This is a genomic window from Sulfurimonas sp. (assembly GCF_047622445.1).
In the GTDB taxonomy this organism is placed as follows: Bacteria; Campylobacterota; Campylobacteria; order Campylobacterales; family Sulfurimonadaceae; genus Sulfurimonas.
The window spans coordinates 1-57,671 of the sequence record NZ_JBLHOE010000006.1; the positions used below are offsets into that span (position 1 = coordinate 1).

The 57,671-nt window shown below is 33.1% G+C and carries 47 protein-coding genes (1 of these 47 running past the window's edge); 7 read left to right on the forward strand and 40 right to left on the reverse strand.

The window, feature by feature from the left end; translation table 11 throughout:
- On the forward strand, positions 1–302 hold a 302-nt coding region (locus ACI9TV_RS02430), incomplete at its 5' end, for a GatB/YqeY domain-containing protein (RefSeq protein WP_415249163.1).
- 48 nt (positions 303–350) lie between these two features.
- Here ACI9TV_RS02430 and trpC read toward each other — a convergent pair.
- From trpC to ACI9TV_RS02450, 4 genes are read right to left on the reverse strand one after another with little or no spacing between them, the layout of a single operon-like run.
- Positions 351–1,136, reverse strand: coding sequence for an indole-3-glycerol phosphate synthase TrpC (gene trpC / locus ACI9TV_RS02435; protein WP_415249164.1), 786 nt, complete (start codon positions 1,134–1,136; stop codon positions 351–353).
- 6 nt (positions 1,137–1,142) lie between these two features.
- Positions 1,143–2,429 (reverse strand): hypothetical protein, encoded by a 1,287-nt coding sequence (locus ACI9TV_RS02440; protein WP_415249165.1) that lies wholly within the window; start codon positions 2,427–2,429, stop codon positions 1,143–1,145.
- Complete coding sequence (locus tag ACI9TV_RS02445) at positions 2,422–2,817, reverse strand: YkgJ family cysteine cluster protein (RefSeq protein ID WP_415249166.1); 396 nt, start codon at positions 2,815–2,817, stop codon at positions 2,422–2,424. Before ACI9TV_RS02445 ends, ACI9TV_RS02440 begins: the two co-directional genes overlap by 8 nt.
- Complete coding sequence (locus ACI9TV_RS02450; protein WP_415249167.1) at positions 2,805–3,500, reverse strand: tRNA1(Val) (adenine(37)-N6)-methyltransferase; 696 nt, start codon at positions 3,498–3,500, stop codon at positions 2,805–2,807. Before ACI9TV_RS02450 ends, ACI9TV_RS02445 begins: the two co-directional genes overlap by 13 nt.
- 60 nt (positions 3,501–3,560) lie before the next feature.
- On the opposite strand from ACI9TV_RS02450, the gene kdsB reads away from it, so the two are divergent.
- Entirely contained in the window at positions 3,561–4,277 is a 717-nt protein-coding gene (gene kdsB / locus ACI9TV_RS02455) for a 3-deoxy-manno-octulosonate cytidylyltransferase (RefSeq protein WP_415249168.1), read from the forward strand.
- 143 nt (positions 4,278–4,420) lie between these two features.
- Here kdsB and ACI9TV_RS02460 read toward each other — a convergent pair whose 3' ends face one another.
- The 19 genes from ACI9TV_RS02460 to rpsO form a co-directional block, all read right to left on the reverse strand.
- Positions 4,421–6,193 (reverse strand): DUF1566 domain-containing protein, encoded by a 1,773-nt coding sequence (locus ACI9TV_RS02460; RefSeq protein WP_415249169.1) that lies wholly within the window; start codon positions 6,191–6,193, stop codon positions 4,421–4,423.
- Positions 6,194–6,266: 73 nt separating this feature from the next.
- Positions 6,267–9,689, reverse strand: a complete 3,423-nt coding sequence (locus ACI9TV_RS02465; RefSeq protein WP_415249170.1) for a cadherin domain-containing protein — start codon at positions 9,687–9,689, stop codon at positions 6,267–6,269.
- Between the two features lie 1,218 nt (positions 9,690–10,907).
- On the reverse strand, positions 10,908–12,479 hold the full coding sequence (locus ACI9TV_RS02470; protein WP_415249172.1) for an alpha/beta fold hydrolase: 1,572 nt from the start codon (positions 12,477–12,479) through the stop codon (positions 10,908–10,910).
- A 379-nt stretch (positions 12,480–12,858) separates the two neighbouring features.
- Positions 12,859–13,065, reverse strand: a complete 207-nt coding sequence (locus ACI9TV_RS02475) for a hypothetical protein (protein ID WP_415249173.1) — start codon at positions 13,063–13,065, stop codon at positions 12,859–12,861.
- A gap of 11 nt (positions 13,066–13,076) precedes the next feature.
- Positions 13,077–14,408: a response regulator gene (locus ACI9TV_RS02480; RefSeq protein WP_415249174.1), complete on the reverse strand. Its 1,332-nt coding sequence runs from the start codon at positions 14,406–14,408 to the stop codon at positions 13,077–13,079.
- A 33-nt stretch (positions 14,409–14,441) separates the two neighbouring features.
- Positions 14,442–15,182: a ParA family protein gene (locus tag ACI9TV_RS02485; protein ID WP_415249175.1), complete on the reverse strand. Its 741-nt coding sequence runs from the start codon at positions 15,180–15,182 to the stop codon at positions 14,442–14,444.
- Positions 15,163–15,432: a hypothetical protein gene (locus ACI9TV_RS02490; protein WP_415249176.1), complete on the reverse strand. Its 270-nt coding sequence runs from the start codon at positions 15,430–15,432 to the stop codon at positions 15,163–15,165. Before ACI9TV_RS02490 ends, ACI9TV_RS02485 begins: the two co-directional genes overlap by 20 nt.
- Before the next feature lie 15 nt (positions 15,433–15,447).
- Positions 15,448–16,212 carry a chemotaxis protein CheW gene (locus ACI9TV_RS02495; protein ID WP_415249177.1) on the reverse strand — a complete coding sequence of 255 codons (765 nt, stop codon included), beginning with the start codon at positions 16,210–16,212 and terminating at the stop codon, positions 15,448–15,450.
- Positions 16,213–16,221: 9 nt separating this feature from the next.
- Positions 16,222–19,005 carry a chemotaxis protein CheW gene (locus tag ACI9TV_RS02500; protein ID WP_415249178.1) on the reverse strand — a complete coding sequence of 928 codons (2,784 nt, stop codon included), beginning with the start codon at positions 19,003–19,005 and terminating at the stop codon, positions 16,222–16,224.
- Between the two features lie 10 nt (positions 19,006–19,015).
- Positions 19,016–19,381, reverse strand: coding sequence for a response regulator (locus tag ACI9TV_RS02505; protein WP_415249179.1), 366 nt, complete (start codon positions 19,379–19,381; stop codon positions 19,016–19,018).
- A gap of 9 nt (positions 19,382–19,390) precedes the next feature.
- Positions 19,391–19,783: a hypothetical protein gene (locus ACI9TV_RS02510; protein ID WP_415249180.1), complete on the reverse strand. Its 393-nt coding sequence runs from the start codon at positions 19,781–19,783 to the stop codon at positions 19,391–19,393.
- Between the two features lie 8 nt (positions 19,784–19,791).
- Positions 19,792–20,166 (reverse strand): response regulator, encoded by a 375-nt coding sequence (locus tag ACI9TV_RS02515; protein ID WP_415249181.1) that lies wholly within the window; start codon positions 20,164–20,166, stop codon positions 19,792–19,794.
- 24 nt (positions 20,167–20,190) lie between these two features.
- On the reverse strand, positions 20,191–21,021 hold the full coding sequence (locus tag ACI9TV_RS02520; RefSeq protein ID WP_415249182.1) for a CheR family methyltransferase: 831 nt from the start codon (positions 21,019–21,021) through the stop codon (positions 20,191–20,193).
- Positions 21,022–21,028: 7 nt separating this feature from the next.
- Positions 21,029–21,652: a HEAT repeat domain-containing protein gene (locus ACI9TV_RS02525; RefSeq protein ID WP_415249183.1), complete on the reverse strand. Its 624-nt coding sequence runs from the start codon at positions 21,650–21,652 to the stop codon at positions 21,029–21,031.
- 12 nt (positions 21,653–21,664) lie between these two features.
- A complete protein-coding gene (gene cheB, locus ACI9TV_RS02530) occupies positions 21,665–22,723 on the reverse strand; it encodes a chemotaxis-specific protein-glutamate methyltransferase CheB (RefSeq protein WP_415249184.1) in 1,059 nt (352 codons plus the stop codon).
- A gap of 49 nt (positions 22,724–22,772) precedes the next feature.
- Positions 22,773–24,137 (reverse strand): chemotaxis protein CheW, encoded by a 1,365-nt coding sequence (locus ACI9TV_RS02535; RefSeq protein ID WP_415249185.1) that lies wholly within the window; start codon positions 24,135–24,137, stop codon positions 22,773–22,775.
- A gap of 5 nt (positions 24,138–24,142) precedes the next feature.
- Positions 24,143–26,035 (reverse strand): methyl-accepting chemotaxis protein, encoded by a 1,893-nt coding sequence (locus ACI9TV_RS02540; protein WP_415249186.1) that lies wholly within the window; start codon positions 26,033–26,035, stop codon positions 24,143–24,145.
- A 14-nt stretch (positions 26,036–26,049) separates the two neighbouring features.
- Positions 26,050–26,478, reverse strand: a complete 429-nt coding sequence (locus ACI9TV_RS02545; protein ID WP_415249187.1) for a PAS domain-containing protein — start codon at positions 26,476–26,478, stop codon at positions 26,050–26,052.
- A 226-nt stretch (positions 26,479–26,704) separates the two neighbouring features.
- Positions 26,705–26,980 (reverse strand): 30S ribosomal protein S15, encoded by a 276-nt coding sequence (gene rpsO / locus ACI9TV_RS02550; protein ID WP_415249188.1) that lies wholly within the window; start codon positions 26,978–26,980, stop codon positions 26,705–26,707.
- A gap of 209 nt (positions 26,981–27,189) precedes the next feature.
- Here rpsO and ACI9TV_RS02555 point away from each other — a divergent pair, with 209 nt between their 5' ends.
- The 3 genes from ACI9TV_RS02555 (at position 27,190) to ACI9TV_RS02565 (ending at position 30,880) form a co-directional block, all read left to right on the forward strand.
- The gene (locus tag ACI9TV_RS02555; RefSeq protein ID WP_415249189.1) at positions 27,190–27,591 is read left to right on the forward strand and encodes an RrF2 family transcriptional regulator; all 402 of its coding nucleotides are present in this window, start codon (positions 27,190–27,192) and stop codon (positions 27,589–27,591) included.
- Between the two features lie 91 nt (positions 27,592–27,682).
- Positions 27,683–29,779, forward strand: coding sequence for a flagellar biosynthesis protein FlhA (flhA, locus tag ACI9TV_RS02560; protein WP_415249217.1), 2,097 nt, complete (start codon positions 27,683–27,685; stop codon positions 29,777–29,779).
- 24 nt (positions 29,780–29,803) lie between these two features.
- A complete protein-coding gene (locus tag ACI9TV_RS02565; RefSeq protein WP_415249190.1) occupies positions 29,804–30,880 on the forward strand; it encodes a DHH family phosphoesterase in 1,077 nt (358 codons plus the stop codon).
- Between the two features lie 64 nt (positions 30,881–30,944).
- On the opposite strand, the gene ACI9TV_RS02570 is transcribed toward ACI9TV_RS02565, so the two are convergent.
- The 6 genes from ACI9TV_RS02570 to pyrH all read right to left on the reverse strand — a co-directional run bounded on the left by ACI9TV_RS02570 (position 30,945) and on the right by pyrH (position 37,890).
- On the reverse strand, positions 30,945–32,360 hold the full coding sequence (locus ACI9TV_RS02570; RefSeq protein WP_415249191.1) for an N-acetylmuramoyl-L-alanine amidase: 1,416 nt from the start codon (positions 32,358–32,360) through the stop codon (positions 30,945–30,947).
- A gap of 7 nt (positions 32,361–32,367) precedes the next feature.
- Positions 32,368–33,459: a nitronate monooxygenase gene (locus ACI9TV_RS02575; RefSeq protein ID WP_415249192.1), complete on the reverse strand. Its 1,092-nt coding sequence runs from the start codon at positions 33,457–33,459 to the stop codon at positions 32,368–32,370.
- Positions 33,460–34,659: a tyrosine--tRNA ligase gene (gene tyrS / locus ACI9TV_RS02580; RefSeq protein ID WP_415249193.1), complete on the reverse strand. Its 1,200-nt coding sequence runs from the start codon at positions 34,657–34,659 to the stop codon at positions 33,460–33,462.
- 118 nt (positions 34,660–34,777) lie between these two features.
- Positions 34,778–36,931: a RelA/SpoT family protein gene (locus ACI9TV_RS02585; RefSeq protein ID WP_415249194.1), complete on the reverse strand. Its 2,154-nt coding sequence runs from the start codon at positions 36,929–36,931 to the stop codon at positions 34,778–34,780.
- 4 nt (positions 36,932–36,935) lie between these two features.
- Positions 36,936–37,157 (reverse strand): DNA-directed RNA polymerase subunit omega, encoded by a 222-nt coding sequence (locus ACI9TV_RS02590; RefSeq protein ID WP_415249195.1) that lies wholly within the window; start codon positions 37,155–37,157, stop codon positions 36,936–36,938.
- Between the two features lie 22 nt (positions 37,158–37,179).
- The gene (pyrH, locus tag ACI9TV_RS02595) at positions 37,180–37,890 is read right to left on the reverse strand and encodes a UMP kinase (RefSeq protein ID WP_415249196.1); all 711 of its coding nucleotides are present in this window, start codon (positions 37,888–37,890) and stop codon (positions 37,180–37,182) included.
- Between the two features lie 159 nt (positions 37,891–38,049).
- Here pyrH and ACI9TV_RS02600 point away from each other — a divergent pair, with 159 nt between their 5' ends.
- Positions 38,050–38,796, forward strand: coding sequence for a hypothetical protein (locus ACI9TV_RS02600; RefSeq protein ID WP_415249197.1), 747 nt, complete (start codon positions 38,050–38,052; stop codon positions 38,794–38,796).
- Here ACI9TV_RS02600 and ACI9TV_RS02605 read toward each other — a convergent pair whose 3' ends face one another.
- From ACI9TV_RS02605 to ACI9TV_RS02620, 4 genes are all read right to left on the reverse strand, one after another.
- Positions 38,797–40,704, reverse strand: a complete 1,908-nt coding sequence (locus ACI9TV_RS02605; RefSeq protein ID WP_415249198.1) for a ferredoxin--nitrite reductase — start codon at positions 40,702–40,704, stop codon at positions 38,797–38,799.
- Positions 40,705–40,793: 89 nt separating this feature from the next.
- Entirely contained in the window at positions 40,794–41,306 is a 513-nt protein-coding gene (locus ACI9TV_RS02610; RefSeq protein WP_415249199.1) for a YgjP-like metallopeptidase domain-containing protein, read from the reverse strand.
- A 12-nt stretch (positions 41,307–41,318) separates the two neighbouring features.
- Positions 41,319–42,575 (reverse strand): uroporphyrinogen-III C-methyltransferase, encoded by a 1,257-nt coding sequence (gene cobA, locus ACI9TV_RS02615; RefSeq protein ID WP_415249200.1) that lies wholly within the window; start codon positions 42,573–42,575, stop codon positions 41,319–41,321.
- Complete coding sequence (locus ACI9TV_RS02620; RefSeq protein WP_415249201.1) at positions 42,565–44,862, reverse strand: molybdopterin oxidoreductase family protein; 2,298 nt, start codon at positions 44,860–44,862, stop codon at positions 42,565–42,567. The genes cobA and ACI9TV_RS02620 overlap by 11 nt, the downstream gene beginning before the upstream one ends.
- A gap of 310 nt (positions 44,863–45,172) precedes the next feature.
- Between ACI9TV_RS02620 and ACI9TV_RS02625 the strand changes: the two genes are divergently transcribed.
- Positions 45,173–47,407 (forward strand): EAL domain-containing protein, encoded by a 2,235-nt coding sequence (locus ACI9TV_RS02625; protein ID WP_415249202.1) that lies wholly within the window; start codon positions 45,173–45,175, stop codon positions 47,405–47,407.
- On the opposite strand, the gene ACI9TV_RS02630 is transcribed toward ACI9TV_RS02625, so the two are convergent.
- The 7 genes from ACI9TV_RS02630 to ACI9TV_RS02660 all read right to left on the reverse strand — a co-directional run.
- Positions 47,382–51,335, reverse strand: a complete 3,954-nt coding sequence (locus ACI9TV_RS02630; protein WP_415249203.1) for a transporter substrate-binding domain-containing protein — start codon at positions 51,333–51,335, stop codon at positions 47,382–47,384. The genes ACI9TV_RS02625 and ACI9TV_RS02630 overlap by 26 nt on opposite strands.
- Positions 51,336–51,480: 145 nt before the next feature.
- A complete protein-coding gene (locus tag ACI9TV_RS02635; RefSeq protein WP_415249204.1) occupies positions 51,481–52,107 on the reverse strand; it encodes a LysE family translocator in 627 nt (208 codons plus the stop codon).
- Positions 52,108–52,116: 9 nt separating this feature from the next.
- Complete coding sequence (locus ACI9TV_RS02640) at positions 52,117–53,136, reverse strand: aldo/keto reductase (RefSeq protein WP_415249205.1); 1,020 nt, start codon at positions 53,134–53,136, stop codon at positions 52,117–52,119.
- Entirely contained in the window at positions 53,136–53,414 is a 279-nt protein-coding gene (locus tag ACI9TV_RS02645) for a heavy metal transporter (protein ID WP_415249206.1), read from the reverse strand. The genes ACI9TV_RS02640 and ACI9TV_RS02645 overlap by 1 nt, the downstream gene beginning before the upstream one ends.
- A gap of 14 nt (positions 53,415–53,428) precedes the next feature.
- The gene (locus ACI9TV_RS02650) at positions 53,429–53,917 is read right to left on the reverse strand and encodes a SixA phosphatase family protein (RefSeq protein WP_415249207.1); all 489 of its coding nucleotides are present in this window, start codon (positions 53,915–53,917) and stop codon (positions 53,429–53,431) included.
- A 15-nt stretch (positions 53,918–53,932) separates the two neighbouring features.
- Positions 53,933–56,626: a cation-transporting P-type ATPase gene (locus ACI9TV_RS02655; RefSeq protein WP_415249208.1), complete on the reverse strand. Its 2,694-nt coding sequence runs from the start codon at positions 56,624–56,626 to the stop codon at positions 53,933–53,935.
- A gap of 106 nt (positions 56,627–56,732) precedes the next feature.
- A protein-coding gene (locus tag ACI9TV_RS02660) for an efflux RND transporter permease subunit (protein WP_415249209.1) crosses the window boundary here: on the reverse strand, positions 56,733–57,671 show its final stretch. Its footprint extends 2,127 nt past the window's final position; 939 of the gene's 3,066 nt are visible here — the last part of the coding sequence; its start codon lies off the right edge, out of view; its stop codon occupies positions 56,733–56,735.

The following is a 57,671-nucleotide window of genomic DNA, read 5'->3' on the forward strand; positions in this document are numbered from 1 at the left end:
ATGTCATCAAAATAATCCAAAAACAAGTAAAAAGTAGAAATGATTCAATCGTACAATATAAAGTGGCAGGTCGTGATGATTTAATGCAAGTAGAACTTGATGAAATTGCTTTTTATATGCCTTATCTTCCTGCTCAAATGAGTGATGAAGAGTTATCCTCAGCTGTGAGTGCTATCATACAAGAAGTTGGTGCAAGTACTATGAAAGACATGGGTAAAGTTATGGGTAAAGCTTCAAATGAGTTAAATGGCAAAGCTGATGGAAAAAGAATTAATGAGTGTGTTAAAAAACTATTAGCGTAATCTCAGTTCTTAACGTGGAGGCTATCGCCTCCTTTGTTAGTTTAGTAATTAGCCAAACTTTAGTTTTTTCAATGCAAGTTCTTCATCATCCGTTCTCATTAAAGATTCCCCAACTAAAAATGCATCCACACCAGCCTTAGATAAATCTTCAAGCTGACCATGTTCATAAATCCCACTCTCAGCAACAATGATTTTACCATTTGGAATCAATGGAATAAGTTCATAACATAAGTTCATATTCATCTCAAAAGTTTGAAGATTTCTATGATTAATTCCAATAATATCACTCCCCGCATAAATAGCTTTTGTTAGATCAGATTTATCATGTACCTCAACTAAAGCTTCCATACCTAAGTGTCTTGTATATGCAAGTAAATCCTTCAACTCTTTTTTAGAAAGTGCTGCTGCAATTAAAAGAATAAAATCTGCTCCATGAACAGTAGCTTCTAACACTTGGTACTTGGAAACTATAAAATCTTTTCTTAAAAGTGGAATTCCAACATATCTTCTAATTCCACCAAGATAATCTAGTGAACCTTGGAAGTAATGAGGTTCTGTCAAGATAGAAATGGCACTAGCCCCTCCTCTCTCATACGCTTGTGCAATTGCAAGTGGATCAAAGTCTTCTCGGATTATACCTTTAGATGGTGAAGCCTTCTTTACCTCAGATATAATCCTATACGGATCTTCTTCTGTCGCTGTTAAGTAAGGAGTTACATCTCTTGGAGCTCTAGCATTAAATGCTAAAGAACGTCCTAACCAATCAAGAGAAAATTCTTTTTCTCTTTTTTCTAAATCTTCTTTTGTTTTTTTTATTATTTCGTCTAAAATCATTCTTTTTTATTTACCTTTACATTTTTTAATTAATTTATAATGGTTTAAAACCTCTGGGTCATTTCCACCATCCAACTGTAATACCTTTTCAATCACATCTATTGACGCTTTACACTCTTTTAATTTATAATATCCCCAAGCAAGAGAATCTAGATAGTATGCTGAACTTGGCTCAAGTTTTAATGCTCTTTTAACATAGCGCATACCTTTTTTGACATCTACGTCATGCTCTATTAAGATGTATCCATAATAGTTTAAATATGAACTATTACTATCTTTATCTATAAGATCTTCAAATTTTTGAGATATTTTTATTAAAAAATCTTTGTTATTTTTGTCTTTTTGCATTTCATATTCGTAAATAACACTTTCGCCGAGATACTTCACTTCACCAGTTTCCTTATAAAGACTCATAGCTAAAGGAAAAGCCTTCGTATAATTTTTTGTAGTTAAATAAAGCTGTAGTAATGTTTTATCATCACTTCCACTACTTTGCAAAAATAATATTAATTGATTATATTTTTTTGTATATCCATATAACTGTACAATCTTCTTGGCCACATCTGGATTTGAATCAAGCTTATAGTAACGTAAATAAGCCGACAGAAGTCCATTTATATTGTCTTCATTACTGTAAATAGCTATGAGTCTTTTACAAATTATAATCGAACATCCATGTACTCTTGTATGTGTTTCAAGGTGAGCAATGGCATCTTTTTTTCTTTGAAGATTTATATAAAGAATAATTGACATTCTATCAAGAATTTTCTCACTATAATCTTGTAAATATGCACTTTCTAAGTACTTAACAGCAATACTGAACTCTTTCTTCGCTGTATAAATATCACTCACTAAAATATAGTCATCAACAACATTACTTTTCTCAACTAAACCTATAGCAAGCGCAAGAGCTTCATCATACTTACCTAGCTGAATTAAAGCAACAATCTTGAGTCTTACTAATATAAAATCATCAAGTTTACCTTGTGTGACATAATCCACTCTCTTAATTACAATATCATTCTCTTTGAGGTACAAATAATTTTGTAAAGAGCGGTATAAATACTCACGGCGGTTCGAACGAGTATAGAGTGTATCAAATATTTCAGATGAACTTTTAAAGTCACCGAGTTCTTCAGTTCGAAGTGCAAACATGATGAGAGTATCTTCTTCTTCAAATATTTTTTTATTTTTGGCTTGTTTTAGAGTATTTTTCGGCAATTCGGGTGCAGGAGTAACACATCCTGAAAAGAGGAAGCCAATACTCAAAGTAAATAATAAAATTTTATACATTTTTAGCCTTGTCTTCTATTATTCCGGGGCATTCTAATTGCAATTCATCAACCCTTGTTTTATAATAATCCCAAAAAGGAAAGGTTTTACATTGATTTGGTCTTGCTTCATAAATACTACATCCGTTTGAATTTGCATCATAAAATACACATTCATAGGAATCTCCATTTTTTCTCTCTTTAATAGAGTACTTATACATCTTTTTAAAAAGATATTCTTGTACAAATAATTTCTCATCCATCTTTAACAGCTTTGCTATAGCTTTAATCTCTGTTTTAGTGACATAAATATAACCACTATCTCCTGTACAACATCTCGCCGCGCAATCATTGCAAGCTGATGGATTAAAAGCATACTCAAAACCATCTTGTTTCATTAAAGTTGACATTTTATACTCTGCGTCCTTGCGTTTGCATATATTTTTTTAGCTTTTGGGGAAGCAATTCCATCAATAAAACTAATAAATGGTTCCCAAATCTTCATACGTGACTTAGAACCATTTCTGGCATGAATCATCACTAATGAAGCGACTCTATCACTTTTGGGATGCACAAACTGTACATCTATTACTTTTAACTTTACCTTATCTAGAGCTATACATATTTCGCCAAATTGCGAAGCATCATAACAAAAAATAAAATGTGATTGTGGCTTTAATGCCTGTGACACTTTTTTAAAAAAATCATTTAATGGTAAGTTAATATTATAGCGTGCATTAAATAACATATCGTTATCGCTTTTGGTTACTCCCTCAGGATAAAAAGGAGGATTGGATATTATATAGTCATATTTTTCATCTATTTCAAGGTCTAAAAAATCACATTTATGTAATCTGTACTTAATCTTATTTACCCGTGCATTATGAGTAGCATATTCTACAAAGACATCTTGTTTTTCTACAGCTTCAAGTATAACCTTTTGGTTATCTCTAGCTACTAAAAGTCCAACTATTCCACATCCAGCTCCGACGTCAAGAACCCTACCCTTAGGTTTAAAAGAAGAAATAAAGTCATAAAGAAAAACAGAATCACTATTGTAACAATAACCTAATTCTGGCTGGTATAATAGCATTTATAAAACTTCCTATATTTGTTTAGTTATAATAATGCAATTATATCTCAAAGGCATTAAATGATTATTATTCCTGCACGTTTAGCATCTACAAGGTTTCCGCAAAAAGTTTTAGCCGATATAGGTGGCCTTCCAATGGTTGTTCGTACTGCTAAAGCGGTTGCACATTTAGACAGAGTTGTTGTGGCCGCTGATGATGAACTTATTATTGCAACATGCAAAGAGTATGGTATAGAGGCAATGCTTACTTCAACTACCCATAAAAGCGGAACTGACCGTATCAACGAATGTGCAAATATCTTAAATGTCTCAGATGATGAGCTGATTATAAATGTACAAGCAGATGAGCCTTTCATTGAAGCAGATGTAGTAAGTTCACTTATGGAAAAACTTCAAGAATTACAAACTAATAAAGAGCCTTATATTATGGGTAGTTGTTATAACTCTATTAATGCCGAAGCAGCAGAAGATCCAAACCTTGTAAAAGTTGTACTCGACGGTGAAGACAATGCTATTTATTTTTCTCGCTCAAAAATCCCACATAATGCTGGTGGTGGAGCAAAGTATTTTGGTCACATCGGTATTTATGGATTTTCCAAAAAAAGCTTAAATGAGTTCTGTCAGCTAAAAGATGCCCCTATTGAAGATATAGAAAAGCTAGAACAATTGCGTGCTATTTATCATCAAAAGAAAATTACAATGTTAAAAGTTTCTAGTACAGGTTTTGGAATTGATACAAAAGAGGATTTAGCAAGAGCGATCGAGATTTTTCTCTAATCTAAAGCACTATGTAGAAGTGCTTTTAGAGGATCTTGAACATAAAATTTTCTATCTGCGACAATTTCTCGACTTAAATGAATAAGTCTCAAACGAAATCATCGATACAATGTAGAACCCTCATATTTACGAGGAAATATTAATTAATCATTTGATGGTGGGGCTTTAATACAGCGAACAGAATTTCCGTAAGCACGACTGTTTTCCGTTATTCTAGCAGAGGTATAGAAATCCAAGTAATGAGAGATATATGTAGACGTACTATGGACGCTGCTGGACGACACGACACCGTAACTAGCGTTAGTGCCTATATAACCACCAGAGTAGTTACGGTAGTGCGCCGATGGAAATTTTAGAAAATTGTTAAAAGCGTCTGTTTTATTTTCAAAAGCGTCACTTGCATTATTATCTATTGTTTCATCCGCTAGTTCACCTATAGTCGGTACACGGTATCCAATAGGGCAGACTGAAGTTCCATCCGTTTTAGACCAGTTTGCACTTCTTAAAGCTCCATCGCTGTCTTCTGTTGTCCAATCAGTTGATCCTGTTATCCAATCATTTGATTTTATAATAAAATTAGTTCCTGCGCTATTTATGTCTACAGCTTGAGTTCCAGTTGTAGCACTACCTGATTTTTCATGTCCATCTGTATTACGACCCCACTGGTAGTAGTCTCCATAACAAGCTGTATCACTGAGTGCTGTACAAACTTGTAAAGCCCCCAAGTTTCTGTCTAACCAGGTTTTTCCTGTATATGGAGAAACTACAGTACCATAATGTACACCGTTATGCTCAGCTTCTTCTACATCCAAAATTGTGATAGTCACATCTTGTGTAGTTACATTAGTAGGATTGTCTGTAGCCGTAGCAGTAAATGTATAAGTATTTGGTACACTCTCATAATCAGGTGCAACTTTAAATGTGACTAGACCGCTGCTAGAATCTACATCAAAACTTGCACTGTCTCCTCCGCTTATGGAATAGGTATTAGTATTTGTAGCGTTCAGGGTCACAGCAGATGTTTGGTTTTCATTTACACTTACCGTAGCTGCTGAATCGAATGTTGGTACTCCACCACTCCTAACGCAACGAACATTAAGGCTATAAGTTTTACCGTTCCCAGTGCCTAGCCAACTCTGTCGTATACCTTCATAGAAATTCACTTGCCATGCTTTATATGTATCCCCCACATCGGTAGTTGAACTCCAGTAACCCGCAGAGACAGTATTAATAAATAGGCTGTCAATAGTAGGGACTGATACAGTGTAATCTATTAAAGATGAAAGCTCTTCTATGTTAGGTAATCTCCAGTCGTCATACCCACCAAGAGCTAAGTTTTCACAGTAATCTAAAGAAACTTTCCATGTCTTTGTAGCTGATGTTGCATCATCTTGCCATATCAGGTTTGTTGTTGTATCTAATACCACTTCTTTAGTATTGTCTCTTAGATACTGCAGACGTTCAACAACTCCCACCGTGAAGTTATAGGTCGTTGAAAGGGTAACTGGGATTACCTTAGCAGCAGAATCATTTGGATTTCCCATATTAGAACCAACTGGGATTAGAACATAATAACTCGTTCCGAATACTAAATTAGCAAAAGGATTTATAGTAATCTTATCGCCAACGATAAACGCGTTACCATTGGCTGTTCCAAAAAAATCAGTTGGACTAGTCGCGTTAAAAGCCTCTATCAAGGTTCCGTCATTTCTATACAATTCAAACCTTCCATCTATATAGAAGTTAACAATATCAGTGTCAAAATCAAGAACAATATTAGCATCAAGGGCAAGGCCTGTTGAATTATCTACAGGATTAGATGTAAAAGGTTGAAGGATAGGGTTTGAAGCAGTAGAAGCATATAAGCTTGCTGAGATAGTAAGTAAGAGAATAATTGCTTTGTGTATAAGTTTCATGAGTGTATTCCTTGTTGTTATATAGTTTATATCGATTACGTCGTTAGGTATCTAAAATCCTGCATTGGCAGACTTACTCAACTATCCTAACACAACGGTAAGAGTGAGTATCCGATTGAATAATGCTAGTACTAGACGTATTCCCGCTGATGAAATAAATAACCCAAAGAGAATGACCACCTCTGTTCACATTTGCACTATCACTTAAGTAGTACCCCAAAGCAGTATTCTCAAATTCTCCATCTATAGATGGGTTAGATTGACTAAAATCAACTAAACCTTGTAATTCTATTATTGTCGGAAGTCTCCATTCTCCGACAGTATAGCCACCTAAATCGAGACTAGCACAGTATGCTTGCCCTGCTTCCACAGTCCCTGTTCTTGCAGGTAAATCTTCCCACATCAATCCTCTTACATTGTCCGTAACTGTGTTATCGCCGTTATTTGTATAACTTCGAGTAATTCCTCTTTCATAATAGCCATCATCTTTTACACTACTGTCTGTCACAGCTGTTCCATCTTCTTCGTAGCTTAAAATTTGCCCACTTTTAAGTATTGGTTTAAAAGCTGCAACTATAATTGGATTTGTATCTATCTCAAGATACTCACCTAAACTATCTTGTATCGAAGTGGGAACTATTGATATGCTTGTATTATTTGGCACAAAAGCTGTTGAAGCTGTTCCTGTAGAATTTAGAGAAACTTTGTGTCTATGAAAATTTGTGTCATTATAATCACCCACTGAACTATTTCCTATAATTCCTATATTTTGAATATCATACACGCTAGCTATTCCTACGCTATTTGGATTAACTTCTTGGTCAAAATAAACATATAGTTTATCATCATCTGGAGTAGTAGTACGGCTATTATCATACACTACAGATTTTATGTAAAAATCTCCAATGTTATTTACATCAATAGTTACATTTACACTTGCGCTGACTCCTATACCATTTGTAGCAGTTACTATTAGAGAATAAGAAGTTGTAATTTCATAGTCAAATGTTGTTCCTGTTGTAATATGCCCAGTAGCATCTACTTCAAAGTTTGTAGTATCATTTAGCGTAAAAGCTGTAATATGGCTGCCATCATCAATAGCAGTTATATTTCCTACTACTGTTCCAATAGTTACATTTTCATCTATAAAGCCTGTAAAATCTGTCAAAATTGGTACACTATCTGTGATATTTGCAACACTAACAGTTAGATCTACACTAGCACTATTCCCAGCACTATTTGTAGCTACTGCTGTTAAGCTATAGCTTTGTGTAGTTTCATAATCTAATGAAGCTCCTGTTTTAACTGTAATAGCTCCACTAGTAGATACCTCGAAGTTGTCACTACCTGTTCCACTAAGAGTTATCGCTGTAATTGCGGTGTCACCTACAACTGAGATAGTTATATTTCCCACTGCTGTTCCAGTAGCTGAGTTTTCATCTACAGAACCAGTTGAATTATCTAAAGTAGGTTCCGTTTCTGCCACATTTAGAATACTGATAGTGATATTCTGGGTATCAGCTAAATTACCATCGCTAACAAGAACAGTAAAAGTATATGAATTTTTATTCTCATAGTCTGGAGCAGCTTTAAAAATAACTATTCCTGTAGAGCTATTAATATTAAAACTATCAGCATCCGTTCCACTTATACTGTAGACTAATGTATCTGCATCAGAATCTGTTGCATTTATATCTATAGCAGCATTTTGATTTTCATCTACACTTGCTGTTGCGCTTGAAGTTATAGTTGGGGCATTGTTTGTTCCTACTGGATCTACTGGTGTTACTGGATCTGCATATTCATCAATACTAAGGGCTGCGAATGTTTCATTCAAATGTTCTTGTGCATCTGATTCTGAAACTAATGGTGTACCTGAGCCTAATTGTTCTTGCATATCCTCATCGAATGTTAGAGAAGTAAAATCGATTGTACCAAGTGTTGCTAAAAGTGCTTCATCTATATCTATACCATTACTTGGGTCTCCATCACTATCGAGTGTTTGAAGCAATTGTGCAAAGTTTAAAGCTGCTGCTGGATTGTTACCAGCAAATAAGAGTCTTGGAGTAATAATAGCGGTAGCTGGAACTTCTCCTAGATATATGCCCGCAAGAGAAAAGCTTACTATATCTCCAACTTGACATGTAAACTCTCCATTAGCATTTGTAACACCACTATTACCTGAGCTACATGTATAGTCTAATCCTGCTACTGCACTATCAATAACTATACCTGTAATAGTTTGCGTTTTTATACAACGAATTGGAGCTGCTGTTGTTCTTGTAGCTAGGATGCTTGTATTAGATTTCAACATCTTAGTAAAGCCACTTGTTGATGCTGTATTTGATTGAAGGTAAGCATCTGTAGCTTTATTTTTCATAGGGCCAGACTTAGTACGTTGACCAGAAAAAGGAATGTTAAGTGTATTTTCACTACTTTGTGTCTCTGCTAAAAGCTCATCTATAGTTGGTACTTCATATCCAACAGGACATATATCCCAGTTTTCACTTCTCAGTGCTCCACTTGTATCTGCTTGTGTCCAATCATTGTTTGATATAACAAACTTTTCAGTATTTGCTTTGAGTGTTGAAAAGGCTTTAAGAGTAATAGCACTTCCTAGTTGTTCGTGTCCATCTTTATCTCTACCCCATTGGTAGTAATCTCCATAACACTCTGCATCTTTTTGCGTACTACACTCTGTCGATGCTCCAAGGTTTCTATCTAGCCAGGTCCTTCCTGTTGCTTTTGATATAATAGTGCTGTACTCTAAAGCATTAAATGTAAATTTCCAGTCATTGTTTATGATTGCTATGGCATTTGTAGTATCAGTTCTAAGGTCATTAAGTTTACTAATTGTTTGTGTTGCAGTAGATGCCTCAGTAGTGATATCTTTTAGAACTTCTATAGAAGCTAAATATGATGGATCATTCTCAGGGTTTTCTGAATCAGTTACATTTGAAAGTATACCCAGAGATTTTGTGAAGTTTATTGCTACTGATACTTTATTAGTTATTAGGTTTTGTCTTTGTATTGCTGCATCTAATTCTACTTGTGAGAGAGTTGGAAAGTTTTCTGCTGTAATATCTGTAATTAAAGCTGCATTCATAAACTCAGCTACCATATCAGATCTTAACTTACCATTGTTGATTAAGTTAGTCCAGTATGCTACACCATCTGCATCTCCATCTTGTCCAAGTGAGTTTTTGTAAATTGCTTGTATAAATGCTTCATTACCCATGCTGTCGTATGTAGAACCAAATGTAGGATGAGTTGCAAAGCCTGCTGATAATTGTTTAAGAGTATTAAGAGAATCTTCTCCTTCATCCTCTGCAGCTGTAGCTAGATTATTCCAATATGTTAATCCACTTTCATCTGCTGCACGGTTAAAGAATGAGATATAGAGGCTTGAGATTTTATCTTCAAGTGAAACCTCTCTTGCTTGGAGGGTTGAGATGCTCACTATAGCTACTAAAATGAGCTTGAAGATGTTTTTCATATTATTTCCTGTAAAAATTGATTTTAATTAGGATACAATAAATAAGCTTTCACTTTACTATTTTTTTATAAATACATCCTATTTGCTGCTCTTTTTCATAATAAATTACCTTTCAAAAAGCTATAGGATAGGTAGAGTTTCATTAAAAAACAAGATCTATTTTAGCTATTCTGAAGCAAAAAATATTTTCTTGATAGAGTGCGTCACTATTAGTTTTTATAATATTAAAAGAAAACTAACTATTTATAACTTTAAACCAGAAGAACATATAGGCTTAAAACTACTGATAATAGGTGCTTAAATGAATTTTGTACATTAAAAGATTCACCCATAGAAGATCTCAAAAAGCTAGAGCAACTACGCACTATTTAGCATCAGAAAAATAATAATACTAAAGATATCTTCTACTAGTTTTGGAATTGATATAAAAGAGGACTTAATGAGAGTTATAGAGATTTTTCTATAGTTTAGTCTCATCTATAACAACCTATTCAGTTCTTATTTTATGAAATAGGTACGCATATACTCAACAAATTAATTTTTGTTTTCATTCAACACTACTTAATCAAGATAAAATAGATACTATCAAATTTTAATTTTCAATTACTAGTATTATTATGTAAGTTGTATTCGGAGACTTAATTACAAGAATGGCTACTTACTTTTCTATTTTTTCTTATAATTCAAAGATGAAAATTTACTAAACATAACTTTAAACTTTTACTAAGTCTACGGTGCAAACTAATCATATTTTTCATGTGAGAGAATAGTACACCTTCAAGTGTATTTGTTATATTTTAGAATGTTTAGTTTTTCATAATTCTTATAGGTAAGGTAAATTAGTTCTTAAGCTTCTCTAAGCAGCTCTTATTCTTGAATGATTATAGTGAAGTTTTCTCTAGAGTTTGAGTTAGACTTGAAACTATCTTCTTTAGTTCCCGGAGAAGCTTCCAGCTTTGGTCGCATTGTGCTGTATCGCTATATAATTTTTATTTGATGGAGAGGGCACATTTCTATTGGAATATTTGATTTTTATTCATGGAGTACTTCAATGATAATTAAGGGCTAAATCTTTTAGAATTTATCGCCGATAAACATATTTTTTAAGATCATTTCTTGTAAGTTTTTTGGTCTTCTTTTTAATTGAAACTTTTTATTGCAATCGTTACATCTATATCTATGAATGCCTCCTCAAAAGAGCTGAGATCCATATTAAATTTATAAAAAATCTATCTTATTATCATCATTTACACAATCAGGCGGAATAAAGCTATCATTATTGTCAATAAAAGTCTTAATTGTCAATTTTCCGCATTCAGATCTAAATTGTACATGTCCTTGATTCTGAAAAATAAGATGGGTAGAGTTGGGTAGCCTATGAGCAACATTCTCTCCATAGTGAACAGGAGTTATGGGGTCAAGTGTCCCTGAAAGTAATAGAGTGGGAACATTACTATCGTAGGTATGTTCTATTAATTTATCAATTCCTCCATAACTTATATGCATATCATTCCAGTTAAATATATTGTATATAGAAGTGGAGTTTTGATACCTTCCTAAAGATTGATAATTTGACAGCATATCATTTATAGATAAAGGATGATCATTGCGGCTGATAAAAGCATTCATTACATTTGATCTTAAAGGATCATCATTGTTCACCGTATCTGAATAGAGTGCAGATAAATATTCCAAATATGAGTACTTATCATTTTGTATATCTGTATAAATATTATGGATATAATAGGGTAACTTATCATAGTAATAGCTAGTATAGAGTAGATCAAAAAATTTTTGAAATATATCAGAACCAGTTGTGGTATGATAGATAGTTATGTTGTTTTCTATGGTAATAAATTGATGAGAATTTTTTGTTAAAGCGTCAGTTATTACGAATAACTCATCTTCGAAATTGGGATAAGCACTGTTACAAGTAATATCATTTTTACAAACTTCTAGATATCTGCTTATCGCATCCTTTTTCTCTGTAATAGCATTATTTAATAAGTCGCTATTTTCAGGCAATACTCCATCTAATATAACTGTTTCTAGGTTCTGAGGTAGTATTTCCATATACTCTAAAGATAGTCTTGTGCCATAAGATGCACCTAGAAGTATAATTTTATCATACCCTAGAGACTCTCTAAGTGATTCTATATCATAAGCACTATTTCTGGTTGTAAAATATTTCGGTGCTTGCTCTTTTGCACTTAGTGACTCTGCACAACTGTCATATTTTTCTTTCGTTAATTGCTGAAAATTTATATCATACTGATTCTGAGTAATAGTATACTTTGTAATATTTTGTTCATTTAACTCTGTCCATTTTTCATTTATCAATTTATTATAATTTTCAAATATATCATCGCATGTTAAAAATGGATCTGAATACCCTGTGCCTCTTTGATCATAAAGTATTACATCTCTATTAGTAAAATGTTCCAAACTTGATAAATAACTATCTGTATTATCAAGAGCACTTCCTCCCGGACCACCTTCTATATAGATAATAGGAGAGAGGTTTTCTAGGTTATTAACAGCTTTTTTTATAACTACAGGAAGTGAGTATGTTGTTGTTTTTTCAAAATAATCATTAGGTACTTCTAAATATCCGCACTCAATATCACTTCTACTTAGATGAAATTGAGTACAATCGACACTTTGAAATACTTTTGATATTTGCGGTATAGTTGTATTGTTCTCTGAATTATTTTGTTTAAACCCACATCCACTTACTAATACTAATAAAAACAGTATGCTTAGGTTTTTTATTTTTAAAACTTGTTTCATCTATTTTTCCTTTTATTTATAATTACGCTAAGGTATTAATATGGTGTCATAGACTTTGATGAGAATAGTATCAGCAGTATATTGACGTCTCAGACGTTTATTCTCCTCATCTAAAGCTTCAGTGGATGTAGATACTCTTATTATAATATTATGTTCTTTTTTATATGTTGTAACTCAATGCTATAGTGTTTTTGGATTCAGGTCTAAATCCTCTGCTACTTTCATGACACTTTCATTATTGTTTAATATTAATTGAATAGTAGAATCACTAAACTCTTAACTGTATTTACTCTTTCTCATGGATTACCCTTATTCATTTTATTTTAACTTAAAATTATTTAACTCTTAGTATGAATTTAGGTTACCACTCCGATTCTAACTAGCTACTCATCTGCATAAAAATTGTAAAATCTCCAAACTTTTCTTGTAGTGTAAACTTATGTTTATGACAAAAGTCATTATTCATTTTATAAAGCATTGATTCCGCTTCTTTTTTTGCTTCTTCTTCTGTGTCATATTCTCCAATCTCAGGTAATCCACTTTTTTTGAAGCACGAGCACAAGCTCTCGACTTTAACTTTATACATCTAGTTCTCCTTTAAAAATCAAAGATATCATCAAAGTCATCTTGACTACCAACAGAGGCTTCATCCATTTTTAACATACCACTAATTGTCTGACAATTTACACGAATCGTATCATTCATAAAATGAATACTTGGAGCTCCGGAATGAAATGATTGTTCTATCCAGTTTGTCATATCATTCGAAAAAGCCTTACACATCGGCCCAAGAGCCTCTGCATTTGTTATAAATTCTTCTACATGTGAAGACATGTCCTTAGAAAGTGTAGTTAAGGCTTCTGAAATTACATATATTTCACTGTAACTTGATAAAACAGAACCTAGTTTATCAAGATATGTATAAATCTCCTGCACCTCTTCTTCAGTAACCTCATCCCCTCCAACAAGTAGCATTATTGAGCTTAACTTCGCTGCATATTCTTCTAAGTCAAACAAATCATCTGAGTCAATGTAGTCAAACACTTCTAAAGAAGCTGATGCTGTAATATTTATTTTACTTGCAATGACTTCTTCTACTACAGCATTTGTTTGTGCAACACTTGAAATCTCAGGAATAGATTTATCAACAATCTCTTCTTTTTGCATCACTTTATCAAGAACAAAAGAAAGTTTTCCATCTTCTATCTTATAATCATTAGTTACACCATTTTTCATTAAAATAAGTTCTATCATTTTTTTTGGAAATGTATCTAGATTTATTAAAGTAAAATACTGTTTTTCATCAGATGCTTCAATATAAAGCATATTATTCATTTGTGACAAATGGAATTGTTTTTCAACTATAGTAAAAATACTACGAACTACATCATTTAAACTATCAGATTTTTTTCTTGCATTAAGTAAGAAGAATTCCCAAAATTCTGCTAAAGCATCCTCAGAATCTAATATAAAGTTTGTATATCTAGAAAAAATTTCTGGCGTGAATAAATTGACATAACCTACTGTATTTTTTTTGTGTATACGCGAACCCACTAAAGCAATATAGTTTTCCATCCTGCTTATAAAAATATCAGTATTAACAGGTTTCGAAATATAATCTTCCGCACCACTATTTAAAATAAGTTTTTTTCTTTCGTTATCATCAACAGCAGACACAGCTATTATCATCATCTTTGGATATTCAGCACGGATTATTTTTGTAGCTTCTATACCATCCATATTTGGCATCATAATATCCATCAAGACTATATCAAAATTACCAGTTTTACATTTATCTACAGCGACTTGTCCATCTTCAGCTTCAGTCATTATGAAAACAACACCTTCGTTATCTTCCATATAGTCTTCTAAAAGAAGTTTTAGAATCATTCTATTATTTTTATTATCATCTACTATGAGGATATTCATACTTTATTCCTTTTCTGATTTTAATAATTAGTATTATAATCTCTTCAGAAGCTCTTGCACACATTTTTTGTAGTCCTTGAGACCTTTAGACCTTTTCTCATTCAAAATAATTGGTAAACCAGATTCAAACTGTTTTGCTAGTTTAATATCTATGCCTATCGGAGATAAAAGCTTAGCCCCACCAAAAGATGTTTTTACCTTTTGTACTGATTCTTTATGCTCATTTATATGTGGGTTATACATCACTGGAAGTATTAAAACATTTACAATCTCTCTTTGCGTTTTTTTAGCACTAAGGAGTAATGCTCTGAGCATCTGTCCAACTGCGACAACACCTAAATAATGTGGTACAAATGGGATTACTACACTGTCTGCTACTTCAAGAGAGTTTTTCAAAAGACCATCAAAAGTTGGAGGAGTATCAATGACACAATAATCAAAGAAATCAGCAATGTTTTCACGTTTAAAACGACTCTTTAAAACACCACGTAAGTCTGAGTACTCATACACATCAAAAAAAGAAAGTGCTGGAGAAAGTGTTAAGTTTTCATGTACCGTTGGAATAAAAGTTTCACTTAAAGTTTTACCTTCAAATATGGAATGCACACCAAGTTCTTCACTTGGTTCACAACCAACACCAATAGAAGCATGGCCTTGTGTGTCAAAATCAAGAAGTAATACAGAGCCATATTTTGCTAGACCACTCGCAATATTTACAGCAGTCGTAGTTTTAGCAGATCCACCTTTACGGTTACTAATTACAATAGTTTTCACTTATATCAAATCCTTCTATAACTCTTTGAAACAATTTAATTTTTTCACCAAATTCATACGTAAAACTATAGTTCTTTTTATATGCCATGATGAGCTGAATTACTGCGAGGTGAATGTCTTCACAAGTAACCATATTTATATGAACTTCATCTGGAGCTTTTTCTTGTAAAAAATCTCTAAATGAAACTACTTCATCCTCATAGATTACTGACTCAAATGTTGCGATATTACCTTCATATGTTATTGCCATAGTATATTCCTTATCTTAATTTGATAGTTTTACTGTTTTAATGACATTTATCAAAACACCATTTAAATCTAAGACACCATCAAGTTCTAAAAATTCATTTGACTCTTCATCTAAATCCCTCGCCATAATATTTGATTCTTCAATATGCGCGATATCCTCGATAGTATCCACTTTAACAGCAAATTTCTTACCCTCGTGTTCATAAATAAGAAGTTTTTGAAGTGAATTTGCTACTGTACCAAGTTCTTTTACAAAAGTATCTAAAGCCCCCATCGTATGATTGTAAATATTATTTACATCAACCTCAACTATTCGTTTAGCTTCTTCGGGATCTGCCTTTTTCACTTCACATGCTTCTCCACCTCTAAGGTGAAGTTGTTTATGGTATTCAACTAGTTCACTTAAAACTTCAGAAACTCTATCATCATACGATGTAAAACCATCTATCCATTTTCCTAGATCACACATATGAGGATCGATAGTTTTCGTAAAAGGGCTTCCGGTATCTACAGAAACTTTCAATTCATCTAGCCAATTTTTATGCCCTATTTTTAATTGTGCGAATAAATCTTTAAGTTCCTCTTCATAGGAAGGATAGTTTATTAACTTTCTAAAACTCATAACCTTGATAACACTGTCTTCGTGACTCATCATACCATCTATATATGGGTGAGCATTTGGGATACTGGTTAAATTGTCTGCTTGTATAATTCTTTGTATATTTTCTATATTCATTGCGTAACGATTACTTCCCACACCAAATACAATTAAATCAATCATTTTATTTCCTTACGCAACTTGAATATCATCTTTTAATTTTTGAGATATCCCCAAAAGTCCAAGAGGATCCATCGCCATTATTATTTGTCCATTACCAAGTAATGCTGTTCCACTAAAGAGTGGATGTCCTGCCATCATTCCAACAAGAGGTTTTTGTACAACATCAAGTTGTCCTAAGAAGTCATTAACTACAACTGCCAAAAGGTTGTTTTTGATGTTCAGCACTACAATTGAAAGTGGTTTTGTATCTATATTAGAATCATCAAGCATAGACTTTATAAAGAGTAATGGAATCACTGAACCTCTTAAATATATAAACGGTTCATTATGTAGATATTCTATCTCTGATTTTTCTATCTTTACCGTTTCAGATACAGCATCCATTGGAATTCCATAATGGATGTTGTTCATTTGGATATGAAGGAGTGATGTAACAGCTAGCGAAACAGGGATTGCTAAAGTAATCACTGTTCCTTGGTTTGCTTTTGTTTTGATTCTAATTGTTCCACCAAAACCTTCAATAGATTTCTTAACAACATCCATTCCAACGCCACGGCCAGAGAACTCAGTAATTTCTTCTGCCGTTGAAAGACCTGGAAGAAGTACGAGTTCAGCTCTTTCATCTTCACTTAGGGCATCTATCTCTTCTATAGACATTAAGCCTTTTTCAATAACTTTATGTGCAACACGCTCAGTATTAATACCTGCTCCATCATCGATGATTTCTATCACAATTCTATCTGACTCTGCATACGCTCTGAGTGTTATACTCCCACTTGATTCTTTGCCTTTTTGCACTCTTGTTTCAGGCATTTCAATACCATGATCAAGTGAATTTCTCATAATATGTATCATTGGATCAGCTAACATCTCAATCATATTTTTATCAAGTTTTGTCTCTCCACCTACCATCTCTAATTTCACTTTTTTACCAAGTTTCTTAGCAATATCACGAACAAGTTTAGGATATCTATCAAACACATAGGAGATAGGTAACATTCTCATACCCATAATAAGATCTTGAAGCTGTTCTGTTAAACGGTTAATGAAAATATATTTTTCCATAATCTCACGTTTGATTACATCATGTGTCATAGTTACAACACCATCAGCTAGGTAGGGAAGAGAATTTTTCGCAACTAAAAGTTCACCAGCTACATTCATAAGTGAATCTATGGATTCTTGATCAATTTTTACTGTTTTGCCAACAACAGCTTTTTGCGTTTCAAGTTTTTCAGATTTTTTCGCCACTTTTTGCTTAACAATTGGAGCTTCATCTGCTACTTTGGGTTGAGAAACTTTTTCACTAACAACTGAAACTTCTACTGGCTCAGAAATTTTCTCAGACTCTAACACTTTTTCAGCTATCGGTGCTGCTGTTTTTGGGCTAGAAGAAACTATATCAAGTTCCAGTTCTAAAAAGTGTTTAATCTCTTGTTTATCTACAAATACTTTGGGCATTTGTGGAAAATATTTTCGCATCGACTCCATAATGCTCTCAATTCTAGCTAAATCATCATCACTTTCAATAAAATCAATAGCTTTAAGTTGTTGTAGCATCATCCCGTTTAAAATTACTTTTGTAGCTTCATCTGCTACCTCATCACTGCTTACTGCTTTAGTCTCTTCTTTTACTTCCTCTACTATTTCTTCTTTTACTGCTATCAATTCTAGCTCTATTGGAGCTTCATCTACTGCTATATTTTCTACAACTAAATCATTGCTTGGCTCTAGTACTTTACCTTTATGAAGGTTTTTAAAAAAGTCTGCTAATTTAGGAGTATCACTCTCCTTAATAAGCCCTACAATATCTAGAAATCTTTGAAGCTGTGCATACTGCAAAGACTCAGAGCCTACTAGTTTCATTGAACGATTCACCTCAACTGCTATAGCAGCTAAATCAAGATCCTCTGCAATATCTGCTAGCTCTTTTAAAGAATCAATTGCAAGACCTGCATCCCCCACATTTATGCTTAGAAGGGTTTGGATATCTAATGGTAGAAGTTGAAGTTCATCAATGAAGTTAAAAAGGGCATCTTCTATATCTTCATATGAAGCATAAATATATGCTATTAGAGATGATTTTAATAGAAGACCATCTTCATCTTCTGTACCACTAAGAACAGATTTAGCATTGATATCACTCATACATGAGAATACACCTAAAACCTTCTCTCCAAGTAATGAAAGTGTATATACCGGATCATTACCATATACCATACAGGATTCATCAACATCAAATATTATTGCATAAAAGTTTTTATTTGCACAAAAATCTTCATTTATCGCAGCATTTGTAAAATTCACTTTTACAGATGAAACACCATTTAAAGTTTTTAGTGGAGGATTTATCACACTACTAGGGTCTTCTGTAAGAGTAAAAGGGAGCTCCCATTGTAGTTCACCTACAAGTTCTTTACCCATTTGTGCAGATAATGTTGTAACAATATTATTTACAATATTTTCATCTGCATCTACAATATCTTCGCTCTCTTCAGCAGCTTCAATAAGGTTCATAACTTCATCAAAGGCATCATATAGTGCTTCAGTCATAGTAGGTTTAAAATCTAATTTTCCCCCACGAAGCATATCAAGTAAGTCTTCAGCATGGTGGGTTATCACTTTTACAGATTCAAAACCAACAATCCCACTTCCACCTTTAAGTGTATGAGCAGCACGAAAGACCGAGTTTAGTAACTCCGGATCATCCCCACCAATCTCTTCAATATTTTGGTCAATAAAAGCTAGATTTTCTCTTGCCTCTTGTAAAAACTGCTCTAATAATGGATCCATAATGTTCTCCTTATTTCTTGACTAGTATATTAATATATGCTTGAAGCTGATCAGGTCGAATAGGCTTCGTCTCAAAAAGATTAGCCCCAACCTTATAGGCATTTATTTTATCTTCATCTTTAGCTTGTGTAGTAATCATAATAATTGGTACTGTCTTATATTCATCTTGTTTTCTCAAATCTTTTATAAAAGAATACCCATCCATTATTGGCATGTTAACATCAACAAGGTATAAATCGATTGTAGCACCAAGACTTTTTTCCAAGGCTTCCATCCCATTTTCTGCTTCTACAACTTCAAGTCCCATACCTTTAAGGATTGAGCCATGATAACTTCGTACTGTTTTTGAATCATCTACTACCATAATTGTTGCCATCTTATTCTCCTAAAAAAATTCTATCTCGTCACTAGCTTCATTACCTGAAGTTTGACCTGAGAATCTATTCTTTTTATCTTTAGCTTCTGCTAAAGTTATGTTTAGTTTTTCTTGCAGTTTTGTCATACTATCTTGTGCCAAATTTTCATCACTTTGAAAAGCATCTGAAAATATTTTAATACTACTTCTCATACTTTCAATAGCTTCTATTGTCGCACTTAACTGTTGTGTAATAATATCCTGATATTGCAATGCAGTTGAAATATCATCATCAACCTCTAGTTGATGCTTTTCAATATAAGTACTCATCTTAAGTAAAGAATCATTTGAAAGAGTTGTTACATCTTTTTGTACATTCTCAATGTGTTCAAGTAAACTATCAACTGAATCTAAAATTAACATCTCTAATCCTAAGCCGGTAGTCTTAACACTCTAGTAATTGCTTGCTTTAACTGAGCAGGATTAAATGGTTTAACAATCCATCCGGTTAGCCCAAGTGCTTTACCTTGTTGCTTAAGTTCAGGTTTTGTTTCAGTAGTTAACATCAAAGTTGGTGTTCTACTTGTAGATGGATTATCACGAAGTCCTTGAAGGAATTCTAAACCATTCATGACTGGCATATTGAGGTCTGTAATAATTAAATCTGGCACCATTCCTGCTTTAATCTCAGCAAGGGCTACTTGTGCCTCTGTATATTGTTTTACTTCTATTGGCATTGAACTGGTAACCATTCTTGTTGAAGCTAAAGCTGTCTCACTATCATCTACGAATATTACTAATGGCATTGTTTTTTTCCTTATTTAAATTTATTATTTTTGATATATTAAAGTATTGTCAATTTTTTTTGCGTTAAAGACCGAAACGATTCGACTCATGTACTCAGCATGTCCCAAGAGAACATAACCACCAGGATTAAGCATATCATAAAATGTCATAGCTACCTCTTTTCTTGATGCATCATCAAAATATATAAGCATATTTCTTGAGAAAATTACATCAAATTTTCCTAGCTTTCTCATCTGCGTTTTATCAAAAACATTGGCTACATGGAAATCTACAGTTCCTTGTAAGTCTTCAGACAAATGATAACCAAATGTTTTTTTCTTAAACCATCTTCCCAAAATATCTTTAGGAATTGCATGTATGGATCTATCTGTATACTTCCCAATTCTCGCTTTCTCAATTACAGTAGAATCTATGTCTATCCCTACAATTTCGAGGTCTCTTTCTTCTACAAGTTTACCCTCTTCTACAATATGTAAAATAATCGAATATGGTTCTTCACCAGTAGAACACGGTGAAGATAAAATTCTTAGAGGTCTATCTTTGGGCATTATTTCATGAAGCTCTGGTAAAATTTTATTTACTAAAACTTCAAATTGATCTTTTTCTCTAAAAAAATATGTTTCATTTACTGTTATAGCATTCATCAGTGCTTGAAACTCATCTCCTTCTTTATCATCAAAACGAAGTTTAAAAAAATACTTTCTAAAATTAACCAGGTCTAATTCATCTGCACGCGTATCTATATACTTTGCAAGCTTATCAAAATGCTTACTTTCTTCTAAATAAATACCACTCTTTCTGTATATAAATTCACCAATTTTTGCAAAATTTTCAATTGATAGTAAGTATGCCATTTCTCTTTTAGCCTTTAATCAATGTAATTGCACTATCAACAGCAAATTCTGCATAAAAATTACCTGGGAATCTTTCTTTGAGTGACACTAACAAAGGGATATCTTCAACTTCACCAATTTCACCCATATAATCAACAGCAGTCATTGCTACATTAATATCTTCTTCTGTTTCTAAAAGTTCTACTAACATATCACGTGATTCAGAAAAATCAACATCACCTAAAACATTAATTGCAAAAATTCTAAGATCCCTATCCTCTCCAATCAAAAACTTCACGATGTAATACTTAATTGCATCACCGAAATCTCTAAGTATAGATATACCAAGACTTCTAGCATATGCATTTTCTAATTTAAGTAAATCCATAATCTTCTCAATCGGAGCATCGTCTGTATCCATACTTGAAAGTACAGATGCTATCTTTGTAGAAACTCTTTTATCTGCAGATTCATCATTTATATATGAAACTAAAAAATCTCCACCTTTATCAAATTTAGAAATCTCTTCTACAGCATAATCTTTTTTATCAGACTCATCAGAGTTTTCAAAAAAATCTATTGCCCCTTCGAGTGAAGAGAAGCTCGGTAACTCTTCAATTACTGGTGCTGAATGTTTTTTAATTAATGCCATTTTGCTTTCCTCCTACTTTAAAGTCGCTATTTTTTTTAAAATCTGCATGAAGTCTAATTGTTCCATCACTCCACCTCTATCATATGCTTCTTTTGGCATTCCATACACAGTAGCACTCTCTTCACTTTCTCCAAGTGTATATCCCCCACCATTTTTAATTCTAACCATTGCATCAGCTCCATCATTACCAATTCCAGTTAAAATCACCCCAATAATGTTTTCTTCACCAAATACATCTACTGCACTATGCATCATATCGTTAACCGATGGTTGAAAAAAATTATTACCTTTATTTTTATCTTCACGAATAACAATTTTACCAGATACTTTTTTAAGAAAGTTCATATGAACTCCACCACGTGCTAAATAAACATTTCCAGGTTGAAGTTCCATATTTTGAGCACTTTCATACACATTAATCTTACTTGCACGGTCAAGTCTCCGGGTAAAAGATGAAGTAAATTGTTCTGGCATATGTTGTACTACACATACTGGATATTTGTAATTTGTTGGTATAGCTCTACAGATTTGCTCTATCAAGCCTGGTCCGCCTGTGGAACTACCAATGAGCACTACTTTAGTAATATCTAAACTACTCGTTTCACTGAGTATTTTAGGAGTTTGGTCTCTTTTTTGCTCTCTAACTAGTGGTCTACTTGCTTTTCGTCTAAGTCTTCTTAGCGGTATACCAGAAAGAGATTGCACTTTAGCTAGAATATCTTCACGATTTTCACGTTTACCAACATTCATAGTGCCAGGCTTAGCGATATAATCTACTGCACCAAGATCAAGTGCATCCATTGTAATACTTGCATCTTCAGTTGAAAGTGAACTAATTATAAGTATTGCCGTCGGTTTCATTTGCATTATCTGCTTTAGAGCTTCTATGCCATCCATTATCGGCATATTAATATCCATTGTAATAACATCATATTGTTTTTTAAGGGCTTTATCAACTGCTTCTTGACCATTCTTTGCTATATCTATTTCAAAACCTAGCGTTTGAATCATCTCTGTTAATTGTTTTCTAACCAGTGCTGAGTCATCTACTATAAGAACTTTTTTTGCCACTACACTACCCCTTCTGAAAACACTTCAACAATAAGTACTTTTTTTTTCATTAGATAATCTCTTTTGAAACTATTTTGTCTATATCCATCGATAAAACTAATCTCTTCCCATTATCTAGGTGAAGAACTTTAGAAAAGAATGCATCATCTTGTTCTTTTATTTGATTTTGGGTAATATTTAAAATATCACTCACACTATCTACAATAAATCCAATCTTAATACCACTAATTTCACAAATAATTATTTTAGAATCTTCATTCACTATTCTTGGAATATTTAATTTTTCAAATAAAGAAATAATTGCAACAATTTGACCTCTTATATTTATGATTCCATCAATAAGACTATCTGCTAGAGCAACTCTAGTAGAGGGAACTATATCTATAATTTCGGATACACTTGCAATATCAAATGAGTACTCTTTTGAAGAAAGCTTAAAGACTATAACTTCCATGATAGTACTATGCGAATTATCTTCTTCTAGGTTCACTTTTTCTTCATCTATAAATGTTTTGTTTTCTTCAAAAAGATTTTCTAAGACATCTGAATCGAAAAATGAAATAATATTATCATTCTCATGAATTACACCAGAGATTTTGTTGTCTTTAAAACTATCTCTCATATATTCTATATCTTTATTTATAAAAGACTTTATATCTATAATTCCATCTACTAGTAGACCTATTTTTTTGCCATCATAAGAAGCAATTAAAATCCGGTTTTTGTCACTCTCTTTTGTAGAAAAACCGTAATGCTTTCTCAAATCTATTACAATTAGAAGTTCATCTCTTAATGTGATTAAACCTAACACTTCAGCACTTGTTCCAGCAATAGAAGTAAACTCTACATCAGCTAAAATAATCTCTCTAAGATACTCTATATTTAAAGCATACCTTTCATTTTCCATTGAGAAAATCAAAAATCTACTTGTGTCTTCTTCTTTTTTAGTTTCAAGTTTGACTTTACCATTTCTAACTTCTTTTGCCTCTATCTCAACCTTAGAGATTTTAGAAAATAAAACTTCTAAGGAAAGAATCTGAATCAAATCACTTTCATGCTTATAAATTGCAATTATCGGATTATCGATTTCATCGGTAGATTCTAGCTTTTTCTCATCTATTTCAACTGTGATAAATACTTCACTTACTAAAAGTGTTGAAGATGCAAGCGCACCATTTAATACAATGAGTCTTGTCTTTTCATCCTCATAATCCACTTCCGTGAGTGAGAGTAAAAGATTCATATCAACCATGCTAGTGATGTTACCGCTAACAGCACATAACCCTCTCACACCATATGGTCTTAAAGGAAGTGGCATCAACATAGGTACTCTTGCTATCTGGCTTATACAATTCGTTGATATACCGTAGCTTTGAGAGCCATTCTTGATAACTAAGATCTCTTGAATATCCATTATGATTAACCTTGTTGTAATTCATCCGCCATAACAGCTAACTCTTCTACACCTTCACCAATATGTGATACAGTCTCAATAATTAATTCACTTGCCTTACGAGATTCCATTGCATTTCTTGCGGATAATTCGACAGCTTTTTGAACTTCATTTACACCAATCATAACTTGGTTCATTCCCTCAAGATTTTGATCATTTACAGCTTTAAGCCCTGTATATCTATCTAGTAAGTCTACTAACATGTCTGTAATTCTAGTGATATCATTAATTAAACTATCTATAGACTTTTGTTCATGTGACTGAGAACTAAGAAGGTTGTTCCAATCACCTCTTACTGTATCTATTTCGGAGTTCATTGATTCAACAATATCATTAATTTTATCTGTATTTTGTTCTGAATCTTTTGCAAGATTTCTAATATCTGCAGAAACAACTGCGAAACCTTTACCAAAATCACCCGCACGAGCAGCTTCAATAGAACCAGATATTGCAAGCATGTTTAACTGAACAATAGAATTAGAAATATTTCCAACTGTTTTATCAACACTTTTTGTCTCTTTTACAATGATGTTAAGCTCACGTGCTGCATCATTACCTTTAGAAATAGATTCATTAAATGACTCACGAATCTCTGTAACACTTGATTTAAGTAGATTAAAAGAAACTTTCAAAAGGTCAAAGTTTCTACGTGCAATTTCTATAAGTTTATCAATATCTTTAGCAGCTATAATCCCTTCTTCTATCAATGCTTTATTTTTAAGTGCAGATTTGTTTGTATTTTGTGATGAAGACTCTATGTTGTTCAAAGCACTTGTAACATCTTCAAGTGCATTTTGAATATCTTCCATTGAACCACCAATAGTATCCGCAGATAGAGCGATATCTTCTGCTGACTTCATAGCATCTGTTGAGAACTTTAAATCTTCAGCAAGCGCTGAGAGTTCTTTAATATCATCTTCTGTTTGAGAAAGAGCATCTGATTGAATATCTATGCCATTGAGTGTTTTTTCAACTGAAAGAGCTATCTCCTGAGAATCAGATGCAATTGTGCTCGAACCATCATTGATTTTTCTAACAAAATCACCCAAGTTACTTGTGTAAGTACTAACACTTCTAGCCGCTTCAACAGAATATACAGCTATTTTGGTAAGTTCTTCCATCTTAAGACTAAGTGAGTTTCCCTTAGTACCGTTTGCTGTAATAATAGTATTTGTATCTCCGATACTTTTAATAATATTGTCAATACTTCCTTGAATTTTGTTCACAAGTTCAGAAATGAATTCAGCATTCTTTTCACTGTCACCAGCTAAAGCACGAGTCTCATCGGCAACAACTGCGAAACCTTTACCATGCTCTTTTGCACGCGATGCTTCGATCGCAGCATTAAGTGCGAGTAAATTTGTTTGATCTGCAATTTTCGCAATAAAACCAACTGCATTACCAATACTTTGAGAAGATATTTTTAGCTCTTCACTTTTCTTTGATGACTCTTGTGCAACAATGACTGCTGAATCCATTCTAGAAACAGATTCGCCAATCTTAGCAACTGAGTCCATAATATTATCACCAGTAGCTATAGTAGAAGAAATCACAGTGTCTATGGTAGTATTCATTCTTCCAATATTAGTATTGATATTTTTCACATTACCAAGAGCTTGCTCACTCGCTCCTGAGTTTTCCTCTGCCGCTGTAGCTATTTGTTCCATTGAAGATTTTAGCTGCTCAATTGCAGAGACACTTTCTTGTGCATTTTCTAAAATCGTCATAGAAACACCTGCGATACTTTCAGAGATTTGCTGCTGTTTAGCTAAAGTTCTTTGTCTTCTTTTAGAATCTCCACTCGCAGATGATACAGCCGGTGTAGATGGGCTTGCATATCCTTTTTTCATTAATGCCATTGTTAAATCCTTTTCTAGTCTAGCGTAGCGTATAACGCTTCAGCTGACTTAATATCTTCGCGAGATGGTTTTACTCTAATAGATACATACTTAGTGTTTCCATTTTTATCAATAGAACGCAATACTGTTGCATACACCCAGTAAAAACCTCCACCTTTACGAGCATTTTTAACATAACCTGTCCAAAAACCCTTAGACTGAACATCATCCCAAAGGGATTTAAATGCAGCTCTTGGCATCTCTGGATGACGAACAACGTTATGTGGTTGTCCTATTAATTCCTCTTCATGCACATTTGCTATTTTTAGAAAAGAATCGCTTGCATATTCAACTATACCTTTTTCATCTGTTTCAGATAAAAGGTATAAGTCATTATAAAGCACTTCGCCATCTTCTAAAAATGTTAGACCTTCTGTACTAATTTCATTATTATTTTTCGACACTGTAAACCTCCGTACAAATCAATTTAGGATTATTGTACAACGAAGATGTGTCATAATGGTGTCAATTATAGAAAAATTATGAAATTTGTATTAAAAGTGTAGTTTTGTTACTTTTATGTGATTTTTTTGATTTTATTTAAGGTATTTTATATTAGAATAAGTTATGCTATGGTTATTTAAGAAGACTAAGTCAAGTTTAGGATAAACTTGACTTTAGTGAGTGGTACTAAATGTTATCTCTAATACCTAAATCAGATACTAGTTTATTATAAGCATCTTTTTCTGTTCTTTTGAAGTATTTCATCAAACGACGACGTTGACCAACTAATTTTAGTAGTCCAAGTCTTGAAGCGTGATCTTTTTTGAATACTTTTAAATGTTCTGTAAGTTCCGCAATTCTTTCTGTTAATAATGCAATTTGAACTTCACTTGAACCAGTGTCATTTTCATTACGTCCGTATTTTGTAACTATTTCTTGTTTCTTAGCCGAATCTAAAGCCATAATAGCCTCCTGAGTGGTATAATAATCTAACAATCACAAATATGAAAGTTGAAGCGGTATTTTAGCGAAAATTACTTAAAAGAACAAATCAAGATGTCCCAAGACTAATAGAAAAATGAAATTACACTTCAATTAATTCATCCATAATTAAAACTTCAAGTTCTTTAGCTATAATCCATATAATAAAAAGATTATAAGAAAGAGCAATTATGTTAATAACCCGAGCAAGTGAATACGCCATCCTCTCTTTAATTGTACTCTCAAAAGCATCCGAACCAATGGATACTGAAACACTCTCCCGTGAACTTTCAATCTCAAAAAGTTTTTTAGCAAAAATTCTTCAAGCACTAGCAAAAAAAGAAATTTTAAAATCGTACAAGGGTGTAAATGGTGGATTTGCCCTGATTCAAAATGCTGAAGATATAAATATGCTTGATATTATGAGTGCTGTTGAGGGAAAAGCTCCAGCAGTTTTTGAGTGCGCACCATCACGTGACGATTGTCCATCTGACAGAGCAAACATCTGTAGTATCTGGCCATTTTTAAATAAACTCCAAGGTAAAATAGACCTTTTTTTAAATGAACTTACTCTCGCTGATATTTTAGAATAGGCAACTCTTTTTGGCAAGAAAACCAACTCTTAAACAACAAGTCGGAATTACACTCAACTTTCTTTTAGGTCAAAAAGACCTAAGTGTCGTTATGTTTGTAATGGCAATTTTAGCAATTATTATTGTTCCATTGCCTTCAGGAATGTTGGATATACTTCTAACTACTTCTATGGCTATGGCTGTTTTGATTTTACTTATATCTCTCTATGTTCCAAAACCAACAGACTTAACTACTTTCCCAACCTTAATTTTGATTCTAACTCTTTTTCGACTTTCACTAAATATTGCAACAACAAGAATGATATTAAGTCATGGACATGGTGGAACTGAAAATGTAAGTACCATCATTACAAGTTTTGGAGACTTTGTTGTTGGTGGTAACTTTGTTATTGGTATCATTGTTTTTTCTATTTTAGTACTTATAAACTTTATGGTAATTACCAAAGGTTCTACGAGAGTTGCAGAGGTTGCTGCGAGGTTTACACTCGATTCTATGCCCGGTAAACAAATGGCAGTTGACGCAGACCTTAATGCTGGTCTTATTGATGATGCCGAGGCCAAACAACGTCGTGCTGAGATTTTACAAGATGCAAATTTTTATGGAGCAATGGATGGTTCTTCAAAGTTTGTAAAAGGTGATGCAGTTGCAGGTATTATAATTACGCTTATTAACATTATCGGAGGCTTTCTTATCGGTGTATTTCAACACGATATGACAGTAGCAAGTAGTGCTGAAACTTTTACACTTTTAACAATTGGAGATGGTCTTGTTGGTCAAATTCCTGCTCTTATTATCTCAACTGCGACAGGTATTATGATTACTCGTTCATCTGGTGATTCTAAAGATAACTTTGCAGATGGTGCTATTAACCAGATGATGGGAAATGCAAAAATCATGATGATAGTTGGATTCATTATGATTTTATTTGCAATGGTTCCAGGTCTTCCAACAGCTTCAATGGGTTTTGTTGGAATATTGTTTGCAATCCTAGGCTGGTCTGTATGGAAATATGAAAAAGGTGAACTTACTATCTTAGATGTTGCAGATGAATTTACAGCTAATAAATCACCGGAAAAAGAAGCAGCAGATGGTGCAACATCTACACAACCAAAGAAAACAAACGAAGAAATACGTCAAGAAGAAGAGGCAGCTCTAGAAGATATACTCAAAGTAGAGATGCTAGAATTAACCCTTGGATACCAACTCATTCGACTCGCTGACAATACCCAAGGTGGAGATTTACTCGAACGTATCCGATCTATGCGAAGAAAAATTGCTAGTGATTTTGGATTTTTAATGCCTCAGGTAAGAATTCGGGATAACCTTCACCTTCAACCACAACAGTACCAAATACTTTTAAAAGGTATCTCTATTGGTGAAGGAATGATTATTCCTGAAAAGTTTCTTGCAATGGATAGTGGAATGGCCACAGGTGAAGTACAAGGAGAGGCAACGAAAGAACCTGCATTTGGACTTGATGCTATCTGGATTCCAGCTAAAGATAAAGAGTTTGCAATTGAGAATGGTTATACAGTTGTTGATCCAGCGACTGTTATTTCAACACATATGTCTGAACTTGTTAAGCGTAATGCAGAAGAACTTCTTACACGCCAAGAGGTACAAACCCTCATCGAAAAAATTAAAGATGACTTCCCTGTTATTGTCACAGATGTACTTAATGTTGCCCCAGTTGGACTAGTGCAAAGAGTACTAAAGGCTCTTTTACATGAAAAAATTCCTCTTAAAGATATGCTCACAATTTTAGAAACTATTGCAGATGTTGCAGAGTATACAAAAAATGTAGATATCATTACAGAACAAGTAAGAACGAAGCTTGCGCGTATTATTACACAAATGTATGCGAGTGAGGATGGAGTCATTCGTCTTTTAACGTTTGACACTTCTTCTGAACAAATGATGATAGAAAAATCTGTAGAGCGTGATGGGGCAAGAAATCTTATGCTTAATGTCGGTGAAATAAATGCTCTCATTCAGGCAACAAGCACTAAAGCGGCTGAACTCTTACAAAAGGGAGTTTCTCCAATCGTAGTTATAGTCGATCCACAAATTCGTCGTGGTGTTGCTGAAATATTTGAACGATTCTCACTGGATGTTATAACACTCTCTCATGCTGAGATAGATTCTAGTGCTACATTTGAAGTTATGGGTTCTATAACAATTGAATAAAATTATAAATAAGGTTACAATAATATGAAAGAAACAATTCACCACTTATCACATATCGATTTAGACGGCTACAGCTGTCAGTTTGTTATGCAACATACTCCCTATACAATTACTAACTACAACGCTAATTATGGGGCTGAAGTTAAATCAAAACTAGATTTTCTTTTAGACAATATCAAAAAAGCTAAAAAAAGTGCTCTCATTTTAATTACAGATTTAAACCTTACGATGGATGAATCACGATGGCTAAATGGTGAAGTTGCAAAGATGAATACGAATAAAATGGATATTGAACTTGTACTTCTCGACCATCACGGAAGTGGTGAAGACAGTGCTAAGAAGTATGATTGGTACTTTCTTGATGTTGCGCGTTGTGCTACAAAAATTACCTATGACTATGTTAAAGAAAATTTTGACTTTGATGAGCCAGAGTGGATGGAGAAATATGTAAATATTGTTAATGCAGTTGATTTATGGAAACTAGACCAACCAGAAAATTTTGAATACGGAAAAGTATGTATGCGTCTTGTAACTGAGACACGAGAGCTTAACCGTGTAATGTTTGCTAAGGAAGATTCTAACTATAAACTTTCTCTCTTAAAAGAAGCTACAAAATATATATATGAAAAAGATGCTCCTATTGTTCTTGATGCAAAAATTCACACACTTAAAAAAGACTTTTTTAGAGTGGATGCAGACAATACACTTGATAACCTTTCAACTGCTTATGTAGTACAATTACTAGGTGCAAAAAGAGATACAAATACTATTTACTATAAAGGTTATAAAGGATATCTTTCTTATGGTGTTGGAAATACTTCTATCGTTGGAAATGGTTTTCTAGTTGCATTTCCGGAGTATGATTTTATCGTAGATGTTAGTTATAGAGGTGCTATGAGCTTACGTGCAAACTTTAAAGTAAGTGTAGCGCAAATTTCAAAAGAGTGGGCAAACGGTGGTGGACATCCAAATGCTGCTGGTGGAAGAATACACGGGTTTAAAGAACAGTACAGATATGACAAAGTAAAACAACAAATAGAAGAACTTATCTATGACAAAGAGTCACGAGCTACTGTTTTAGAGTATAAGCAAGAGGAATAAAGTAAATGCCAAAAGGTATTTACTTTACGATTGTACAGTTGAAACTGTAGCTGATTACCTTTAACTAAATACAATTAGCGAAATAACGTTCCACCCCATTTGCAAGTCCTTGCGCTAACTTTTTTTGATATTTAGAGCTGACCAATCTTTTTGCTTCTGTTGGATGCGTGATAAAACCGACTTCTACCAAAACTGAAGGCATCTGTGCTCCAACTAAAACCCAAAATGGACCTTCTCTGACTCCACCATCTTTAACATTTTTATAGCTCTTTTTCACTGAGCCTAGCATCCCTCTTTGTAAATCAATCGCGAGTTTGTTTGAAGCAATCATATTATGGGAACTAATTGTATTTAAGAAACTCTCTTTTCCATAAAAATTCATATCACTTAAGTCTGCTGAGTTTTCTTTTGCTGCAACTCTTTTTGCTCTATTTGTACGAGATTTAGATAAGAAATAGCACTCTATTCCATGTACCTTGTGTGCATTTTTTTTCGCCACTGCATTCGCATGGATAGAGATGAAAATATTCCCATCTTTTCTATTGGCGTATTTCGTTCTCTTACTAAGTTTTACAAATTTATCTCTATCTCGTGTCATATACACTTTATAACCACGAGATTTTAAAATCTTCCGTAACTCTTTTGCAATTTTCATTACAATTATCTTCTCTCTATATTTTTTATATCCAACTGCACCAGGATCTTTTCCACCATGTCCAGCATCTATCACAATTGTTTTATTTCTATCTCGACGTAAAGGTGTTTGCTTTTTTTGCGCTATCGCAGTAGATTTTGTATACTTGGAGTTACCATTTATACTTACTTCTAGTCTATTAGATTTTTTAGAAAATCTTACTTTGAGTTTTTTTGTATTTTCAATGACAAGACGTAAAGTATTTGGTTTGTATTGCGCTAGCTTAATACGCTTAACACCTTTTTTTCTTAGGCTTTTAGATTGAGAGTGCATTGAGGCATGGATATCAAATACATATCTAAATTGTTCTTTTTTTGGATCGTACAAAGTAAAATAGTTAATTTGATTAGAGGAAAGTTTTTTATCAAACTCTAAAACTAATGTAGAGTTTTTAAAAGCGATTGATTTTAGTTTATGTGATGAGCGTACTTTTATATCTTTAGACTTATTTCTTTTAGGAATATAAGGCTTATATTTAGATTTTTGTATTGTCTTAGTAGATTTTTTATTTGGGTTTAAACCTGCGAGTTCTGACTTATAGCTACTGATATCTATACGAAGTTTTGTACCACTATTTACGATTCCTTTTAAAGAACTCGCACGAAGTTTTATATCCTCAAGCATTATTGAGCGAAGGTAAAGATTTTTGTAGTCATTGTATGCACGAAAGTGATTACTCTTAGAAGATGACTTCATAAAACCATTTGCACGTTTTAGTATCTCATTATTATTAAGGGCACTAAGAGATACTACTAAAAGTAGAAAAAGTAAAAGTTGACGTAACATTAAATAGTTATTCGCCTTGAGTCAGTTTCGTTAAAAGTTCTTTGACAGAAATAATTTTATTAAGTCTATATCCATTTGTTCCAGAGAAAAAGAGTCCTGTTTCAAGATTACCAGCATATGCATCACTCAATCTATCTGCAATACAAAAACCAACTGCTTTAGCTTCTACACCACGATTACAAGGAGCTACACAATTTGAAATACATTTAACATCTGGACCCTCACGTTTTGCTATGAGATGTGTTAGATTTGTAACTACACCTTGTGCTGGATAACCAACAGGTGAAGCCATAAGTTTAATATCATCTTCTTTTGCATTTAAAAGAACTTTTTTAAAGTTATCATGTGCATCACACTCATGTGTACCAATAAATCTCGTACCCATTTGAACACCGCGAGCACCACGGCTCATCATATCTTCGATATCTGCTTTATCCCAAACACCGCCAGCTGCGATAACAGGGATATCTCCCCAGTTTTTAGCTTCTTCAACTACTGGATTTACAATTTCTTCTAGCTGATTTTCAGGTAATTTACATTGATCATAGCTAAAACCCTGATGCCCACCGGATTTCGGTCCCTCAACAATAACAGCATCAGGAATTCTGTCATATCTTTTTTTCCATCTTTTACAAATAATCTTTAATGCTTTTGCAGATGAAACAATTGGAACAAGTGCTACATCGGGATAACCTTCTGTAAATTCTGGCATATTTGTAGGAAGCCCTGCTCCTGTAATTATAATATTATAACCAGCTTCACATGCATCTGTAACTACACGACCATAATCATTAATAGCATACAAAATATTTGCTGCGAGTGGCTTATCTCCACAAATTTCTCTTGCACTGTCATGAATAGCTTTAAAACCATCCTTAGAATAAAAATTGCTAACATCTAATGGTCTATTTGCAACTAGTTTTTTAGAATACTTTTTATTGTCAAAATAACCAGTTCCTACAGAAGAAACAACACCAAGTCCACCCTCTGAAGAAACAGTTCCAGCTAACTGATCCCATGAAATACCAACACCCATTCCACCTTGAACGATAGGTTTTTCAATTGTGTATTTACCGATTTGTAAAGATTCGAAGCTCATCTATATAACCTTTAATTTTGCAAATTTTCTTTTTCCTACTTGAAGTACATAATTGCCACTTCCAAGTTGTAACTGCTCATCTGATACTTTTATTTGGTCTATTCTAACAGCACCTTGCTTAATATCTCTCCTTGATTGAGAAGTAGATGGTGAAATTTTACATTCCACTAAGGCTTTAGCTATCCAAATTTCCCCTTCAATAGTAAACTCGGGTATATCTGTTGGAATTTGGCTTTTCTTATGTAAATTATCGAATGCTTCTTTAGCTTTTTTCGCTAATTCTTGAGAGTGAAATCTCGTAGTAATTTCTAAAGCTAAATCTTCTTTTACTTTTTTAGGGTGAAGTGAGCCAGCACTTACACCATTTTTAAGTCTTTCTATTTCTTCTAAAGATTTTGTACTTAAAAGTTCAAAGTATCTCCACATTAACTCATCTGAAACACTTAAAATTTTTCCAAACATGTCATTAGGCTCATCGGTAACACCAATATAATTATCCAATGATTTACTCATCTTCTGGATACCATCAAGACCTTCTAGAATTGGCATCATAAGTACAGCTTGTTGTTTTTTAACTTCATAAGATTTTTGTAACTGTCTTCCCATCAAAAGATTAAACTTTTGATCAGTTCCACCTATTTCAACATCACTTTTTAGATGTACACTATCGTAACCTTGTAAAAGTGGGTACATAAATTCACTCACGGCAATTGGTGTTTGTGATGCATATCTTTTAGAAAAATCATCCCGTTCTAACATTCTTGCAACTGTAAGGTTTGAAGCAAGTTCTAACATACCTACAGCACCCAGGGGTTCTAACCATTCTTTGTTATAAACAATATCAGTTTTACTTTCATCTAAAATCTTAAAGGCTTGCGTAGTATATGAAGAAATATTTTTTTCAATATCCTCAGTTGATAAAACCTTTCGTGTTACATTTTTACCAGTTGGATCACCAATAGCAGCAGTAAAGTTCCCTATAAGAAACTGTACCCGTGCACCATATTTTTGAAATGTCGCAAGCTTTTGTAAAAGTACAGTGTGCCCAAGATGTAAATCTGGTGCAGTAGGGTCAAAACCACATTTAACTGTATAGTTTTTGCCCTCATCAAAATACGCCATTAAAAGTTTTTCAATTCTCGCATCATCAATAATTTCGGCAGTACCTCTGTTTATCTCTCTTATAGCTTCTTGTAACATTTATTATTTTCCTATTCTATTATTTTGTTACGATAACGGAAGTAATTCCCTCATCTACTTTAGTTTTTGGTTTCCTTCGGTAGGTAGCCCTCACAACAAGTTACTCTTCTACTTCTAATTACCTATACGCATCATCTGTTCTTATGAGATGAATGACTTTTAATTTACTTTCTAGCTTCATTCTTAGAGCATTTATATCTGCTTCTTTTGCATCAAAACTGAGTTCGCAATACTTTACATAATCTGCAGGATCTTTTCCTAATTCAATAGAACTAATATCTATATTTAACTTGACCAAATATGTTAAAAACTCAGCTAACGCACCTTTTTCATTATGAAGTGATGCAATAAGATTATAACGAAAACTAGTCTCTTTTTTCCACCTAGCAAATGCCATAGGCTTTTTTTCTTCTAACATTTTGTAAGCATGCGAACACATCTTATGATGAACATGTAGTTTTGATTTTTCAACAAAAGCCATAATCTCATCTCCAGCCTTTGGATGACAACAGTAATCAAAGACAACATCATTAATATTTCCAACACTATATATTTCTAAGCCTGAAATCACTTTTGACTTTAACTTAAATCTATGACGAGAGAGAAAACTAGAAAATCTATTATTCTTACTGATTTCAGCTACATACTTACCGATAACAGTTCTAAACTGCTCAATATCATTTGGAATATTAGAACTATTATCATAGTTTGTAGACCTAAACCATTCTTCTATTCTTGAATGCTTCAAACCCATAGCTGTAGAAACAATTAGCACACCAGATTTTGCATTTATTTCACGAATTCTTGCATTACAATTAAGACGCATATTTGATGTAGCTTTAGATGTTTTAACCGCATCTATCCAAGAACACCGTGTTAAGATTTCATCTGTTGTATTTACCTTAACTATATCTCCATTACTAAGTTCACTTAAAAGCGATGCTTTAGTCTTATTAACGAGACAAGATTCTGCCTTATTTCCAACTTCAGAATGAACAGCATAAGCAAAATCAAGTACAACTGCACCGCGTGGAAGTGTAAATGCATCACCTTTTGGTGAAAACACTGAAATATCTTCAGAATATAAGTCATTTTTTATAAGTGAGTAAAAATCTTCTACCGATTCATTTTGGTACTGCAAGTTGTGGAGCCAATCAAGTTTAATATCATTGTTTCCACCACTCTTATACTTCCAGTGCGCTGCAACACCTAATTCTGCCGTTTTATGCATATCAAATGTTCTAATTTGCACTTCAAAAATTGCGGTGTTGTAAAAAACTGTTGTATGGATTGTTTGGTATCCATTATCCTTAGCAACTGCTACATAATCTTTAAAACGCGAAGAAAGTGGCTGAAAATGCAGGTGAACTAAACCTAAGATATTGTAACATTTAACCGCATCTGTAGTTAAAATTCTCACAGCAAGCAAATCAAGCACTTCATCGATAGATACGCCTTTTCTTTGCATTTTCAGATAAATTGAATAACGGTGTTTTACACGAGAAAGTATTTCAAAGTCATCTTCATGAAAACCATTTTTTACAAGTAGTCTCTTTATGGATTCACTAAACTCATTTAACTTCATCTCCATCGCATGATAATTTGTATCAAGATAATTATCTATATGGTGCTTTTCTTCTTTAAAAAGATATGAGAAGCTTAAATCTTCAAGTATATTTTTTAAAAAAGAAATACCTAAACGATGTGCAATTGGAGCATAAACAACAAGCGTTTCTTCTGCAATTCTAATTTGTTTATGATTAGGAAGAGCCTCTAGTGTGAGCATGTTGTGTAATCTATCACAAAGCTTTACAACAAGAACCCTCACATCTTCAATACTTGCCAACAACATCTTCCTAAATGAAAGAGCTGAAACTATCAACTTTTCATTTGAAGCAGATGGCACAAGTTCGGAATCTCGAATTATATCAATCTTTGTGAGACCTTCAACTAAGTGCGCAACATCAGAACCAAATAATTTCAATATTTCATCAATATTAATATCTGTATCTTCAACTACATCATGTAAAAGTGCCGCAATAACCATTGCCTCATCATTAGTAATGGAAGCTACTATGCTCGCTACTAAAATCGGGTGAATTATATAAGGTTCACCACTTTTTCTAATTTGAGAAATATGTGCTTGTTTAGAATATTCTAAGGCTTTTGTGAGTATCTCACTAGAAGGTATTTGAGAAAAAAGGTAAGATTCTGCTGAGTCAACATCGTGAAGATGTTTTACTTTCTCAATATCTACTTGACTCAGACTCAATTTTTTACTTCTCTATATCCACAAAGCCCTTAATTGTTACAAGGCCTTCTGCAATTTCCATGAGAGCTAAATCTGCTGCTTTAATAGATTTTGGATCTATATTTAACTTACTTGTTGCACCATTTAAAAGTTGGTCACATCTTTTTGATAAAGCAATAGCTAACTGATAATTATCCATATTTGGATTATTTTGTAAAATTTTTGCTGTTAATTCTTCTGTTTTCATATGTGAAAGTTTCCTTTTTAATTTACTTAACTATTGAACAATTGTCCATATTTCCATTTAGAATGTCTAAAAGATTTCCTTTTTTTGACATATCACAAACAATAATTGGTAATTTATTGTCTTTTGCTAGGGCTATTGATGTGTCATCCATTACCTTAATATTATCATTAAGTGCTTGTTCATACGTAAGTTCTGGAAGTTTTACTGCATCAGCAAATTTAACTGGATCTTTGTCATAAACACCATCAACTTTGGTAGCTTTAATAATTACTTCTGCACCAATTTCAACTGCTCTTAGTGTTGCTGCTGTATCTGTAGTGAAAAATGGATTACCAGTACCCGCTGCAAAAATGACAACACGGCCTTTTTCTAAATGACGTACTGCTTTTCTGTTGATATAAGGCTCTGCAATTTGCTCCATTTTAATGGCTGTTTGCATACGCACTTGAAGTCCGGCATGCTCACATGCTTCTTGCATTGCTACACCGTTGATTACGGTTGCAAGCATTCCCATATAATCACCACTTGTTCTTTTAATTATTCCGTCTTGCGCAGCTGTTACACCACGGATAATATTTCCTCCACCTATAACGATACCGACTTCAATCCCAGCATCTATAAGTGACTTTATCTCCTGAGAGATATAGTTTAAAATTTGTGTGTCAATTCCATGACCTGCTTCACCTGCGAGAGCTTCACCTGAAAACTTAACTAATACACGTTTCTTAGTCATTGATACACCTTTTTATAAAATCCGTGAATTATACTTAACAATCTCTTTAGATATGCTTGAATTATGGCAGACACAATAAATTCACTTTTTTTTCATAGACTACACCAATATTTGTTATAATTAGAAACAGAGAAATACAAATTTTATTAGGATTTATTTATGAAAAGAATATTAATAGCTTTACTTACACTAAGTATCTCACTCTTTGGGTATACATCTGTAAAAAAAATACAATTTGAAAGTGGGATAAGTATATATGGTCAAATTGGTTATGTTGACGTAGAACTTAGACAAGATTTTGACAATAATACTTATGAAATAAAAGCTACTGCCACTAGTATAGGAGCTGTTAAGTACCTAACTAGTAATAGAAAAGATATTTTCATAAGTGAGGGAAAAATAAAAAATGGTGTCTATATCCCTTTTAAATTTACCAAACAAACAATAAAAGATAATTATGAAAAAGTCACAAGCTATATTTTTGATTACGAAGAAAAAACAGTTTTTAAAACAGTTTTTTTAGAAAAACTTGAAACTGTTAGTACTTTTGATGTATCAACTTTTGGTTATAAAGATGAAGAAAAACTTATTGGAGAGAAAAGTGAATCAAATCTTAAACTTTACCCTAATGATTACCTATCACTTTACTTAAATCTCAAAAGTGGAAAGCTGAAATTTGGAAAAGTATCGTATGTTGATAAAAAAAATACGGATACTCTTATCTATAAAAATACGGATCTTGTCGAAGTACAAAAGCATGGAGGGGACGATACATACAGTATCGTAATTCACCACGATGATCAGAGTTTATTTTTCCAAAAAATAGAATCTATTGGTGTTTCATTTTATGGAGACGCATATATAAAAAAAGTGTCTGAAAAAACAAATATTTTAAAAAACAACTAACTAGTACAACTCAATTAAAGGTGTAAGCTCAGAAAAAACCACTGCTCGTTTTTCCTCTTTTTGATGAAGTATTGCTTCACAAAGAAGTGCTATATTCTCATCAATATCTGGAACTAAATTTCTAATATTCTCAGGTTTTTCGCCCTTAAGCACGTTTGTAAATCTTTCATATGCAGAATATGCTTCTTGTTTAGATAATGCATAATAAAGTCTACGCCCAAGTTCAAATACTTCGAACTCTTCATTTCTTCCTGTTTTTGTTTTTTCGTTAATTTCGAAATCAATATCTATACTTTTATCTCTTAAGTATGCTCCTAACTTCATATGAAAACCAATATTTGCGAAAGTGTATTGCTTCATTACTCTATCTATAAAACTTTCAAGTTTTTCACTGCTACCTTTGTTTTTTTGATATTCTAACATTAATGTCTCTACATAAAAGTTAGCATGAGTAAGTGGCGCTGATTTAATGACAGTATGTCCTTCTTCACCCTCACTTACAAGTTTTCCACCAAGAGAAATATGAACACCACCTACAGTCTCTCCATCTACTTTTACTTTACATCCCTCAAAGCCAATATCTCCAAGTCCATGTATTCCACAGCCCTTCACACAAGCAGACCAATACATTCTAACTTTAGCATTTTCTAAGGGAACTTTTTCTTCTAAATACTTTGCCATATTAATCGCATCATTTTTATTTTCAATCACACCGAATGGACAATGTGCAGTTCCAGCACATGCAATGAGATGATTAAAGTACGGAGAAGAAAGACTTTTATACTCAAGGAAAAATGGCTCAGCTAACATTAGATCCACCTCATTTACACCTAAGATATAAAGACTTTGTTCCATATCAAAACGTACTTCACCATTTCCATACTTATCACTTAAGTCTGCAACTTGTATCATGGCAGAACCTTTAAAGACACCCGATGGTACTACAACATGCACTCCAAAAGTTCCATCACGAAGTTGAACTTTTCCATGGTCCGCATCATCTGAATCAACCGTAGTCATAATCATACCAGCAGTAGCAAAATCAATTCCTGCATTCTCCCTAATTGCTTGAGACATTACTTCTATTCCTACTGCCTCGATAAGGAAATGAAGTCTATTTTTATTTCTGTTATCCCGAAATCCAAAACGTTTAAAAAGATCAATTATTGAGCCAAAAGCTTTAACAACCTCTTCTTCATTTTTTAAAAATATATCTGCATTTTTAGCGACAACTCCAACCTTTCCACCAATGTACATGTTATAACCAAACACACCATCTTTTTGTGCAAGTGCAAAAGAAGCATCATGACAAAAGATATTACATCTGTTTGTCATCGAACCGGTAATAGCAGTGTTAAATTTTCTAGGAAGTGTAGATATCCACTCTGGCGAATAAAGAAATGTTTCTTGTAATTTTAGAAGTGTTTTTTGAGAAGGTAGAATATTATCAAAACCTAAGTCATCTAAAGGATCACCCATAATTCCTCGAATGTTGTCTACCCCTGTTTGGTATGCATCCATTCCAACATCTTGCATTTTTTTTACGATAGTCGGTAAATTCTCTATTTCTAAATAACGAAGTTCACACTGAGCACGTGTTGTTAGATCTATATAGTCTTCACCATACTCTTTAGAACACTCGCCAATAGCACGGGCTTGAGCAGAATTTAAATGTCCTCCAGGGACGCGAAATTTAATCATAAATTTTCCAGGAGTTGCTGGTCTATCGTAGATTCCAAAACATTTAAGAAAGTACTTCTTGTCTTCATCTGGAATCGACTCGTAACCATCTTTTGCATATTGTTCTAGTTTATCATAGGCTTCTTGTGGAGTTTTGAGTTCTTTTATTTGTTCAATTTTATTTAATTTTTTTGCTCTTGCATCATGTGCTTGTTGTAAAGCTTCCATAGTAAACTCCCTCGTTTAGTATGGATATGATAGCTATATTTCAATCATGATTTATCAAAAAAATGCCTATATTTTATACATATTTATGCTTAACACCATTCTTCTAACTTACCTTTCATATCTACATGAGTGAGATAAAGTCGTAAATCAAACTCCACTTGATGATAGTTGGGTTGCATATGTTCACACACTTTGTAAAATGCTTTGTTATGTTCTTTTTCTTTGAAGTGTGCGAGTTCATGTACTACTATCATTTCTAAAAATGCTTCGGGTACATTTTTAAACATGGAAGCAATTCTTATTTCATTTTTTGCTTTGAGTTTTGAGCCTTGCACTCTGGATATATAATGATGTGTCCCTAAAGCATTATGAATAACATTTATTTTTCCATCATAAATTACTTTTGAGAGTGGAGATGATTTTTTCATATACTCATTTTTTAAATCTATTGCATAAGAAAAAAGTGATTTGTCATTTTTCATTGTATGCGAAGACGGGTATTTTTTTAAAAGATGAGTAGAAAGTTTATCAGCTTGGATAAGCTGATGCACTTGATCTTGAGTTTGTTGTGGGTAATGACTAAGATATTTTAATTTTTTCATTAAGAGATGTATTTAATCCATTTTTGGCAATATTTCGTGTAAGTTTACCACATCTCCTATTACTATTAAAGCTGGTCGTGGTGCATTTTCACATAATGTATCCATATTTTTTAAAGTACCTATTTGCGTACTTTGATTTTTTCTCGAGGCATTAGATATTATAGCCACTGGTGTTTTCATATCCACACCTATAGACTTTGCACATTCTTGAATTTGTACTGCCCGTGACACTCCCATAAGTACGACTACTGTATGGTTTCCCATTTTTAACATTGGAACCCATTCTAAGTTTATACGGTTCCCTGCTAAATGTGCTGATACAATAGAGAGATTTGTAGCATAGCCACGTGCTGTTGGAGCAATTCCTGCTAAAAGTGGTCCTGCAATAGCAGAAGATATTCCAGGAATTACCTCAACTGACACACCCTCTTTTACTAATGAAATAGCCTCTTCGCTTCCTCTACCAAATATATATGGATCTCCACTTTTAAGTCTCGCTATACTTGAACCTGTTGCCGCTTCTTCTAGTAAAAGCTTGTTGATTTGTGCTTGCTTCACCGAATGAAAACCTTTTTGCTTTCCAACAAAAACTTTCTTTGTACTTTCGGGGATAATATCAAGAATCTCTTGAGCAATGAGATGATCTATAAAAACGACATCAACACTTTTTATAATTTTATATGCTTTAAGTGTAAGTAATTCCACATCCCCAGTTCCACACCCAACAAGATAAATCTTAGAACTACGTTTAATTAATTCCTTTTGTGTTTCTTCAACTTGAATTATGCCACTATCTCTTTGTATTTGCTTTTTCTCTAAGTAAGCAGTAATATCTTTAGGAATCAGTGCTTCACACTCATCTCTAAAATGCTTTGCAGCAGTAGGTGAAGCACCATTACTTGAAACGGCTATTTGGAGTGGTCGATTTTTTGTTAAAGCCATAAAGTAAAAATCACAGTACTCTGGAACATCTACAACATTTAAAAGAATGTCATGCGTCTTTTTATATTCTAAAAGTACATTAGTTACTTCCATATTTCCTGTCGCATCTATAATGATTTTATAATCTTCTATGTCACTCAGCTCAAAATCTTTTTGTTCTACTTTTGGACTTACTGTCTTGATTCTATAATCTAGTATACTTGCTACAACTTTAAAGTCTATCTTATTTTGAAGTAAAACATCTGCTTTTTGTAAAGCGACATTACCACCACCAATAAGAAGAATTTTCTGATTTTTAAGTAAAATCGGTAAGGTTTTATTTTCCATTTAGTATGCTCACTTTCTCTATAATTTTTATACCTTCGTAGGCAGTTTTAACATGTTCGATTTCACCACTTATTTCTGTTTCTTTAAAAACTAGTCCATCTGGAACTTCATAAGAATGAAGTTGAATAGCTGTTTGTTTATAGTTTGGTTCACCAGATTTTGGACAAAAGCTATCATTTGTAAGATTATTTACAAGTGCTGTATTGTAATGAAAAGGAACAAATATATTTCCTTCTCTCACACTCCCAGATACTCGAACCATTATATCTTCAACTCTTCCTCTTACGCTCGATATTGCCATTCTATCGCCACTTTTGACTTTTAAAGCTTCTGCATCTTTAGGATTTATATCTATCCACGACTCAGGTGCTAAATCATTGAGGATATCTATACTTCTTGTTTTTGTACGTGTATGCCACTGTTCTACTGTTCGACCAGTATTTAAAAGTGCTGGAAATGTAGTACTTTGAGGTTCCGCCATGGGAAACCACTCTACACATAAGAGGTTTGCTTTTTCATCTTTAGTTCTAAAAGCAATATCTGGTGAATATAATCTTTTCGTACCTAATGGTCTCTCTTTATTACAAGGCCATTGGATTCCACCATGTTCTTCTAAAAGCTCATACGTAATTCCAGAATAATCACACAACTGACCTTCACTCACTTTTTTCATCTCATGAAAAGCATCTATTGGCTTTTTCCACTCAGGAAATAAAAGCTCATTTACTCCACCAAAGTACTTTGAAAACTCTAGTACTATGTCAAAATCACTCTTTGCATCCCCAATCGGTTCTACTGCTTTGTTCGCACGATTACATCGTCTCTCGGAGTTTGTATACGTCCCCTCCTTTTCACCCCATGTTGCAGCCGAGAAAACTACATCTGCTATCTCTGCCGTATCTGACATAAATGCATCTTGAACTACAAGTAAATCAAGTTTATCTAAAGTAGCACGAAGCTTATTTTGGTTCACAAAACTTACAAGTGGATTTGTTGCGACTATCCAAAGTGCTTTTATTTCGCCTCTGTCTATTGCGTCTATTATTTCTGCGTATTTATATCCACGTTCTGTTGGTATAATATTTTGGGGAATATTTGCCTTCGATGCATAATCTGTTAAAGCTTCTTCATCACCATAGTTTCTATACCCAGGAAGTGAAGAAGTAAAACCGAATTCTCGTGTTCCCATTGCATTACATTGTCCTGTTATAGAAAAAGGTCCTGCACCTTCACGACCAATCTGCCCTGTTAAAAGGTGAAGATTTATGATAGCACTTACAGTGTCAGTCCCCATAAAAGATTGATTCACTCCCATAGTCCACGCTGAGAGAACAGAGTCTTGCGAAACAAACTGACGTGCGAGTTCATAAAGAGTTTTCACATCTATACCAGTTATGTTTGCGACTTCTTGTGGCGGATAATCTTTGAGATGTTTTTTAAGCTCTTTATAGCCATTTGTATTTGCTTGTATATACCCTTCATCTTCCCAGCCCTGCTCCATCACAATATATGCCAATCCATTATAAAGTGCTAAGTCAGTTCTTGGTTTTATAGGAATAAAGGTAGTAGCCATTTGCGCTGTTTTTGAAGCCCTTGGATCTATGACTATTATGTTTGGTTTATTCTTATTTTTAGCAAGGTGAAGTTTTAAAATAGGATGGTTATCTGCTATGTTTGCACCGATAAGAAAAATGGTATTTGCTTTTTCAAAATCCTCATAAGAACCTACTGGACCATCAGAACCTAAAGACTGTTTATATCCCATAACTGCTGAAGCCATACAAAGTGTCGTATTTCCATCGTAGTTATTTGTTTTTAATCCTAGTTGTACAAATTTTCCAAGTGTATAGAATTCTTCAGTAAGAAGTTGCCCTGTTGAAAGAACACCAACAGCTTTTTCACCGTGTTCTTTTGCTATACGTTTAAATTCAGACGAAACTTTAGTAAAAGAATCTTTCCAACTTGCAGGACGTAAAGTTCCGGCACGTCTTATAAGCGGTAAAGTAACTCTTTCTTTAGAGTTTATAAGTTGATGTTCACTCAGCCCTTTTGGACAAAGTGTTCCCATGTTTACATCATGTTTTGGATTACCTTTTGTATATACAGCTTTACCATCTTTCACACCAATGTAAAGTCCACACCCTACTCCACAGTATCCACACGTAGAAAAAACCCATTTATCAGGTTTTTTTTCGTCTGCTATAACACCAAATTGAGGGTCTGATGATAACTTATACTTTTCTTCTTTTATATCAAAACCAAGAAAATCTTTTATCAAACTAATCATATGTCACTCTCTTATTCTAGATAATCAATAATAACATAATCAATATTTTTTATTTAGGTTTTTGGATTAAATATTAAGCACAAAGAGCTTTTACATATCAGAATTTAGTTATATTATCAACACATTAAGCTAAAAAAAAACATTAATCTGTATAATTAATATCTTAAGATATTTAAACTATTTATAGATAAGGATTAGTGATATCAAAAATATTATAATATCAACAAAACAAATAGTTCTAGTACCTATTTTATTTATCATTATATCCATAGGAAATATTACGATAAATTATTATGATGCAAATGATAGAATGTATAACTTCGTTCAAAAGCAATCTCAAACACTCAATCAATTTATGTTAGTGCATAGAAACTATTATCAAAATCTTTATTTAAATAAAACTATCCCTTTAAACGAGAAAACACTTTTAGGTCTTCCCGCTTTTTCAGCCTTTGAAATATCTCAACAGTTTTCAAAAAAAAATCACTTTGGTGTAAAAATACAAACAGTTTCCTCCAGAGCAAGAAATCCAAAAAATCAGGCTGATATAAATGAACTTAAAGCTATAAACTTTTTCAACAAGAATAAAAAAGAAAAAGAATACTTTAGTAATGAAGGTAAGTATTTTCAATACGCAACTCCACTTTTTATAGAGCAAAAATGTTTAAGTTGTCATGGAGCAAAAGAAGATGCACCAAAGTTTATATCCAAGAAGTATGATAAAGCTTATGACTATGTACTAGGAGAATTACGAGGAATCATAAGCATAAAGGTTCCTAAAGAGAAAATCAGTTCTTTCTTTATAACGTCTTTTATCAAAAATGTGATCTTTGATTTAGCTGTTCTACTTATTTTAGTAGTAATTTCCTTGTATTTAATTAAATACTTCAAGAACTTAGCTTTAAGTCTTCAAAATGAAGTAATGTACAAAACAAATGAAGTATCTAAAAATGTTGCTTTTTTAAAATCACACCAATTAGCAATGGACGAGTCTAGTATAGTAAGTAAAACAGATTTAGAAGGTAACATTACTTATGTTAACGATAACTTTTGTAAAATTACCGGTTATACAAAAGCTGAACTTATAGGGAAATCTCATGCTCTTGTGAGACATCCATCAAATCGGGATAAAGTATTCAAAAAAATATGGGATACTATAAAAGCAAAGAAAATCTGGAAAGGTATTTTAGAAAATAAAGGAAAGATCAATGACTATTGGGTAGATATGGTAATACTACCAATACTTGATGATAAGCAAAATATTGTTGAGTACATAGCAGTAAGACATGATGTTACACAAATGGTCCATCAACAGCAGAAACTAAATACTGCTGCTAATACTGATACTTTAACAGGGTTTGGAAACAGATATAAACTAAACAACGATATACGGAGTAGTGTCAACCCAGCCCTTGCTATTTTAAATATAGATAATTTTTCACAAATTAATGACTTCTATGGTCATGAAAAAGGTGATATACTCATAAAAAGTCTAGGTAATAATATCTACGACATGCTAGAGGGTAGTGGAAGTGTATGTAAGCTTTACCACCTTCAAGGTGATGAATTTGTTATATTAAATAAAGATATAAATAGAGATGATTTTATACAAAATATAACATCTATAACATCTACCATTGCTACAAAAGCAATTATAATAAGTGAAGATGAAATTTTCTTAAACCTTAGTGCTGCAATATCATTTGAAAAACCATTAGAGATACTAATAACTGCAGATATGGCACTTAAAATTGCAAGAAAAGAAAATAAGAGCATCGTAGTATATACTGATTATTTGTCCTTAAATGACGAATATGAAAACAATATGAAATGGACAAAAAAAATAAAAAAAGCAATTGAGACAGATAGTATTATTCCTGTCTTTCAGCCAATTGTCAATAACAACACAGGTCTTTGGGAAAAATATGAATGTTTAGTAAGACTTCAAGATAGTGATGAATTAATATCTCCATATTTCTTTTTAAATATTTCTAAAAAGACAAAGTACTACAAAAGTATCACGAAGATTATGTTAAAAAAATCTTTTGAAGAGTTTAAAGATAAAGATATAGAATTCTCTGTAAATCTTACTATTGAAGATATTTTGAACGAAGACATGCAAGTATATATCTTTGATATGCTTCAGAGATGTAAGAATGGATCTAATGTAGTATTTGAGATTGTAGAATCTGAATCTATAGAAAACTTTGAACAAATAGCTGTCTTTATAGAAAAAGTAAAAAAATATGGCTGTCGAATAGCTATAGATGACTTTGGAACGGGTTATAGTAACTTTGAGTACCTTATGAAACTAAAAGCAGACTATATCAAGATAGATGGAAGTATGATAAAAAATATAAATCACAATAAGGATGCTCAAATGGTAGTATCTATGATAGTGGAGTTTGCAAGAAAAATGGATATGAAAACAATAGCCGAATATGTAGAAAATGAATCAATTCAAGCAAAAGTTAAAGAGCTTGGTATTGATTATTCTCAAGGGTATTATTTTTCCGAGCCTAAGTTGGAATTACCTCTAAAGTAGTATAAACTTCCACTCTATTTCTACCATTGTTTTTTGCTTTATAGAGTGCATTATCGGCTTTTTTGACTAATGTCTGTTGCGTATCATTTTCCTCAAAAGTAGAGACTCCAAAACTTGACGTTTTTGATCCTATAACTTTAAATTGGTACAATTCAAGATTGTTTCTTATCTTTTCTGCAAGTTGAACAGTGCATTCAAGATTTGTTTCTGATGCTAAAATGATAAATTCTTCACCACCCCATCGTCCAACTATATCTGTACTTCGTACACTTTCTTTTAATACTTTAGCAACGCTTTTAAGTGTCTCATCTCCAATATCATGTCCATAGGTATCATTTACGGATTTAAAATTATCTATGTCTAAAAGTATTACTGAAAATGGATGCTTGTACCTTTTTGCTCTCTGTATCTCAGTTTTAAATATCTCTTCGAGTTTAAGTCTATTAGCGAGTTGTGTAAGCTGGTCTGTAACTGAGAGTTCTTCAATTCTTTTCTTATCTGTAATATTTTCACAAATAGATCTATATCCTATTTTTTTCGTCTCTTTAACAATAGGTTCAATATTTATAAAAAAATAAACTGCTGTTTTCTCTTTACTGAAGTTTTTGACTTCACCACTCCAAACATCATTACTTATCAATCCATTCCACATATCTCTGAAAATATCTTTCTTCATATCTGGATGTCTCATAATAGCATGCGTTTGACCTAGTAGTTCATCTTTTGTATATCCAATACTTTTAGAATATGCATCATTAATATTCGTAATTACACCGCTTAAATCAGTAGTAAATATTAAAACAAATTTATCAATCATGTTTTGCTGTTCTTGTGTCTCTTGCTTTGCAATTAATAGTTTTTTATTAAGAATACTGACTGCCCTATTTTTATATATAATAGCTAGTAGAATCACTAAAAATATAAATCCAACTTGCCAAAACAGTGTATAATCAAATTCTTGTGCAACTTTAATTTCAATCCACTTCCCAACAATAGTTCGTTTTCTTTCTTCGCTTATAGTATCTAGTGCTTTTTGCATTATACTATTTAAGAGTGGTTCATCATTTCTTGAAGCAACACTGAGCCTAATGTCAAACTCCAATTTACCGGCTATCTTTAAATCTAACAAAGAATATTTTTGTATACCATATCCAATTGTAGGCATTGTATCTATATATCCAAAAAGCTCTCCATTGCTAACTTTTTCTAGTCCTTCTTTTGTATTTACAACCTCTAGTATTTCTATAGATGGATTTTTACTTTTCAATACCTCTATATGGGCATAACTCTTTACAATGCCAACTTTACGATTAGATAGTTCATGTACATTTTTTATAAAAAGCTGCTCCGATTTTGTTGCTATTACAAAAGGTTCTTTAACATATGGCTTTGTAAAATTCATAGCATCTCTACGACTTGGAATATCCATTGCAACAGGTAAAATATCACATTTCCTATCTCTGATACTTTGTAAAGATTGTGCCCATACCTTTGTAGGCATAAGTTCTATTGGTGTATCTATAGATTTAGAAACTATTTTCATTATATCTGCACCAATACCTTTATGAGCCCCATATTCATCTATTTGTTCAAAAGGTAGCCAGTCTGGTAATACACACATTTTAATTATTTTTTTATCTTTTAAATATGCTTTTTCTTCATCTGTTAAGTTAATAAGTGAATCTTCTGAGAGAAGCCATTTTCTTTTTAACTTTAGGTGCTCATTAAAAGGTATCAATTTATTTGCTTTTTGTAAAATTGATTTTAATAAATAATTTCCTTTGGTAAGGCCCATTGGCATTTCAGTTTGAAGCGATAGTCCTAAATCCTCAACTGTAGCAATTTTTAGATTACTAAGCCATTTTTCTTGAATAAAGTAGTTAAGAGTAGGTGTATTATCAATGACCGCATACGCTTTACCTTGCGCAACTGCATCAACTGCCGCTTCTGTAGATTTCATTACTAGTAATTTAATATGAGGAAAAGCTTTTTCTATGTGGCTCTGTAAATAATACCCCTTAACTACTGCTAATGTTTTTCCTTTTAAATCTTCCATTGAGTTAATAGTTTGGTCTTTTTGAATAGCAAAACCAATTAAAAATGTAATGTGTATAAAGTTTGTATAATCTACAAACTTTTTACGTTCATCTGTAACGGCCAAGTGAGGTATTACATCTAATTGTCCATTTTTCAGCATCTCTAATTGCTCATTCCATGGCTTTGCAATAAACTTTATATCTTTGTTTAAACTCTTTCCAATAAGCCTCATAATTTCAACACTATATCCTAAAAATTCACCCTTATTTTTAAAGCTAAATGGCTGAAAATTCTTTAAACTCATAACAGAAATGTATGGTTTTTCATCTAAATATTCTTTCTCTTTTTGCGTTAACAATGTATCTAAACTATTACTACCGAACCATTTTTCTTTTAAGCTATTAACTTTATTACTTGGTAATACTTTATTCACTTTTTCTAAAATCGATTTTAATAAGTGATTACCTTTTTTAACACTCATATGTAATTTATTAATATGGGGTAAACCTAAATCATCAACATATTTGATAGCGATTTGACGCAGCCATCCTTCTTTAATAAAATAATTTAAAGTTGTAACATTATCCAAAGCTGCATATACTTCATTTTTAGCAACAGCCTCAAGAGATTTTTGCGTTGAGTCAGTAAGAACTAATTCAATATTTGGAAAATTATTTTTTAAATGATCATGAACAAAATATTTATTTACAACAGCTACTTTTTTACCTTTTAAGTCTGCCATAGAATTGATTTTATTATTTTTGTTTGTAGCAAAACCTATAAGATAATTTATATGCTCAAAATCAACATAATCCATATACTTTTTACGTTCATCTGTACTTACTATATAAGGTATAAAATCTAATGTACCTTTTTTTAACATATCTAATTGTTCATTCCATGTTTTTGTAACAAGTTTGATTTCTTTATTCAGTATACTTCCATATAGTTGTAATATGTCATTAGTATAACCTACCATAATTGCATCTCGTTTAAATGAGAATGGATGGAATTTTGTTAAACTCATAACACTAAGGTATGGTTTATTAGCTAAATACTCTTTTTCCTCTTTTGTTAAGTTTAAACTTCTAGATTGTATTGCACCTTTAGTATCATTAACAATATATTCTCTAAACCATTTACTCTGAATTTCATAGAGTTCATCTTTTGAAATAAGTCCAATAGCTTTATTTAAAATGGACTTTAAAGTCTTATTTTTATCATTCACTCCCATGTGTATAGATAGTTCGTTCTTTAAAGAGAAAGCTAGTTTTATATTTGTTAAAAACAATTTATTGATGAAATAATGATAGTTTACATAGCCAACAACAGCATCAACTTCACCATTTTGAAGTAAAATTAATTGCTCTTTTGGGGTTTTTGATACCACTATACTTATACCCTCAAGTTCATTTAAAAAATCCATCATTCCCAAGTGACCTTTTAATACAGCAACTTTTTTACCTTCTAAATCTTTGTGAGTTTGAATTTTTATTTTACTCTTATGCGAAGTAAATATGTTTAATGGAGTTTTCATGTAAGAATTAGTGAGACTATGCATCTTTCTAATCATAAGAGAATCAACGAGAGTAGCATGCCCATAAAAACCTTCTTCGTGAGACAAGCTATGCCCTTTTCCTGCATCAACCAAGACTTTGATATAAACTCGACTCCCTATAATCTCAGATATTTTCTCAAGATAATCAGGAACTATTCCAGAGAAGGTTCCATCAAAATTTGAGAGAACATAAGGTTCTATATATCTAGGAGCCACTAAGCCTATGTTTAGGTTATTTTTAAGCCAAAGTTTCTCTTTTTGAGTGAAACTGGTTGCATCTACAGACATAGATAATAATAAAAACAGTAAAAATACTATTAAGAGTTTTTTCAAAAAAAATTCCTTATTCTTGTAGTATTAAGTATAATACAAATCTATTAAAAGTAAGTTAGATTTTTTATTTTTTACGCTAAAAGTACTTAAGATATAGGTATACAGTTATTTGTAGTTAAAAAAAATTGATATTTAGCTAGCCTATTTACCTTCTATCTAAAGCTAAACTAGCACCTAATCCAATAAACAAACTTCCTATGATCTTCCCAAAATATTTACCTATTGAAGTTTTATTGAATAAATCCTTGATGAAGTAAGCACTTAAGGAATATATCATCATACAAGTAAATGCTATGATTCCAAGTAAAGTTACAAGTAAAAAATAATCGAAAAAACTGTTTTGACCTTCGTTAATAAACTGCGGAAAAAGTGCTGTAAAAAAAATGAGTGCTTTAGGATTAGATGCAGCAATAATAAATGATTCATTAAACAGTTTTCTACTAGATTTATTTTTTGTTTTTGATGAATTATTTGTCTCGATATGAAAAGGTGTCCTAAAAAGTTTAATCCCAAGATAGATTAAATATAAAGCACCAACATACTTAATCAACATAAATACTGTATTTGAAGTTGTGAGTAAGAGTCCTAAACCTGTGATTGATATAGTTGCTTGAATCATGGATGCTGTAGTATTACCCAAGGCAGTAGCTATTGAAGTTTTTGCTCCATATTTTAGTCCATGACTTAAAGCTAAAAGCATACTGGGACCTGGAATGATCGAAGCTACAAAAACAGTTATTGAGTATAAAAGCCAAAAATTTAAAGAATCCATACCTCTCCCCTAGCCCATAGGATACATAATCTCTTGTTGTATTTCTTGTATCTCTTTCATAACTTCACCACTAAGTTCTAAATCTAGAGCTGCAAAAGACGCATCAAGTTGTTCTGCTGTTCTCGCACCGATAATAGTCGAAGCTACAAAGTCGAACTGTTTTGAGTACGCTACTGCTAGCGTAACAGGCGAAATTTCCAGTCTCTTTGCAATTTCCATGTACTTCAGAGTTACTGCTAAAGATTTTTTATTTACAAATCTTGTAGCTTGTGCTCGTGCACGAGGATTCTCACTTTTTAAGTAGTCTGAAAATCTACTGATCTCAGGGTAAAAACTTCCATTGTACTTTCCACTTAAAACTCCACCAGCAATTGGTGAATAGGGAAGTAATGAAATATTTTCTGCTTTACACACACCAGCCAACTCATCTAAAAAGCGTGGATTGTTTAAAGAGAAATTGTTTTGGATGGATTCAAATCTTGCAATACCTAACCTTTTTGAAGTTTCATTTGCTTTAGTTAAACCATGCGCTGTGTCATTTGAAGTCCCAAGGTAACGAACTTTCCCTTCTTGTACCAACTCATCAAAAGCTTTAAGGGACTCCTCTATGGGTACAACAGTATCAGGCCAGTGCATTTGGTAGAGGTCTATATAGTCCGTTCCTAATCTTTTTAAACTTCCTTCTATCGCTGATTTGATATGAAACTTATCTACTGCGGTGAAGCCATGGCGAATAGGTGGAACAAACCAACCATTTGCAGCACCAGCAATTTTTGAAGCGATGATCAGTTTATCTCTAGGTTTGTCTTTAAGCCACCTACCGATGATAGATTCTGTTTCCCCTGCCCATGATGTTTTTGGAGGTACTGGATACAGCTCAGCAGTGTCAAAGAAGTTAATTCCTCTGTCGTAAGCTTTGTCCATAATTTTAAAGGATTCTTTCTCTTCACATGAAGAACCAAAATTCATCGTACCTAAACAAATCGGTGTAACACGTAATCCAGTGCGTCCTATATATCTGTAATTCATTAGTTGTTTATCTTCCCTATTGCACATGAAATATAGCTCTTTGCATTTGTACTAAAAGCGTCAAACTTGCTTAGGTCTTCATCACTCATTGGATAACCTAGTTTTTTAAGTTCTACTCTCAAGCGAGGGATATTTCCCTCTTCTACATCCAAGGTAATAACCCTAGGCTCAACTTCCAAGTTAACTTCAACAGTACCAAATTCTTTCTCTAAAGATGTGATGAGTGTATGTCCACATCCACCACATTTAACATTTAAAACTTCGAAATTTTGTTTCACTATATAACCTTTTATTAATTTTCTTTTTTCGGATAATCAAACGAGAGAAGCGTGGCATTTTTACTACTAATACCTGACCATTTTTTACTACTAAACTCTATCTCTACGATTCCACAGGTTGGGATATTTTCCTCTAAATCTACATAGTACTCTGCTAACATATTTAACTCTGAGTTATGCCCAAATAAGAATACAGTTGTATGCTTATCATCAAGATGCTTTAGCATCTTATGTAAAAAAATTACATTTGTATGATACATATCATCTTTAAAGACAATCTTTTGAGAGTACTGTAGCTCTTTCGCAATCATCTTTGCTGTTGTTTTTGCTCTTAGAGCAGAGCTTGATAGAATGATGTCAGGCACTACACTTTTCTTTTTTAATCTTTTACCCATAAGAGGTGCATTTAACTCTCCTCGTTTATTTAGAGGTCTGTCAAAATCTTCTAAATCCATATCTTTCCAACTTGATTTTGCATGTCTAATTATATATATTTTTTTCATATTTCACTTTATACCTTATGCAAATTTATTTTCTATAAATCGTTTCATCTCAACAACAAATAATACACCAAAAGATATACAAAGTATCTTTATCCAGGTTTCGATATCTAAAGATTCACTTTTAAAAAGAGTGTTCATCAAACTTGTATGAGTGAATGCAACTTGAACAAGAGTCATCATTCCTACACCTATAAGTAAAAATCTATTATTAAATATGTTTGTTTTAAATACTGACTTCTGTAACTCTTTACAAGAAAACAGATAAAACAATTCAATAAATACAAAAATATTTACAGCAATAGTTCTTGCATACTCAACACTATGCCCATTAGCGATGGCGTTATTAAACATCATATAAGATGCAATGAGCATATAAAAACCAACAACAAGCATCTGCACAATCATACTTTTACCTAAAATTGGAGCTTGTGGACTACGAGGAGGATGCGACATTATGTCTGCCTCTTTTGGTTCAAACACAAGCATCAGACCTAAGAAAATTGCAGTAGACATATTTATCCATAAAATTTGTACAGGAAGGATTGGGAGTGTTAAACCTAAGCTAATCGCAAATAAAATCATGAGTCCTTCACCGAGATTCGTAGGAAGTGTCCATGTGATAAATTTGATCAAGTTATCAAACACATTTCTTCCCTCTCTCACAGCATGTGCAATGGAGCTAAAATTATCATCACTTAAAATCATATCCGCTGCTTCTTTTGCAACCTCAGTTCCAGTGACACCCATAGCAATCCCAATATCTGCTTGTTTAAGAGCTGGAGCATCATTCACACCATCTCCTGTCATTGCAACTATCTCCCCTGCTTCTTGAAGCGCATCTACAATACGGAGCTTTTGTTCTGGTTCTACTCTTGCAAATATCCGTACCTCTTTTACTTTTTCAATAAGCTCGGCATCTGTCAACTTAAAAAGATCAGCACCAGTTATGACCGAGCCTTCATACTCTGTTTCTTGTGGAACTATGGACATCATCTTAGCTATTGAAAAAGCAGTAAGTGCATGATCTCCCGTAATCATAATGATTTTAATCCCTGCGCCAAGAGACTCTTCCACCGCTAAAATTGCTTCTTCTCTTGGAGGATCCATCATTGCTTGAAGACCCATAAAAGTGAACTTATTTTTAAGTACTTCTGAGTCTATGTTATCTTGGGATACATCTTTTTTAGCCATAGCTAAAACTCTCAGACCTTGGGAGGCAAACTGTGCCACTTTATGTGCAATCTTTGCTCTATCAATCGCAATAACTTCACCGTCACTCATTTCATTCTCACAAATAGATACTATCTTTTCAACAGATCCTTTGAGATATAAAACATTTTGCTCATTTTTTACATCTTTATGAATCGTAGCCATAAATTGTCTATCTGATTCAAATGGCAAAATATCTAGTCTTGGATACTCTACATGTAAAAGATGTTCACTACATCCAACTTTAAGAGCACTAACAACTAATGCTCCCTCTGTTGGGTCACCATTTATACTATAGAGCCCATCTTTTTGCACAAGATATGATTCATTACATAAATAACCTATACGAAATATCTCTTGTAAATTTTCATTTAAAGATTCTATTTTTTGGCCATCTTTTAAGAGCTTGCCTTTAGGCTCATAACCGCTTCCTGTTATAGTGTAGCAAGTGCCTGAAGTATAAATGTCTGTTACTGTCATCTTATTTTGCGTAAGCGTACCTGTTTTATCTGAACATATTGTTGTAACACTTCCTAAGGTTTCCACAGCTGGAAGCTTTCTAATGATGGCATTTTTCTTCGCCATGCGACTCACACCAATTGCAAGTGTAATAGTTACAGCAGCGGGTAAACCTTCAGGAATAGCTCCTACAGCCAAAGCAACTGAAGCCATAAATGTCTCTATTGCACTGTTTTCTCTTAACACACCAATAGCAAAAGTAAATGCTGCAAGAGCCAAAATTACGTACAATAAAAGTTTTGAAAAAGCAGCTATTTTTTTTGTAAGTGGGGTATCCATACTTTGTGTATTTTCTAGAAGATGTGCGATTTTTCCCAGTTCTGTATGGTCCGCGGTAGCAACGACAATACCTTTTGCTCGACCATAAGTTACATAGGTTCCAGAGTACGCCATGTTGTTTCTGTCATTTAAAGTTATGTCTTGTCTTTGCAGAGAAGCAGTTTTGAGTGAACTTACAGACTCGCCCGTAAGCATTGACTCATCTACTTTTAAATCTCTCACTTCTAGTAGCCTTAAATCAGCCGCTACTTTAGAACCAGATTCAAGTAAAACTATATCTCCAGGAACTATACCTACCGAAGAAATACTAAGTTTTTCACCATCTCGAATAACTATAGCTTCTGTTTGCATCATCTTCTTTAATGATTCTATAGCCTCTTGTGCTTTGAGTTCTTGTAAAAAACCGATGATGACGTTTATAATAACTACGAAGAAGATTACACCACTGTCTATCCACTCATGAAGTAGTGCTGTAACGAGGGATGCACCTAAAAGAATATAGATAAGTGCATTATGAAACTGCAAGATAAATTTTTTCAATTTAGAATCTTGCTTTGTTTCTTTTAAAGTATTTTTACCAAAAAACTCTTCTCGATGTTTGATGCTCAGTGGACCTAAGCCATCACTCATATCACTCTCTAAAAGTTCTACTATCTCCTCTGGTTGTATACTATGCCAACTCTGTCCCATCAAATGCTGCATTTCAGACTCCTTATGAAAACATATAGTCTGGTCTATTATACCATTGTATTTCTAAACTTTAAAGCTATTACTCCAAGGGATACTTGCAAAAGTATCCCAAGTTTATCTACTGATTTTTTTGATGTTTTTTATTGTAAAATAATAGATATGTTGATGGAAGAATTAATAGTGTCAATAATGTTGAACTAATAATACCTCCCGTAATCACAACAGAAAGTGGATACTGAATCTCACTTCCAACACCAGTGGCATAAAGAAGTGGGAGTATTCCAAATAATGTTGTAAATGCTGTCATTAGTACTGGACGAAGTCTCAATAATGTTGCATCTTTGAGTAAGATTTTCAACTCTACCCGAGGAAACTTAGCTCGAAGTTCATCTATAAAACTCACTAGTACAATCCCATTCAAAATAGAAATCGCAAAAATTGCTAGAAAACCTATGATTGCAGATACAGAAAGATAAATCCCACTAAGCATCAAAGCAGAGATTCCACCTATGAGACCAAATGGTACATTGAGTAAAATTAGTCCCGCTTTTGAAAGAGAATTAAATGCTGTATAAAGAAGAAGTACTATCAAAAAGAGTGTAATAGGTATGATTATCATCAACTTTTGAGTAGCTTCTTTCATGTTTTTAAAGTCCCCTGCCCAACCGATGTAATAACCATCAGGGATGACAACATTTTTCTTAATTAGAGCATCTGCTTCTTCAACAAAAGAGGCTACATCACGACCACTCACACCCATAGAAAGAACCATATAACGACTCAAGTTTTCTCGTTTTATAAATGAAGGACCTTGCATAACTTTAATGTCACAAATTTGTTCTAGTGTTACTAAAGCTCCATTGCTTGAACGCATTGTTACAGCCTTCACCGCTTCTATATCAGTCTTAGCATCTTTGATTTTAGCAACAATTCCAAATCTACGAATTCCTTCTATCTTTTCACTCACAGCTTCTTCACCGAGACCATTACGAATTACATTCATAAGCTCTTCAACACTGATTCCATAACGAGCAAGAGAAAGATAATTTGGTTCAAT

Excerpts from the sequence above, each read along its gene's own strand:
- trpC (WP_415249164.1), bottom strand. The coding sequence starts at position 1,136 with ATGATTTTAGACGAAATAATAAAAAAAACAAAAGAAGATTTAGAAAAA.
- ACI9TV_RS02440 (WP_415249165.1), bottom strand. The coding sequence starts at position 2,429 with ATGTATAAAATTTTATTATTTACTTTGAGTATTGGCTTCCTCTTTTCA.
- ACI9TV_RS02445 (WP_415249166.1), bottom strand. The coding sequence starts at position 2,817 with ATGTCAACTTTAATGAAACAAGATGGTTTTGAGTATGCTTTTAATCCA.
- ACI9TV_RS02450 (WP_415249167.1), bottom strand. The coding sequence starts at position 3,500 with ATGCTATTATACCAGCCAGAATTAGGTTATTGTTACAATAGTGATTCT.
- kdsB (WP_415249168.1), top strand. The coding sequence starts at position 3,561 with ATGATTATTATTCCTGCACGTTTAGCATCTACAAGGTTTCCGCAAAAA.
- ACI9TV_RS02460 (WP_415249169.1), bottom strand. The coding sequence starts at position 6,193 with ATGAAACTTATACACAAAGCAATTATTCTCTTACTTACTATCTCAGCA.
- ACI9TV_RS02465 (WP_415249170.1), bottom strand. The coding sequence starts at position 9,689 with ATGAAAAACATCTTCAAGCTCATTTTAGTAGCTATAGTGAGCATCTCA.
- ACI9TV_RS02470 (WP_415249172.1), bottom strand. The coding sequence starts at position 12,479 with ATGAAACAAGTTTTAAAAATAAAAAACCTAAGCATACTGTTTTTATTA.
- ACI9TV_RS02475 (WP_415249173.1), bottom strand. The coding sequence starts at position 13,065 with ATGTATAAAGTTAAAGTCGAGAGCTTGTGCTCGTGCTTCAAAAAAAGT.
- ACI9TV_RS02480 (WP_415249174.1), bottom strand. The coding sequence starts at position 14,408 with ATGAATATCCTCATAGTAGATGATAATAAAAATAATAGAATGATTCTA.
- ACI9TV_RS02490 (WP_415249176.1), bottom strand. The coding sequence starts at position 15,432 with ATGGCAATAACATATGAAGGTAATATCGCAACATTTGAGTCAGTAATC.
- ACI9TV_RS02495 (WP_415249177.1), bottom strand. The coding sequence starts at position 16,212 with ATGATTGATTTAATTGTATTTGGTGTGGGAAGTAATCGTTACGCAATG.
- ACI9TV_RS02500 (WP_415249178.1), bottom strand. The coding sequence starts at position 19,005 with ATGGATCCATTATTAGAGCAGTTTTTACAAGAGGCAAGAGAAAATCTA.
- ACI9TV_RS02505 (WP_415249179.1), bottom strand. The coding sequence starts at position 19,381 with ATGGCAACAATTATGGTAGTAGATGATTCAAAAACAGTACGAAGTTAT.
- ACI9TV_RS02510 (WP_415249180.1), bottom strand. The coding sequence starts at position 19,783 with ATGTTAATTTTAGATTCAGTTGATAGTTTACTTGAACACATTGAGAAT.
- ACI9TV_RS02515 (WP_415249181.1), bottom strand. The coding sequence starts at position 20,166 with ATGCCATTAGTAATATTCGTAGATGATAGTGAGACAGCTTTAGCTTCA.
- ACI9TV_RS02520 (WP_415249182.1), bottom strand. The coding sequence starts at position 21,021 with ATGGCATACTTACTATCAATTGAAAATTTTGCAAAAATTGGTGAATTT.
- ACI9TV_RS02525 (WP_415249183.1), bottom strand. The coding sequence starts at position 21,652 with ATGGCATTAATTAAAAAACATTCAGCACCAGTAATTGAAGAGTTACCG.
- ACI9TV_RS02535 (WP_415249185.1), bottom strand. The coding sequence starts at position 24,137 with ATGGATATTCAAGAGATCTTAGTTATCAAGAATGGCTCTCAAAGCTAC.
- ACI9TV_RS02540 (WP_415249186.1), bottom strand. The coding sequence starts at position 26,035 with ATGGCATTAATGAAAAAAGGATATGCAAGCCCATCTACACCGGCTGTA.
- rpsO (WP_415249188.1), bottom strand. The coding sequence starts at position 26,980 with ATGGCTTTAGATTCGGCTAAGAAACAAGAAATAGTTACAAAATACGGA.
- ACI9TV_RS02555 (WP_415249189.1), top strand. The coding sequence starts at position 27,190 with ATGTTAATAACCCGAGCAAGTGAATACGCCATCCTCTCTTTAATTGTA.
- flhA (WP_415249217.1), top strand. The coding sequence starts at position 27,683 with ATGTTTGTAATGGCAATTTTAGCAATTATTATTGTTCCATTGCCTTCA.
- ACI9TV_RS02565 (WP_415249190.1), top strand. The coding sequence starts at position 29,804 with ATGAAAGAAACAATTCACCACTTATCACATATCGATTTAGACGGCTAC.
- ACI9TV_RS02570 (WP_415249191.1), bottom strand. The coding sequence starts at position 32,360 with ATGTTACGTCAACTTTTACTTTTTCTACTTTTAGTAGTATCTCTTAGT.
- ACI9TV_RS02575 (WP_415249192.1), bottom strand. The coding sequence starts at position 33,459 with ATGAGCTTCGAATCTTTACAAATCGGTAAATACACAATTGAAAAACCT.
- tyrS (WP_415249193.1), bottom strand. The coding sequence starts at position 34,659 with ATGTTACAAGAAGCTATAAGAGAGATAAACAGAGGTACTGCCGAAATT.
- ACI9TV_RS02590 (WP_415249195.1), bottom strand. The coding sequence starts at position 37,157 with ATGAAAACAGAAGAATTAACAGCAAAAATTTTACAAAATAATCCAAAT.
- pyrH (WP_415249196.1), bottom strand. The coding sequence starts at position 37,890 with ATGACTAAGAAACGTGTATTAGTTAAGTTTTCAGGTGAAGCTCTCGCA.
- ACI9TV_RS02600 (WP_415249197.1), top strand. The coding sequence starts at position 38,050 with ATGAAAAGAATATTAATAGCTTTACTTACACTAAGTATCTCACTCTTT.
- ACI9TV_RS02605 (WP_415249198.1), bottom strand. The coding sequence starts at position 40,704 with ATGGAAGCTTTACAACAAGCACATGATGCAAGAGCAAAAAAATTAAAT.
- ACI9TV_RS02610 (WP_415249199.1), bottom strand. The coding sequence starts at position 41,306 with ATGAAAAAATTAAAATATCTTAGTCATTACCCACAACAAACTCAAGAT.
- cobA (WP_415249200.1), bottom strand. The coding sequence starts at position 42,575 with ATGGAAAATAAAACCTTACCGATTTTACTTAAAAATCAGAAAATTCTT.
- ACI9TV_RS02620 (WP_415249201.1), bottom strand. The coding sequence starts at position 44,862 with ATGATTAGTTTGATAAAAGATTTTCTTGGTTTTGATATAAAAGAAGAA.
- ACI9TV_RS02625 (WP_415249202.1), top strand. The coding sequence starts at position 45,173 with ATGTATAACTTCGTTCAAAAGCAATCTCAAACACTCAATCAATTTATG.
- ACI9TV_RS02635 (WP_415249204.1), bottom strand. The coding sequence starts at position 52,107 with ATGGATTCTTTAAATTTTTGGCTTTTATACTCAATAACTGTTTTTGTA.
- ACI9TV_RS02640 (WP_415249205.1), bottom strand. The coding sequence starts at position 53,136 with ATGAATTACAGATATATAGGACGCACTGGATTACGTGTTACACCGATT.
- ACI9TV_RS02650 (WP_415249207.1), bottom strand. The coding sequence starts at position 53,917 with ATGAAAAAAATATATATAATTAGACATGCAAAATCAAGTTGGAAAGAT.
- ACI9TV_RS02655 (WP_415249208.1), bottom strand. The coding sequence starts at position 56,626 with ATGCAGCATTTGATGGGACAGAGTTGGCATAGTATACAACCAGAGGAG.